Source organism: Aporhodopirellula sallentina SM41 (genome assembly GCF_000346505.1).
Taxonomy (GTDB): Bacteria; Planctomycetota; Planctomycetia; order Pirellulales; family Pirellulaceae; genus Rhodopirellula; species Rhodopirellula sallentina.
Genome location: NZ_ANOH01000152.1, coordinates 1 through 48,968 on the forward strand (window position 1 = coordinate 1; position 48,968 = coordinate 48,968).

General features: G+C 55.2%; 29 protein-coding genes and 1 pseudogene. 11 read left to right on the forward strand and 19 right to left on the reverse strand.

All coding sequences use genetic code 11. From position 1 onward, the window contains the following. From RSSM_RS09865 to RSSM_RS09890, 6 genes are all read right to left on the reverse strand, one after another. Window positions 1–3,334: putative membrane protein (locus tag RSSM_RS09865; RefSeq protein ID WP_008677396.1), on the reverse strand; the 3,334-nt coding region annotated here is incomplete at its 3' end. A 98-nt stretch (window positions 3,335–3,432) separates the two neighbouring features. Then, entirely contained in the window at window positions 3,433–5,532 is a 2,100-nt protein-coding gene (locus RSSM_RS09870) for a BatA domain-containing protein (RefSeq protein ID WP_008677399.1), read from the reverse strand. Then, window positions 5,529–6,524 (reverse strand): DUF58 domain-containing protein, encoded by a 996-nt coding sequence (locus RSSM_RS09875; RefSeq protein ID WP_008677402.1) that lies wholly within the window; start codon window positions 6,522–6,524, stop codon window positions 5,529–5,531. Before RSSM_RS09875 ends, RSSM_RS09870 begins: the two co-directional genes overlap by 4 nt. Next, window positions 6,524–7,534: an AAA family ATPase gene (locus RSSM_RS09880; RefSeq protein WP_008677404.1), complete on the reverse strand. Its 1,011-nt coding sequence runs from the start codon at window positions 7,532–7,534 to the stop codon at window positions 6,524–6,526. Before RSSM_RS09880 ends, RSSM_RS09875 begins: the two co-directional genes overlap by 1 nt. A 52-nt stretch (window positions 7,535–7,586) precedes the next feature. Further along, window positions 7,587–8,447, reverse strand: a complete 861-nt coding sequence (locus RSSM_RS09885) for a DUF4159 domain-containing protein (RefSeq protein WP_008677406.1) — start codon at window positions 8,445–8,447, stop codon at window positions 7,587–7,589. Further along, on the reverse strand, window positions 8,444–11,044 hold the full coding sequence (locus RSSM_RS09890) for a tetratricopeptide repeat protein (protein WP_008677408.1): 2,601 nt from the start codon (window positions 11,042–11,044) through the stop codon (window positions 8,444–8,446). Before RSSM_RS09890 ends, RSSM_RS09885 begins: the two co-directional genes overlap by 4 nt. 537 nt (window positions 11,045–11,581) lie before the next feature. On the opposite strand from RSSM_RS09890, the gene RSSM_RS09900 reads away from it, so the two are divergent. The 3 genes from RSSM_RS09900 (at window position 11,582) to RSSM_RS09910 (ending at window position 15,788) form a co-directional block, all read left to right on the forward strand. After that, window positions 11,582–12,832, forward strand: coding sequence for an SHD1 domain-containing protein (locus RSSM_RS09900; RefSeq protein WP_063709051.1), 1,251 nt, complete (start codon window positions 11,582–11,584; stop codon window positions 12,830–12,832). Between the two features lie 278 nt (window positions 12,833–13,110). Then, window positions 13,111–14,223: a hypothetical protein gene (locus RSSM_RS09905; RefSeq protein ID WP_008677417.1), complete on the forward strand. Its 1,113-nt coding sequence runs from the start codon at window positions 13,111–13,113 to the stop codon at window positions 14,221–14,223. A gap of 464 nt (window positions 14,224–14,687) precedes the next feature. Beyond that, the gene (locus tag RSSM_RS09910; protein ID WP_044302093.1) at window positions 14,688–15,788 is read left to right on the forward strand and encodes a baeRF3 domain-containing protein; all 1,101 of its coding nucleotides are present in this window, start codon (window positions 14,688–14,690) and stop codon (window positions 15,786–15,788) included. Window positions 15,789–15,992: 204 nt separating this feature from the next. On the opposite strand, the gene RSSM_RS09915 is transcribed toward RSSM_RS09910, so the two are convergent. Then, window positions 15,993–16,895, reverse strand: a complete 903-nt coding sequence (locus tag RSSM_RS09915) for a CHAD domain-containing protein (protein WP_008677423.1) — start codon at window positions 16,893–16,895, stop codon at window positions 15,993–15,995. A 257-nt stretch (window positions 16,896–17,152) separates the two neighbouring features. Here RSSM_RS09915 and RSSM_RS09920 point away from each other — a divergent pair, with 257 nt between their 5' ends. Together RSSM_RS09920 and RSSM_RS09925 are read left to right on the forward strand one after the other, a co-directional pair. Further along, the gene (locus RSSM_RS09920) at window positions 17,153–17,551 is read left to right on the forward strand and encodes an ATP synthase F0 subunit B (RefSeq protein ID WP_044302086.1); all 399 of its coding nucleotides are present in this window, start codon (window positions 17,153–17,155) and stop codon (window positions 17,549–17,551) included. Between the two features lie 318 nt (window positions 17,552–17,869). Further along, complete coding sequence (locus RSSM_RS09925) at window positions 17,870–18,721, forward strand: alpha/beta fold hydrolase (protein ID WP_008677427.1); 852 nt, start codon at window positions 17,870–17,872, stop codon at window positions 18,719–18,721. Window positions 18,722–18,840: 119 nt separating this feature from the next. On the opposite strand, the gene RSSM_RS09930 is transcribed toward RSSM_RS09925, so the two are convergent. Beyond that, entirely contained in the window at window positions 18,841–19,482 is a 642-nt protein-coding gene (locus tag RSSM_RS09930) for a TetR/AcrR family transcriptional regulator (RefSeq protein ID WP_081613738.1), read from the reverse strand. Window positions 19,483–19,521: 39 nt separating this feature from the next. Further along, window positions 19,522–19,797, reverse strand: a complete 276-nt coding sequence (locus RSSM_RS34645; protein ID WP_236621051.1) for a hypothetical protein — start codon at window positions 19,795–19,797, stop codon at window positions 19,522–19,524. Between the two features lie 13 nt (window positions 19,798–19,810). Here RSSM_RS34645 and RSSM_RS09935 point away from each other — a divergent pair, with 13 nt between their 5' ends. Next, window positions 19,811–21,325, forward strand: coding sequence for an efflux RND transporter periplasmic adaptor subunit (locus tag RSSM_RS09935; RefSeq protein ID WP_236621052.1), 1,515 nt, complete (start codon window positions 19,811–19,813; stop codon window positions 21,323–21,325). Then, window positions 21,322–24,609, forward strand: coding sequence for an efflux RND transporter permease subunit (locus tag RSSM_RS09940; protein WP_008677433.1), 3,288 nt, complete (start codon window positions 21,322–21,324; stop codon window positions 24,607–24,609). The genes RSSM_RS09935 and RSSM_RS09940 overlap by 4 nt, the downstream gene beginning before the upstream one ends. Before the next feature lie 46 nt (window positions 24,610–24,655). On the opposite strand, the gene RSSM_RS09945 is transcribed toward RSSM_RS09940, so the two are convergent. Together RSSM_RS09945 and RSSM_RS09950 are read right to left on the reverse strand one after the other, a co-directional pair. Next, window positions 24,656–25,927: a glycosyltransferase gene (locus RSSM_RS09945; protein ID WP_044302087.1), complete on the reverse strand. Its 1,272-nt coding sequence runs from the start codon at window positions 25,925–25,927 to the stop codon at window positions 24,656–24,658. Between the two features lie 495 nt (window positions 25,928–26,422). Beyond that, window positions 26,423–27,597 (reverse strand): annotated as a pseudogene (locus RSSM_RS09950) (DUF3500 domain-containing protein). 738 nt (window positions 27,598–28,335) lie between these two features. On the opposite strand from RSSM_RS09950, the gene RSSM_RS09960 reads away from it, so the two are divergent. Continuing rightward, window positions 28,336–29,763: a BBP7 family outer membrane beta-barrel protein gene (locus RSSM_RS09960; RefSeq protein WP_236621054.1), complete on the forward strand. Its 1,428-nt coding sequence runs from the start codon at window positions 28,336–28,338 to the stop codon at window positions 29,761–29,763. A 99-nt stretch (window positions 29,764–29,862) separates the two neighbouring features. Here RSSM_RS09960 and RSSM_RS09965 read toward each other — a convergent pair whose 3' ends face one another. Then, entirely contained in the window at window positions 29,863–35,541 is a 5,679-nt protein-coding gene (locus RSSM_RS09965) for a cadherin domain-containing protein (RefSeq protein WP_008677448.1), read from the reverse strand. Window positions 35,542–35,857: 316 nt separating this feature from the next. On the opposite strand from RSSM_RS09965, the gene RSSM_RS09970 reads away from it, so the two are divergent. Continuing rightward, window positions 35,858–37,078 carry a cohesin domain-containing protein gene (locus tag RSSM_RS09970; protein ID WP_008677450.1) on the forward strand — a complete coding sequence of 407 codons (1,221 nt, stop codon included), beginning with the start codon at window positions 35,858–35,860 and terminating at the stop codon, window positions 37,076–37,078. Between the two features lie 261 nt (window positions 37,079–37,339). Further along, the gene (locus tag RSSM_RS09975; RefSeq protein WP_008677452.1) at window positions 37,340–38,143 is read left to right on the forward strand and encodes a cohesin domain-containing protein; all 804 of its coding nucleotides are present in this window, start codon (window positions 37,340–37,342) and stop codon (window positions 38,141–38,143) included. A 114-nt stretch (window positions 38,144–38,257) separates the two neighbouring features. Here RSSM_RS09975 and RSSM_RS09980 read toward each other — a convergent pair whose 3' ends face one another. Continuing rightward, window positions 38,258–38,494 (reverse strand): carbon storage regulator, encoded by a 237-nt coding sequence (locus RSSM_RS09980; protein ID WP_044302089.1) that lies wholly within the window; start codon window positions 38,492–38,494, stop codon window positions 38,258–38,260. A 163-nt stretch (window positions 38,495–38,657) separates the two neighbouring features. Continuing rightward, the gene (locus RSSM_RS09985; RefSeq protein ID WP_008677459.1) at window positions 38,658–39,782 is read right to left on the reverse strand and encodes a DUF5658 family protein; all 1,125 of its coding nucleotides are present in this window, start codon (window positions 39,780–39,782) and stop codon (window positions 38,658–38,660) included. 570 nt (window positions 39,783–40,352) lie between these two features. Between RSSM_RS09985 and RSSM_RS09990 the strand changes: the two genes are divergently transcribed. Beyond that, window positions 40,353–41,303 (forward strand): AraC family transcriptional regulator, encoded by a 951-nt coding sequence (locus RSSM_RS09990; RefSeq protein ID WP_236621055.1) that lies wholly within the window; start codon window positions 40,353–40,355, stop codon window positions 41,301–41,303. Window positions 41,304–41,396: 93 nt separating this feature from the next. Here RSSM_RS09990 and RSSM_RS09995 read toward each other — a convergent pair whose 3' ends face one another. The 5 genes from RSSM_RS09995 to RSSM_RS10015 all read right to left on the reverse strand — a co-directional run. Next, on the reverse strand, window positions 41,397–42,863 hold the full coding sequence (locus RSSM_RS09995; protein ID WP_144059700.1) for a hypothetical protein: 1,467 nt from the start codon (window positions 42,861–42,863) through the stop codon (window positions 41,397–41,399). Between the two features lie 98 nt (window positions 42,864–42,961). Then, entirely contained in the window at window positions 42,962–45,796 is a 2,835-nt protein-coding gene (locus RSSM_RS10000) for a serine/threonine-protein kinase (RefSeq protein WP_008677465.1), read from the reverse strand. Continuing rightward, complete coding sequence (locus RSSM_RS10005) at window positions 45,793–46,434, reverse strand: sigma-70 family RNA polymerase sigma factor (protein WP_008677467.1); 642 nt, start codon at window positions 46,432–46,434, stop codon at window positions 45,793–45,795. The genes RSSM_RS10000 and RSSM_RS10005 overlap by 4 nt, the downstream gene beginning before the upstream one ends. A 380-nt stretch (window positions 46,435–46,814) precedes the next feature. Then, a complete protein-coding gene (locus tag RSSM_RS10010) occupies window positions 46,815–47,822 on the reverse strand; it encodes an amidohydrolase family protein (RefSeq protein ID WP_236621056.1) in 1,008 nt (335 codons plus the stop codon). Window positions 47,823–47,827: 5 nt separating this feature from the next. After that, the coding region (locus tag RSSM_RS10015; RefSeq protein WP_044302103.1) for a WD40 repeat domain-containing protein at window positions 47,828–48,968 on the reverse strand (1,141 nt) is incomplete at its 5' end.

Sequence of the window (48,968 nt, forward strand, 5' to 3'; positions counted from 1 at the left end):
GCTCTCCGCCGGCCGCGTTTCCATCTTGTTGCGTTTGTGCACCGTCCCCGGGTGATCCCGCCCCTGTTTCTGCCGACGATCCGGGTGATCCAGGTGTCGCCGGTGATCCAGGTGATCCCGACTGCTGTCCCTGTTGATCTCCGTCCGGCTGCCGCCCCTCACTCTGCCCGTTTCCGCTGGGTTGGTTTTCGCCAGATTGGTTTCCCTCGGACGGATTTTCGCCAGGCTGCCCTTCCCCAGGCTGATCTCCTTCTGCCTGATTTCCAGAAGGCTGGTCTCCGGGACGCCTGCCTTGCTGGGATTGCGAATCACCCCGCGATGGCTCATTCGAATCGGACTCACCACGACTTCCCCGAGCTCCTTCGCGTTGAGCATCCTGTTCGTTTTGTTCGGATGCCACGCCACCTGCGGCCCTCATTTCTTCTTCCACGTCTCGGCTGAGTTGATCGAGTGCATCCGCCGCGCGGCGGAGAGCTTCCGTTTCGTCACCGAGTATGGATGACGCGGCCTCCTCGAGACCTTCACGCAGGTTTCGAATACCTTCACCGGCAACCGCCTCTGCCTCAACCGCTTCCTCTGCAAATCCATTTTGAAGCAGTTGCTCCGCCTCCTGCAGGCGATCATCCACCTCATCACGCTGCGTTTCGAGAAACGATTCGTACAAAGATTCCGCCAGTAGCGGCTCCGCCGTTTCGGCTTGTTCAACGGTGTCCTGCATGCGTTCCTGAAGGTCATTCAAACGAACGCGTTGCTCTTGCAGCTCTTGCTCGAGTCTCTCTTGTTCCGCTCCAGCTCGTAGACCGGGACCGGCGTTCTCTTGTTGATCTTTCAGACGTTCTGACAGGTCCTGCTGTCGTTCATCCAACTCCGTCGCCGCACTCCGCATTTCCCGCACGGCATCATTGAACTGCCCCGCAGCACGTTTTCGCATTTCATCACGCATCGACTCGAGCTCTCTTTCCGCCCGTTTGCCAGCGGACAATGCCTTCGATGCATCGTTTTGCTGCAACGCCTCGGCTGCTTCTCGCACATTTTCGCGAGTCTGCGCGAGCTGCTCGCTCTCTTCTTGCATTGACGATTGATTGCTCGGATCCTGCATGCGTTGATCGAGTTCATCGATTTCTCGCAGCATTTCTTGCTGTTGATCACGCAGTCGTTTTAGCTGGCGTTCGATCTCTTGTTTGGTGGGTTCATCCTCCGCCATTTCCAGCGCCGACTGCAACTTGGCAACCTGTTCGTTGATATCCTCCTGTCTCTTGGCGAGTTCTCGCAGCCGGCTGAGAACTTGGCGGGTTTCTCGGTCCTGCTGCTCACTGGCGTCCTCTTGCTGAGCCTGGTTCTGCGTCTCATATCGATTCTCGTCTTGCTTCAGTTCCAAGTCATCGAGTTGTTGCTGCCGTTGTCGCGACGCGATCGAACTAGAACTGGATTGACTTTGCTGCGACCGCGTAACCTCGAACTCGCGTGCTCTTAACTTCAGCAACCCTTCATACGCGGCCTGTTCTGCAGTCAACGCCTCCTCGAGTGCGCTGAGATCACGGTCGGAGGCGGCTTGTCCCAAACGATCGAACGCCGTCGTCATGGCATCACGAGCATCGCGGACGTACTGCAGTGATTCTTCATCTTGCAGGTTCTCCGAAAGCTCATCGAGTGAATCGATCTGGCCCTGTTGAGCCTCGGCAATCGTTTCGACATCCACCTGAAAATTATCATTGACCCCATTTCGAATCACACGCCACGTCGCTCCAATGATCTCTTTCTGCGATTCGGAAAGTTGCTCCGCCTGCTGCTCAGTCTCACTCGGCGGTGAAGGCTGGCCTCCGGGTGGCGGATCACCTTCACGGAAGATTTCCTCGAAAGGCCTCACCTCAGCAAAATACATGTCACCTTGGGTTCGCCGCACACGCTCATCTGGACCGACATCCTCAACCCAAAAGAAATACGACAACAGTTGATCAGGTTTGGCTTCGAGCGATTCGAACTCGATCAAATGCTCGACTTTCGATTGGGCGGCTCTCCTAATGTTTTGATCCAAAACCAACTCGTTACGTTCGCCGTTGAAGCTGTACGTCACACCAATGCGTTTGATTCCGAAATCATCTTCCGATTCTGCGGCAATGCGGAGTTCTTCGAGAGGCGACACCCGAACATCACCGGCCGCTGTTGTTTTCAACGTGGGTGCCCGGTTGGACAACGCCCGCACGACCAATTCGGGCGGATACTTATTCCTACGACCACGGTCATCTTCCAACTCCAAAGCAAACTTATTCGATGAAACCAGAACGACCTCCTCAGATACTGCAATCCTTCCCTCATCCTTCAAGCGAAGTTCGACAACCTCACCCTGATCCGACATCAACCGGGCCGATACGACTGGTTTATTCAGAGAAAACGTCCACGCTATTCGGCTTCCCTCCACGGCAGAAACTCGCCGCGTGTCTTCAATCACCTTGTCGCTGAATTGGGTGTAACTCGGATATTGAATCGACACATCGCTGCGCACCAATTCCGGAAACTCGAACACGTCGACGGCATACGTCGCGCTGCTCCACTGATTCGTCAGCACCTGATACTGAAATGGTTCTTGAACCGATCTGATTAGTCCGCCGAGAACCGGGTCGAGAAGATTTCGTTGCATCGGCACACGAGACTCTTCCCCTGATTCAGTCACGATTCTCAATTCGCCTTCACTCGGAATCACGTTCGGATACTCTTCTCCAAACGTCGCCGTTACCAACAAATTGGTACCACGTTCGACTTCAACGTCGCCCGGTGACACCGCAACTTCACCGAGCAACGGTGCCGCACTGTTCGCCAGCAGTGATTGGCTGGGATGCCGGTGAAGCAACATCATGCCGAGAACGAGGCACATGACGGCCAGGGCACCGACACCGCTCAATCGACTCAGAATAACCTGCCGACGCGAAACCGTTTCACTCCACGCGTGGCGTTGACCGTGATCACACGCCTCGCGGATAACTCGCTGTTGCAAGTATCCCGTGCACGCCTCCGGCGCCTTGCAAAGCGAGACCGCCGTCACGAGCCGTTGTTGTAGTCCAGGAAACTTCCCCTCAACACGTCGGGCGATTTGTGCGTCGTCGCGATAGTTCCTCACCGCAACGAAATACGCCACCGCAGACAACAAGGCCGCACCAACCAACAAACCACACACCGTTTGCAAAGGATCGAGCGTTCCAGACTGGACGCTCGGCAACATCACCGCGGCAATGAAGGCGATTACCAATGCGATCGCCACATTACACCACCACCACTGGCGTTGGCGAAATCGAACGGCGACCTGAAACAGTCGATTGCGGAGCGTTTGCTCGAGCATGTTTCTTCCTTCAGGGTCAATAAGGATGACGTGGCAAAGAACCGATCTGAAACCTCAACAGCCGGCCGGCTAGTCGACTTACGAAAGTTTCAGACGTCTTAATTCGCCATACGCACCAACAAAGTTTCACCGGCAATCAACGCGAGAGCCGCTACCAAACACCACTGCCACAATTTTTGATTGTCTTCTAATTCAATATCTCGCTGCTGTCTTGCATCGGCGAGCTTGGCTTCCCTCGTCGTGCCGTCTTCCAACAGCACCCCGAGCCGTTCGAGCTCGCTCACGTCGATCGGCTCTAGATGACTTTCACTCTCGGGAAGATTGACGGCGAATGTTAAATCACCATTCGGACCGTCACACTCATAAATGCCGGGACGGCCAAATGACTTCGCTAGTCCAGCAACATCCTCCCCGCTTTCAACATCCGGATCGGCGGTCTCATCGTCGCCTTGCATCAACCGCAGTGAGGTCGCCAACTCAGCCGGAATTTTGTCGCCTGCAAAGTATTTTTGCTGTACCTTTTCTCCGGGAAGACTCAATTCAAAGACATTGAGCATCAGCGGAATGAACTTGGTCGATAAAGCGAGTTGGCTCTCGCTCGGTTGCCATCCCGCAGCCATCACCAAGATCTTCCCATCGCCAAACGATCGCTGCATGACAGCCGGATCACCGGTGTCGAATGCGGCGACGACGTCGACCTTGTCATCGAGGCCAGTGATCCGGCGATGCTTCCAAAACCGAATCTTGCTGAAATCATTGAACTGCGGATCAGACAGCGCCCCGAACAGCGGATGGCGGAATTTGATCTCCGACAACATCGAATAGTCTTCGACGTCGGCAGCATCGAGTGCCAGCGACGGTGACTCGAACGCCGAGGACAGCGTGCCCTTCCACGCGGGTTGATCTTCGGCAACGACTAAGAACACCGTCCCTCCCGAATCGGCGAACTGCTTGAGACGGTCAATCTCACCCGCGTCGCAGGGGCGTGTGACCACAACCAACGGACTCTTCTCGACCGGAAGGTCTTCATCAACCGATTCCAGGTACGTCAGCGCCACCGTTCGCGAGCGGTTTCCGAACGGGATCCGTTCGAGGTAGTACGCCAAACTCTCACGAGCGTCCTGCTGCTGTGGTTCACTTCCCACCACGAGCAATTCGTACTCTTTCGCATCCTGAACGACTAAGTAACGCAGGTTGTCGAATTCGACATCGTCACCGGACACCCTCAACCGATTCACCGACTCGGTAGGAGCCTTCAAACGGACGACCTGCGATTCACCACCCACGACATTGGTCGATCGAGACTCAACCACACTTCCGTTTTCGGACAACCATGCCAACTCGAAACGACTTTGTTGCGAGTCCTGCGAATTGGAAACACGAACACGCACCTGCTTCTCACCATCGTCTGACGAGAAATCTGCCGCATCTTCGTCATCGAGTCCGCTCGACTCCAAAACGTTCGCCCAGGCGTTGCTCCATGCGCCGCTGTCCAACTGGCGGACGTCCAACCGAAGCGACTCGGGCCAATCAAACGAATGCAACGATTCCCAATCGCCTCCCGATTGCATATCACTAATCAAAACAACACGCACCGGTTGGTCCACCGCGTCAGAAACTTGATTGCCTTCATACGACGACGCCATTTCCGCACAAAAGATTAACGCTTCCGCGAAATCAGTCGGCACCCGGCGTGGGACAACTTCGTCGAGAGATGACCGCAGCAACGCATCTCGCTCCGAAGGTGACGATGCCCGCGATTGTTCAAAACTGAACCTCATCTTGGGTTGATGATCGAATGTCAGAACCGCGATCTCGTCGCCTTGATTCAGATCATCGACAACCTCACCGAACAGATTCATCGCATCACGCCACATCCCCGGACGCGTCATGCTCGCGCTCGTATCGATCGCAACGATCACAGGCTGCCTTTCAGAATCGATCTCCGTCGAAGAGACCGATCGGAAAAATGGCCGAGTGAACGCCGCGGCGAGGAACAACAGAGCCAACGCTCGGCACAGCAGCAACGGCCAGTTATCCAGCCGACTTCGGCGTGTCAAACGTGGCGGCGTTGGCCGTAGGAACATCAACGAACTAAACGGAACGTTCCCCTTCGGCTGACGACGAATCAAATGAAACAGTATCGGCAGACCAATCGCCGCGGCACCTGCGAGGTACAGAGGAAACAGAAAACTCATGGTGATCCTCCAGGCGAGGCGTTTGCGAGCATCGCGCTCGCCCGAGACAACATGCCGGATCTCGACGCCCCAGAGCTCTGCCGTTGCTTCGATTCGATCAGATGGAACAACGAGTCCTGCAGAGGTTCGTCCGTTGAGATTTGATAAAAATCGACACCGATAGAATCACAGACGCCTCGCAACTGAGTTTGATGCTCGTTAAACCGTTCGCGATATTCATTGCGTGCGGATTCCGGATCCAGAAAGAACTCTTGTCCTGTTTCGAGGTCTCGAACCATACTGGGTGAGTCGATTCGAAAATCAATTTCGCTCGGGTCCAACGTCCGGAGCAAAGCCACCTCATGCCCACGCGACCTCAAGTAAGCGAGATTGGTCCGCAACGCATCAATGGGTGACAAGAAATCGGAGATCAACAACACCAAACCGCGCCGATGAATCAGGTTCGCAATTTGTTTGAGCGGGACATTGATGTCGGTCCCCGTTCCCGCGACCGGTCTTGATAACGCAACGAGTAACTGCCGCAAATGTCCGACACGACGGCGCGCCGGCAAATAATCACCGATCGCTTCATCAAACGTCATCAACCCGACACAGTCTCGTTGCAGCGTAAGGAAGTAGGCAAACGTTGCCGCAAGCGTGCGTGCATACTCGATTTTGGTGTACCCGAGAGTGCCATATCCCATCGACCGACTTTGGTCCACGACGAGATAGCCGTTGCGACTGGTTTCGTCCTCGAACTTTTTGATGTAGTAACGGTCGCTCCGTGCGTACCGTTTCCAATCAAGACCGCGCAGGTCATCACCAATCGTATAAGGCCGATACTCTGAAAACTCGACCGACGATCCATGCAGCGGACTACGGTGAAGGCCGTTAAAGAATCCCTCGACCACGGTCTTGGCCCGCAGTTGCAGGTTCTTGATTCGCATCACTGCAACAGGATCAATCTGCGCAGCATCATTCGCGATAGTCGACGAGTTTTTCGATTCCGCCATCAGACATCCGTCCCGATCGTTGATAGCAGTCGGTCGATCACCTTCTCGATGGTCATCCCCTCTGCTTCCGCTTTGTAACTCAACAAGACCCGGTGCCTGAGTGCCGGATGCGCCAGTGCCTGAATATCTTCAATGCGGACGTGAGCACTTCCGGACAACAGCGCACGAGCCTTCGCACCGATCACGAGCGTTTGAGCGGCACGCAAACCGGCCCCCCAACTCACCCACTGATTGATGAAGCCCGGCGTTCCTTCGCGATCCGGCCGTGTCGCGCCGACGAGCCGCACCGCGTACTCGCCGACCTCATTGGCAATCGGAACGCGTCGGACGACCTCATGGAAACGCAAGATATCCTCGCCCGAGAACAGCGGCACGATTGGCTCTCCCCGCTGCGACGTTGTTTGCATCACAACAGACAACTCATCTTCGGGCGGAAGATAGTCGATCAACACGTTGAACATGAAACGGTCGAGCTGCGCTTCGGGCAACGGATAGGTGCCCTCCATTTCGATCGGGTTCTGCGTCGCGAGAACGAAAAAGGGTTCTTCCAAATCATACCGATGCCCCGCGGCGGTCACCTGATGCTCCTGCATCGCCTCCAAAAGAGCCGCCTGTGTTTTAGGCGGGGTGCGATTGATTTCATCAGCGAGAATGACGTTTGCAAAAATGGGCCCTTTGACAAACTTCATCTCACGGTGCCCGTCATCGCTTTCCTCGAGAATTTCGGTTCCCGTGATATCCGCCGGCATCAAATCGGGCGTGAACTGAATGCGACCAAAATTCAAATGAAAGATCTGCGCAACGCTGCGCACCAAAAGCGTTTTCGCCAGTCCCGGTGCACCGGTAATCAGACAATGCCCACCGGCAAAAAGACTGATCAGCAACTGTTCGATCACGTCGTGTTGACCAATGATCGTCTTTGACAATTCTGCATAGATTCGATCGCGACCTTCACATAATTGCTCGACCACTCGAGCTTCGTCTTCCATGCTGATTTCGGTTGAACTCATGAAGATCAAATCCTTACGGAGGAAAAATTAAACACTGCTGTCGTTGTACTGATCAGTGGGTCATCGCGTACGTCACGATATTGATACCCATCGGGTAGGCTTTTTTGACGGAGAACTCTTCGAAGTACCATTGGTTTTCACCTTCCCTCTCCCAGCCATCGCCCAGGTCGGTGTTATGGCAGATGAACACCATGATCCGGTCTTCGTCATCGACGATCGCTCGGTAGTGCGCCTCACTCGTATCGCTCCCATCGGGGGCGTACTCCCACGACCCGACCTCGCCTCGCATGCCTCGTCGGGCGGCATTGATCGCGGGAACTTGCGGCTTCTCTTTGAGGTCGTAAACGTTGTGGAAGATTTCGTGCGAAAGAGGAACCTCGAAAGGGTCCCGATCGGGGAAGACACGCTTTAGCTCGCGTCGCATGTTTTCGTATTGCGAATCTCCCCAGAAGTCATCCACCATCAAGAAGCCCCCATTGAGACAATAACGACGCAAGGCCGCCACCTCGGCATCGCTAAAAACGAGACTGCCGGGTTCGATGATGTAGATGAACGGATAGTCAAACAATCGTTCGTCGGTCAGTTCGAGCACGATCGGTTCGGGATTGACCTTCATCGACGTCAACTGCTGCAACCGAAGCGAGAAATTCAGATCGCTGTCGCGGTAGTCGGTTCGCCATCCTCCCCCGCGGCCCCGACCGCCATAGGAGTCGTACTTGATCCGGACAAACGTAAACAGATCCCCTGGAAACTGTTCATCAACTTCCCAGTCGGGAACTCCATTTCGGTCCGTAGTGATGCCATCGCCACGCCACCAACGTCCACGCTGTGCAACCACACCGCTGCCGATCATCCCGAGAATGACCAAGAACAATACAGCCGCCCAAACCAAACGCGATCTGCCATTTGTCATTCCACACGCTCCTTCGGTTGTTCGACTTGCTCTTCACTCAAAGGCTGTGCTGCATTCGCAGGCTGTGCGGCATTCGACGCCTCGTCCGATCGCTCCTCATTCAGACGCAGCAGCAACCGGTGTGCATCGCGGTAGCGAGGCGCCTCCTCCAATGCCATTAACACGTGTCGCTTCGCGTCCTGCCGTCGTCCCGCACGAGCCAATGCGTCCGCGACCCGGTAGTTCATTCCCGCCGGATCAATCGGATCGAGCGCGAGCAAAGCTTTCAATGCGTTCACCGATGCATCAGGCAAATCAGCATTTTCGGCTGCCGCGGCCAAGCGTTCATGCCCGTACGGCAGCAAAGGTTGAATCGCCAACATCTCCTTCGACAACTCAACAACCTTTCGCCAATTACCGTCCTGCGATTCCATCTCGACCAAACGCTTCAACGCCGGTAGTGCATCGCTGCTCTCGCGAACAATCTCCACGAGGACCTCTCTTTCTCTATCAGCATCGCCGAGTTGTTCGTACGCCTGCGCGAGCAATTCCTTCGACTGACCGTAAAGCACCGACAACTCTTGGAGAGCCTCGAGATGTTCTACCGCCTCTTCGAATTGCTTTGCCTGGAACAATCTTGCAGAAAGCGTTTGCCTTCCCCAATAGTTCATCGGATGCTCCGCAACGAACTCTTTCAAATCGGCGACGTTCGGATTCTCCGGCAATTTCTCACGATCCCAATCCACCTCCGGACCATACGACTTTGCGAGATCTTTCGCGTAGTCCGTGAAATTCGCATCCAACTTCTCAATGCTGCCAATCGCCGCGGCAAGCGAGTCGTTGATCGGAATCCCCACGCCAAGCGAATCGAGGATTTGCTTCAGCTTATCCAGCCCATGCGTTTCGATGATGTACTGCACCACGAGCGATGACTCGTAATATGCAAACTGCAAATGGATCGGTGACGGCGGGGCTAGAAAAGCGCTACTCAGTTGGCTGGGCAACGTTAACGAATCGGGTGTTGCCGGGGTGCCAAGAATCATTGCTCGGTATTGCGGTGACATGGATTCGCCCCACGCCGGGTTACGCTGCCGTTCTTCGTAGACCGAGATTCCTTCACTCAACCATCGTGGCATACGATTCTTTGTTTTCTCGAGAGTGACAACGTGACAGAACTCATGCCATAGGACACTCTGCCAATTCGATGGTCGCTCTCCTTGGCTCGCAGGACTGTTCGCAGTGATCACCCTGCCGAAGCAAACGCCGAGGTACCCCGCACCGCCCGGCAATCCGAACGTCCGAATTGCAAAGTCTTTCTGGTCGGGAAAGATCTCAACGAGTATCGGTGCATCGGGCTCCACATCGTACTTCTCGCAGAGCACCTCGTTTGCTTCGCCGAGCAACTGCAAAACCGCATCGCCGTACAACTCGGCTTCGAGAGGATCCATCCTCACGTGAATGTCCCCCGACTGCAGCGTGTCGAATTTCTTGATGCGGTCATACAGAGTGACCAAGTTATGCGCGACAACGTTGTACGGATCGGTCTGCGAAACCATCTCGGCGAGCTTCCAACCTTCGACCTCTTCACCCAAACGCAATTTATCCTGAGCGAGTTGGAAACGTGCGGCGTGAAACGACGCATCCATCTCGAGCGCCCGCTGCTGATACTTAGCCCCTTCGGCAAACCGATACTTTTCCGACAATTTTTTGCCGATCATGTAATCGACTCGAGGATTTTGGCTCCACGTACTCAGTGCCGTTTCGCGGTACTCTTTCTCTCGTTGCTCATCACCATCGAGGTGAGCCAGCACTGCACGCAGAGCCCAGGCGTCGGGTTGTTTCGGATGAATCGCGACAACCTCTTCCAACAAAGACCTCGCAACATCGTACTGTTCGCGATCAATCGCCGACTCGGCTTGAAAGATCAGGCTGGGGATGTGGTTCGGATTGAGACGCAACGCTCGCTCGATCGCTTCGTTAGCCTTTTTCCGATCCGACGACTCGAATGACCGTGCAATCAGGTAGGCACTGCGAGGATCCGAAGCATCGATTTCCTCAGCCGCACGCATGGTTTCTGCGGCAACCTGGAAATCCCCTTTTTCGATAGCGAGTTCCGCAGTCGCGATGTAGGCCTCAAAGAAATCAGGATCGGCATCTCGCACCCGGTCATAGAACATCTCGAGAATCTTTCGAGCATCCTCACCTCGCTCCGAAAAATACCGTCCCGCTGCAACGAGGTTGTCACGACTGACGTATCGCAATGTCGAGCTCTGCAGTACCGCAAAAAAACGTTCGACTTCAGCTTCGCTTCGTTCGATCAAATCGTTGTGCCGAATCGCTTCTATGCCGAGCAATCGGAGTGTCAAACTCGACGGATAGCGACTGATAGCCTGCTCATAGGTCGTCAATGCCTCGGCGTATTTGCCTTGGATGAGTTGCAAACGGATCAACAATCGCGGCCAACGTTCATTCCAAATCCCGGCCTCAACTTCGGCAGCCGCGATCTTCTCCGCCGCTTCGTACTCGCCTGCACGAAACATCGCCCGCGTCGCCTGTAAGTCGGCAGCCCGCGAAACGGTCGCCCCCGCGAGGAACAGGCAAAGACACGTTCCGATCATTCGAAACAATCTCTTGTCACACATGCGAAGGTGGGCTCCCAGGCAGGAATGGGATGGAGGGCGTCGACTCATTCTACAGAATCCGGAAAGGGCAAAGTGCGTCAAAACGAATTCCATACGCGACGAAATACTTCTTGGCCCTTGAAGCAAGACGATTGGCGTTTCGAAGAACAACCGCGTCTATCCTTCGAGACCGATCGCTATCGAAACGTTCGACCGCCACGAACGTTCCTGCACAAACCTCCACCACCGCACAACGCCATCCTGGGGATGAAAATCGTTTTTTTCGTCATCTCTGCGCCTCAACAGCCACTCGGTTGATGCCCTGACTGTAGGGCGAGCGAAAACAAGACGTTCTCGTGGACTCGCGGTTCACCGACGATCCCGATTGCGAACGTTGCTCGTCCGGCCTGTTCCATTCACCGCCGCTTCATTCGTTGACGCGTTGTTCCCAATCACCGCCGACAGTTTTTTCGAAGCGATGTCTTGGAACAGCGTCGTCAAACGTATCGCAACAAAGTTTTCGAGGAAATCAACATGCTCTCCTTTCATCACATCTCCCGCCGCTCACTCCGCGCCCTGGTCGCTTCGGTCTTGTGCGGGACCACTTTGCTCTCTACCGCTTCAGCAGAAACGTGGAGCGACGTCTCTGGAAATTATCGGATCGAGGCCGAATATGTTCGAGTCGATGGCAAGAGCGTCGTGCTTCGAAAAGCAGACGGATCGTCGGTATCGGTCCCCATCAATCGGCTGAGCGAGCAGAGTCGCGAACAAGCCAAGCGACGGTTCGAACAAGCCAAGTCAATTCATCCTGACGCGGCTAGCAACAGCCTCGCCGGTTCCAACTATCAACTAGACAATCATCTCGCGAACATCATCGCGCCGACGCCTCCCGACATCGGGCCCCTGGCTCCGTTTCCCAACAACCCAACTCTGCAGCAGCAGTTTGATTACGTTCGGGATCAAGCCATGAACGGCCATCTCGAAGTCTTTTGGCATTGCCTGCCCGGAGACCTGAGAGCCGAACTCGACAGCCAACCGGCCCGTGACGCGATCTACCCATCAATCCAACATTACAACGAACAGAACGCCCCTTTTGAAAAGCTGACAGCCAAATTGCTCGAGGTGCTGACCACCAAGAAAGAATTCATCTTGGGTTCCTCCATGCTGGCATCACTGCCACCGAATGCACGCCCGATGTTGGAACAAGGGTATGACCCCACGGTTGGTTTGCTTTATGAATGGGTGTCACTTTCTAACGGGATGCATTCTCTACACGAAACAACATTCACGCAGTGGATCAATTACCACTTGCCTCGGCTTGGAGCACACGCCAAGGAACTCCTGCCTCTGTTGCCACCCTCACTCAACATGGCACTCAGTCAGATTGCGATTGAACAGACCGACGCTTCGTCTGGGACCATCACGATTCCCAAACAAGACGGCGGCACGGAAACCATCGCCATGACACGCCACCACGGTCGATGGCTACCTGCCTCGTTCGTCGAGACGCTCGCGGAGCATGAAAACGGACTGATCGAGCAAATCCAGGCCTCGGTGTCGGAACTACAGAGCACGGTCGACAATGCCAACCAAAACCCATCGGCCGTGATGGTAAAGAACCTTGCCGAACCATTCAGCAAGGCACTCGATGGGCTCATCGAATCCAAAACTCAGCAAGAGTTCGACCAAGCCACGATGGCGATCATGCAGCAAGCAATGTCGGTCGCCGCAGGCGGAATGAAAACACTCGGTGACTCGTCCGCAGGCCCCGCACCGGGTTTTTAAGTACGAATGAACGAAAAACTGCTGGTGGACGAGCTACCAACCTGCATGAACAGACGGCACTCGACCACACCGATGCGACAACTCGTTCGTCTCCTTTGCTGCCTCACACCGGAGGTTCAATCGTTCGAAGGCTCATACTTCGAAAACTTCTTTGTGGGCCCACCGTCTTTTTCGCACTCGGCATGCAGGATGCACCGAGTTCTAGGGAAGCATCACGTTTGATGCAGGTCTCACTTCTTCGGGACCGTCCAATTCCCCAAAGCAAAAGGACAGTCAACATGAAGACTCAACAAAACACAACAACCGCTGCCCGCCGACGCCTATTCGTCGCCATCATGCTCGGTTCACTCACCCCAGTCGCAGGCGGCCTTGCAACCGCTCACGCCGACAACGAGTTCGGCAGCAACACGCCTTATTACGAAGACGATGCGTGGTATGACGTCAGTGAATGGTTTGACGGAAACGACTACAACCCAACCGATGAAGCGATCGGGCGTTGGGACGACGAAACGTACGACAGATCGGATGCCTTAACGAGCACGGATACCGACAACGACATCGATTGGTCCGAATCAGACTACGGCTACTACTCCGGCAATGACAACGACTGGTTCTACGATTACTACGACTACGGCTATTCCGATTACACCGATTCCAACTCGGACGGCAACTTCGACTACACCGCGTCGTACTATGACCACGACAATGACGGCGTGTATGACTCGATCGCAGAGTATGCCGACACCAACTCTGACGGTGTCTACGACACGTTCAACTACGTCGGATTCTCAACGAACAATTCCGCAAACAACAGCGACCAACGCGGTAATTCCGGCGAACAACAGTCGAAGCGTTCGAAGGTCGCACAACGTTCCGGTTCGATCACCAGGGTTAAGACAGTGAAAACGCCTCAAGGCGAAAACCTAGTCGTTGAACTGAGCGGAAACAACGATTCAAATGGCGTTGTTGTCGACTTGGGACAGAAGGACCAATTCGACCAACAACCAACGCAGGGACAATCAATGGACGTCCGTGGCGCGGCCATCAAAGCGGGAGAGAATGTCATCCTGCTCGCGACCCAGGTCAGTCACGACGGCACCGAACGTGAAATCAACCGAAGTGGTCGAGAATACACCGGTACGGTTTCCGACATGATGACGCGGACAGTACGTGGAAACGAGCATCAATTCGCCAAGATTCAAACCGATAGCGGCAAGAAGTTGCTCGTTGACATGGGTATCGAGAAACATCTCGACCTGGACATCCAAAAGAACAGCAAGGTCACGGTCTCGGGCCCCGCTGTCAAAGTAAACGATCGACTCGTGTTGATCGCACGTGAAGTCACCTCGGAAGGCGAGTCCACCGACATTCGCCGAGTGGCATTGAACTAAGGCCTGGCCCTCGGGACTCGTCCGGCTACACGAAACTGACGCTCTTTGCCCCCAGTTTATCCTGTATAGGCTGCGGCCAACTGGATTGGGTTGTCGAAATTGCAACCGGTCTCCATTGGCAAAGAGTTCGTAACCCAGCGAACTCGTTTCCCACCATAAAGCGATGAGAGACTTTTCTCTCGTCGCTCTTTTTATGCAGTCGTATTCCTTGCAATGGCGATTGCCCAAAGCCGGAACATGGAACGCACGCTGCCGCAACTCCTGGCACTCGCCTGAAATGACGACCAGGCAGCCATCGCTTCCACGCGATCCAACGATCGGCATTTCATTTGCTTGATCATCAACGGCAGGGAAAACGCGCCTCTGGCTCACGACATGAGACAGCCTCGATCGCTAGCGTTCAGTGTTCCGCGTTCTTCCCGATTAACACAAACACCCCTCGTTACTTGAAGGCGAAAACTGCAATGTCTACCGCAACAAATGAATTGACCACGAAGTCGGTAAAGCCATCCGACTTGAAACGTCTCGCAAAGACGGCCGGCTCGCCATGTGTTTCCATTTTGATGCGCACTCATCGCAGCGGCCCCGAAACACTTCAGGGAGCGATTCGCCTCAAGAACTCCATCGCCACCGCGGAAGAAAAACTGACCGCGTTGGGACACGCTCCCTCAATCCTCGATCCGATTCGTTCACTCATCAACAACTCCGAATTCTGGCAGAACCAACGTGACGGACTGGCGATCTATCTCACAGCCGATGGATGCCAAATCTTCTCCGTCAATCGAACGATTCCCAATGAGGTTATCGTCGGCGACGCGTTCTTGATCGCACCGCTGGTGCCGCAGCATGGCGCAGCAGGGGAATACTTCGCACTGTCACTGACATGGGATGACGCCAAACTGTATCGGTCCAACGAAGGATCATTGCAGCTCGTCAAGACCGATTTGCTACCGGCGTCATACTATGATCTCGTCATCCCACGGGATCCTGAAGTCAGCCTTCAACACACCAGCCATCGCAGCGTCGGCAACGCGCCAGGAACATCTACCGCAATGTTCCATGGCCATGGCGAGGGCGAAGACAAAATTGAAGCAGACCGAGATCAATACTTGTCACTCGTTGGTAACCTGGTAGCGAGTGAAATCTACAATACCCACCGGCCCTTGGTTGTTGTTGCCACCACGGAAACGTGTGGGAAGTTTGAGTCCACGACCGAGGTGACAGCAGACGCAAAAGTGGAGGGCAGTCCGGCCCAATGGACCGAACACGAACTGTTCGAAAAAGTGCAATCGGCCGTTGATACGGAACTCGAAGACGACAAAGTTGACTTCTTCCAGCGTTTCGGAACCGCAGCATCGCGATCACAGGGTTCATCGGACATCCAGGAATGCATGACTGCTGCACAAGAAGGAAAAGTCGACACCCTAGTCGTTGCCACCGAGAAAGCGGGCCGGGGCGACATCAACCGCCTTGCCCTGGAGGTGCTTCGAACCGGCGGGAACGTCTTTCAAAGCGACTCAGATAACATTGACTCGTCGGGCGTCGCCGCCATCTACCGCTACTAATCGCGATTGAGGTTTTTCAATTCTCCGGGCGGCGTTCACCGCAATTGGTGTTGTAAAACACAGCGTGAACGCCGATCGACTCATTGCTTCGGCGATATTTCCTGGCCGGTTTGAAAACTCGCTGTTTTATCGAAACGGTTTTCCGGAGCCCGCTGCTATATGCCTGTGCCTAGGCGAGCGGGCTCGGAAACATTCCACTTAGAATCATGCCGCGTCGGCACGCCACACGTCCCAGATCTTCCCGATCCGGCCTGCCGCAGCGTCTCCGCTGCTCGCGAACAGACGCTCGGCGATGGCGATTGCCCGATTCGCGAGACGACATCGCCTGGCGTCTAACAGAGCAACAAACACCTCGACGTCTTTCTGATCGTTCAAGGCGTCGGGATCACTCAGAATCGTTTGACGCAAGACGGCGTAGTCATGCTCATCACCTAGCAGGTCGCTCAGTTCCTTCGCAGCGTCACGATACGACTTCATGATTGGCGGCCAAATATCCTGCAGCAACCGAAGGTGGTACCAATGATATTTCGTACGCTTGCGAAATTGATGCAGAAGATGCGAATCACGATCATCCTTCGCATCACTCAATCGGTCGGACGCTCGTTCGTAGGTTTTGATAAATCCACCTTCGATTGCATCAAATCCGGAATCCGAAAGCGACCAATCGTTCACCATTTTCTTAGACTCGAGCATCGTATCGCGAAACTCTGATAAACGCTCACCAATCTTGCGGTCATCAATGTCAGACAGATCTTGTTTAAGCGACGAGCGAATAGATTCAAAGATGGAGCGATCCGCTTTCCCCTCGAAATAGTTCATCAGATCGTCGCAGGTCCCCACCATCGATTTCGCGTCTCGAAGTTCAGACAAGGGTCTCGCAACGTCACGAAAGAGGACGTTGGCTTCGTGATAACTCTTGCCCAACGCGGGACGAACCAATCGAACGAGTCCTCGAACCTTCTTACATCGCTTGCGAACTTGGTGGATCACCTCGTGGCGTGGAAGTGAATCGTCTTCGACCTCTCGGATCGCTTTGTCGATTTGTTCTGTCGCGATTCGACGTACCCCTGATTGGACCTTCTCGGTTTGTTTGAGTTTGAATGGCATGGCTTTCCTTTTGCGTAAATGTCTCGAAACCGAAACAGGTCAGCAAAGCACGTGCCTCGACTGGAGATATAGATTCATCTCAATCGTGGTTGTTCAACCGCAGGTGCGATCTCGAATGCAATTCATACCGTCGCGGGAAATCAGTCGGAGAGCCAAAGTCATAACTCTCACGCGAATCTTGTTTCAATCTATTAGTTGGCATAACGATTGCTAACTTTAACCAGGCATTACCAGTCCCCACTTGTTTCGGAACAATCATGTTGAAACCAACCCTTTTGTGCTTATTGGCCTGCGTGATTTTAGTGGGCTGTGATAGCGAACCCGACACGCTTCGAGAACAAGCCGAACAGGCTCAACAAAACTTGGAAGAAACCCGAGATGAAGCCGCAGAAGTCGTCGCGGAATCAGAAGCAAACGCAGTAGAGATCGTTGCCGATGCTCGCCAAGAAGCCCGCGAGGAAATTCAAAACGCCAAGGAAGATGCTCGCAATCAAATCGAAGACGCAGAACGTCGACTCGAAGCAAAACTCGAAGCACTTGATGAGTCAACGGTACCCGCTCACTCAACGGTACCGGCCCCCGCCTCTCAACCTGATCACGAACCGATTCCTTCCGACGCCGAAAACGTCAATTCGCACGAACCTGTTGCGGATTGAAGTTTGGCTCGAGCATTCACACCCGAAACATCGAGCTCAACTACACACCTTCACAAAACCAAATTTATTTATGGCGTGTCGTATCGTCTGTTGGTCATTCCTACCAAACAACAATCGCGACATGACATCAATCGTAGAGCGATTTCATAGATGACGTAGCCTTTGTCGCCAAACCTCGGTGGTCTGAATTCAGGCGCCCCAGCGACAGAAAACAGACACGTCGAAGTTCAAAAACCTCTAACAACCCCCGACCGACGATGTCACGAGTGTCGTGACTGATACCGGCCGCCTTTCTCGTAGAACTCAACGGAGACTCCAATGGACGTCAAAACATTTCGTAATCGCCAAAAGAACATCGCCATCGACGGTATCGTCGATGATTCCCTTCAGATCGCATACACCGACGTTGGGGAAGGCCAACCGTTGCTACTACTGCATGGCATTCCGACTTGGTCATATCTGTTCCACGAGATCATTGATCCACTCGCGGAACAATACCGCGTCATTGCTCCCGACTTGATCGGTTACGGCTACTCAGATCGTCGGGACCAATTTGACCGATCCATCGCATTCCAGGCTGACGTAATCGAACGTTTTCTTGCTGCCCTGGACATTGACAGCGCTCATTTTGTTGCTCATGACATCGGGGGTGGAGTCGCGATGATCATTGCCGATCGCAATCCACAACTCGTGCGTTCGATGGTACTGTCCAACAGCGTTGCCTACGACAGTTGGCCGATCGACGAGATGCTAACCCTCGGTCATCCTCGAAACGCAAACATGTCGACAGAGGACATCGAAGAGTTGTTTGACAAGAGCCTGAAGTCTGGCCTCTCGCGAAAAGAACGACTCACCGACGAATTTCGCCAAGGGCTGATGAGCCCCTATCTCGAAAAGGACGGAATCGTAAGCTTGGTTCGCAACGCCGCCAGCCTGAACACCAATCACACCACGCCGTTAACGAGCCGGTTGGATCAAATGTCTCAACCAACTCTGTTGCTGTGGGGCGAAGACGATGGATGGCAACCGATCTCGACCGCCGAAAGTCTGGTCAAGGATATGCCGAATGTCAAAATGCATCCAATCAAGAACAGCTCGCACTGGGTTCCCCAAGACGCCTCGGAAGAATTCACGGCAGCCACGCTCGAGTTTCTCAGTACGGCCGGTTAGGACCTCTCAAACGTGCACATTGCATGAAGCAGCCAATGCCGATCGGCTAGTGAATTTTGTTGAAGCTCGAGTGCCCCGCACTCTCCGACCCGCGGGTGATGCGTCGCTGCTCTGGCCCGCTACGCTTGGTATTGGCTCAGAATCATCGCAACCGTCGAGGCCACGATCTGCTGTTTTTTCTTCCGTGACGGCCCGGGTTCGCCCTGCAAAATCGTGGGCCAAAACGCGAACGTTTGCAGAAGGCCGCAGAACTGAGCGGCGACGACTTCGCAATCCGATTCGACGAGATAGCCGGAGGCCTGAGCCTGTCCGATCCACGTCTCGATGCGGTGCCGGAATTGTCGCTGGTCGACCTGCTTGCCGACCTCGGGCTCGGCCAAAACTCGTGAGATGCACGCACGAGCCAATGCCATCACCGCGTCCGACGTCATGAACTCGACCTCCGACTCTGCCAATTCGGTCAACTGTTCGGCAAGGTCTCGGGTCGGGTCAAAATCCGCGTTGGGGAGTTGCTTAGCACGCGACAACAGTTCCTGGACCATCGCGTCAAACAACGCATCTTTGCTCTCGAAATGGTTGTATAGCGTCCTTTTGCTCACCGACGCTACTTCGGCGATTCCATTCATACTCGCCGAATAAAACCCGCGGCTCTGGAACTCCTGCACGGCCGCCTGGAGGATCGCGCATCGCTTCCGGTCCGTCAAACGGTCTCCACGCTGCTCTTGCAAAATTACACTCTGGTGTTTACTTTTCTTAGGCATGACAAAAATTACACCGAACGGTTTACTTTCGGCAAGTCCTCAAGAAAACTCAACGCCTATGTCGACGACTTCCCCAAACCGGTGCTCAGGCGAACGCACCTGGATCGGAATGATAGCCTTTCTGGTCATCGTTTTTTCCGGCTGTTCAGGTGAACCAAAGCCAATCGAAACAGTCAGAAAGCCGCCTAAACCGGTTTCGGTATTCACGTTAACACGGAGTGCACCCACACGAAGACAGGAGATCACCGGAACAGTCGTTCCCTGGAAAACGGAGCAAATCGGCTTTGAATTGGCCGGACGGGTTGCGGAAGTCATCGAACCCAACGAGATGGTGATCCCCGTCATCGAAGCCACCACGGCGAAGCAGAATCCGGCCGCGACGCGACTTGCCCGGCTCGACGACGAAGAACTGAGAATCGCGGTGGAAGCCGCCACCGCCGACGTTGCCGTTGCCACGCTGAACCGCGACGCCAACCTCGTATCAATCAAACGGCGTCTACCTGCCATGATCGAATCCGCTCAAGCGGAAGCCTCCCTCGCGGACCTCGACCTCGTACGCGTATCGAAACTCTTCCAACAAAACGCGATCTCGCGCTCCGAAGCCGACGCTGCACGCACGCGGGTCTCGACCACCCGTGCGAGCCTCGCGACCGCCAAAGCTGATCTGGCTCAAGCGGAAGCTCAACAACTCGCGCTCGAAGCGCAAGTTTCCCAAGCAAATCAACGTCTCTCCGAAGCGAAGCGAAACCTACGCAACGCGGTTCTGCACAGTCCTTTCCCAGGACGTGTCACCGAAGTCCACGCCGTCCCAGGAACCTACGTGAAAGAAGGAGACCCGATTGTCACGGTCCAGATGATGGATCCGATGTCGATCGAGTTCGAAGTAACCGCTCGAGATTCTCGTCGCTATCATCGCGGTGACATGCTGACCACGCGCGTCATTGATGGCAAAGGATCCGTTCGCTCTCTGATCGGGATGGTTAACCAAGTGGATTCCGTTGCCGACCCTGCCACTCGCACATTCACTGTATCGCTACACGTGCGGAATGAGATTGACGAAACGTGTTCGGTTCCATCGTCTTCCGGCGAACCAATCGCCCGGACGGACATGATCGCCCCGCTCAACATCGGTCCCATCATTACCGGTGACGAACGACTGCTCGTCGAACGTGATTCCGTTCATCGTTTAGACGGTGAAGACGTCGTCTGGAAAATCACCAATCGCAAATGGGGAACTCCTTCTCCGGCGAAGGATCGAGTCCTCACCGTTGAAAAGGTACCCGTCAAAATCACGAGCGAAGTCATCCCTTTCTTGGGCAAGTGGCAGTTCGTCGCGATCGAATTGAAAGACCCAACCACGCCGTTCGATATCGATCGCGACTTAATCACCGGCAAACTTTTTTTCAAACCCAACTCAACGACATCAATCACCCCCGACGAATCGCCCGAGAATCAGGCCCCGCAACTAGAGAGTTGGAAGGGAAACCAGGTGATGGTCGACGAACGGCGTTGGCTGTTGCGATCCGGTGACGTCGCGCAAGTGCAACTCACACCAAACGCGCCAAACGACGGCTTCTATGTTCCGATGAAAGCCATCCGCGAGGAACGAGGACAACGTTTCATCCACGTCGTCGAGAAGAAGAACGATCAACTCGTCGCCCGGAGAATCATCGTCGACCACGAGAAATCCGACACGGTGGTTGATGAATCCGTCCTTTTACTACTCGAGGCGTTCCCGCCGCATGAGTTGCACGAAGGCATGCAAGTGGTCAGCGAAGGGACGCATTACCTCGAAGATGGAGACACCGTCCAGATTACATCGATCCTGAGAGGCAACGAATGAGCAGTCTCCCAGAACTAGCCGTCAAACGTCCGACGATTACGATCACCATCGTGCTGCTGTTCGTAGCCTGGGGCTGCGTCAGCTTCGTCACGATGCCACGCCGCGAAGATCCTGAATTCACGCTCAAAGTTGCTTTGGTGACGACGAGGTGGGAGGGTGCATCGGCCGAACAAATCGAAAAACTCATCACCGATCCGCTCGAGGACACCATCGACGGATTGGAAGAGGTGCGTCTGATCCGTTCGACATCGAGTAGCGAGCTGTCGGTCATCTTCGTCGAACTCGAAGACTGGGTTCCCGGGGCACGAGTAGACGATGCGTGGGACCGTGTTCGCGCTCGAATTCGCAACGTCGCGATGCCCGCCTCTCACGTTGAGCCTTTTCTGTTCGATGAATTTGCCGACACCAGCGTGCTGCTCTACGCGGTCCATCAAGTACCGACGTCGGGCAACTCCGAAATCGATCCCAAGTACGCGTACTCTCATCGTCAACTCGACCTATTCTCTGAACGCATTCGAGATAGCCTTCGTTTGCTGCCCGGCGTTTCGCAGGTGGGGCGTTTCGGCGTGCAAGACGAAGCCATCTACGTCGAAACAGATGAGGGAACGTGGTCGCGACTCGAACTAACCACATCACAAATCGCGGCACTCGCCCAAGCACAGAACATCGTCGCGCCCGGTGGACGGATCGATGCCGATGACGGACGCTTTTTCGTCAAACCGAGCGGTGATGTTAACGCCGTCGATGAACTGGACTCTCTCGTCGTCGGTGTCGTTCCTGCGGCCGCCGGAGTGAACCAAGTCCAACTCAAAGATTTGGGACTGAACGTTCGCCGCGGATACACCGACCCGCCTCAGCAGATTTGCCGCTATGGGACACCCGACCTGGAAACACCGGGAATCATTCTGGCGATATCGATGAAATCGGGTGCCAACATCATCGACATCTGTGACAGCGCAAAAGCCAGCGTCGCACAACTGCAATCAACCGGCTTGCTGCCTCCCGACCTTGCCGTGTCGATCATCTCGGATCAATCCGACAGCGTTAAGCAACGCATCCGCGAGGTCGGCGTCAACATCATCGAAGCGATCTTGGTTGTGGTCGTTCTGGTCTACCTCGTCGTGGGTTTCCGGACCGCTGCCGTGATGGCGGCCAACATCCCATTCGTTGTCGTATCGTCGCTAGCGATCATCACGTTGTTCGGTGTCCAACTCGAACAAATGTCATTGGCATCGATGATCATTTCGCTCGGACTGTTGGTTGACAACGCTGTCCAAGTCTGTGATCAAACCCGGACCAATCAAATTGCGGGCATGTCACCGAAGGAAGCGGCGGTCAAAGGAGCTGAAATGCTGGGCATTTCAATGCTCAGTGGAACGGGGACAACCATCGCCGCCTTCATTCCGATGCTGATCGCGATGGACGGCGCGAACCGTGAATTCATCTACAGCCTTCCGATCACGTTATCGGTGATGCTCGCGGTGAGTTGGTTGCTCGCGATGACGTTCTGCGTCATCCTCGCGGCATGGATCATCCGTCCGCCCACGGACCTGACGCGACCGACCGCTCCCCTTCCGTGGATGATGCAGAAGTTGGGCTCGATGAGTTGGCTGAAAAAGCTTCGCCAACGAGTACCGATTGAATCACCGCATTCTCTCGCGAGCACTCAAGGCATTTTCTACAGGCTCTACGGAAACGTTCTCAGTTGGTCACTGCGTCACCGGATCACGACAATCCTGGCGTCAGTCGCGATCTTTTTCTTCGCAACACAACTACCCGTGTCCAGTGAGTTCTTTCCACTCACCGAACGTGACCAGTTCGCAGTGGAGGTATGGTTGCCGGAGTCATCGTCGATCGAAGACACCAATGAAGTCGCCCGCCGAGTCGAAAACTTGATACGCGAACTGAGTCCTTACGTCGACGAAGAAGGCCAGTCGCGAGAACAACTGCTCAACATGCGGACCGTCGTCGGCGGAGGCGGTTCACGTTGGTACCTCGCCTGGGAACCGGAAGCCGCCAAACCCAACTACGCGGAGATCCTCATCCACACCACCGACGGGAAAGTAACGCATGACTTTGCCGAGCAGTTACGAAAGGTGGCACGCGAAGGCGACGCAGCGTTGGGGCTCGCTCCGATTGCGGGTGCCCGTGTGGTTCCGATCGAATTGTCGCTAGGCCCACCGGCAGACCCCGTGGTCCTTCGCATTGTCGGCAATGGGCTCGCTGACATGAACATCCTTCGATCCGCGGCCAACCGCGTGAAAGAGATGGTTGCCGCCGAACCGGATACGTGGGACGTCAATGATTCGTGGGGAGTTCCCGCCCAACAGCTTTACGTTGACGTTGACGCGAATCGGGCGAGCCTATCCGGAATCCGTAACTCGGAAATCGCGTCAACGTTGGACGCATACTATTCCGGAAAATTGCTCACAACGTACCGCGAAAACGATCGTCAAATTCCTGTTTACTTCCGCCTCACTCCCGAGAACCGCAAATCGCTCGGCAGCATCGGCGACGCGCATATCGAAAGCCAAACTGGCAAGACCTCCCTCGCTGCGGTCGCCGACGTGCAACCCCAATGGCGGCCAGCATCGATCGATCGTCGCGACGGAAACCGTACCATTGAGGTACGGTCGCGAATCAATGTGGGCGCGTCAGGCAACGATATCACAAACCGCATCTTCCAATCCGAAGCCATGGATCAACTCCGCGCGGAACTGCCACCGGGTTTCCGTGTCGAGATCGGTGGGGCGTTGGAAGAATCGATGAAGGCCCAATGGAAAATGTTCAAATCATTTGGCATGTCTTTCATCGCAATCTTCATTCTTCTGATCCTGCAGTTCAACAGCATCGCTCGCACGGCGATCATCATCGTGACGCTTCCGCTCGCGTTGGTCGGCGCGTTGACGGGACTGTGGATTACCGGGAATGCATTCGGATTCATGCCACAACTCGGAGTGCTCGCGCTCTTTGGAATCGTTCTTAATTCGGCGATTCTCTTTGTCGAATTTGCCGACATCGTTGCCACACAAAGACGTGACCACGTCGGCCACAAACTGAGTCGCGATGAGTTCCGCTCGGCAATCGTGGAAGCAGGCCAACAACGCCTGATGCCAATCTTCTTGACGACCGCTACCACCGTTGGCGGTCTCATCCCACTTGCTTTGGCCGGTGGTCCGCTTTGGGAGGGGCTGGCATGGCTGCTCATTTTCGGCCTCACTTTCGCGACCGCTCTGACGTTGCTGCTGATTCCGGTGTTGTATTCGTTCTTGCCAACGCGGTAACTCGCCACCGAGTCATCGCGGTCGCGACGCCGCATCGAATGGCCTATCACGCCAACACGGGTTGGCGGGTCGTCGCGGCCTTCTCGACAATGTCTGCGGTACGTGTGACTCCACCGGACCGTGCGATCGCTGCCTGCAGTCGTTTCGCGTTTCTTCGATACGATTGGCAGCCCAGTACCTTCTCGATCGCCGTTCGCAACTTGGCAACATTCACGTTCTTCGCCGGCAACGATTCACCACACCCGGTCCACTTCACACGTGCTCCGATGCCCGGCTGATCGTTGGCCATTGGGATCGCGACCATCGGCACTGCATTGTTCAAACACTCGAGCGTGGTATTCATACCGCCATGAGTGATCATCAACGCGGTTTTCTTTAGAAGCTCCAACTGCGGAGCATAGCGAACCACGATCGGGTCTCCGGGAAGCTTGCCGATGCTTTCAAAGACAGACGAACCACCCAATGAAATCACGAGCTGAACATCCAACCCCATGCAAGCTCTCGCAATGATTGAAAACAGATGGGCTCCGTTTCCGTGAATCGTCCCTAAACTGGCATAGACGAGAGATTGGTCAGTGAGACGCTCGTACGGGAAATCCACCACGGGTCGCCCAGCATGACTATGAAACGGCCCGGTAAAGTGAAACCAACTGGGCAAATCGGCGCGAGGAAACTCAAACTCAACCGGTTGTTGGCTGATCTGCGCCAACGTGGAAAAGCGATCATTAGCGGCTCGATGAGGTGGCAAACTCCATTGTTTTCGCTGGTCGTCGATTGTCTTCAGGACCGGTCTTAAGAGCCGCTTTGAGACCGCGTACCCGATACGATTCCTCACCCGCCCCAAGATCGACGGATTGTAGTCCCACGGCGCGAACGGGGTCGGAACTGTATCGGCCCGATTCAACACAACCGCGCTGCAAAGATTGACGAAGGGAATGTTGAGATACTCTGCGACCGAACCGGCCTCCGGTGTCGCCTGGTCAACGATCAGAGCATCGACTTGGCTTCGTCGCAACTCACCGGGTGCGTCTCGCAGAAACACACGTGCGTTCTTATTAAACAGGTCAACCGTATACGATAAACCGGCCCGACCTTTGAGTTGCCCGAGTCGCGCCAGGGAATCGACCATGCTGCCCTTTGGAAACTCCGATTCCCCGATCACACGAAAACTGATTCCAGCCTTCAGCGTCGCTTCCTGCGCGTCGACCTTGCTAAACATTGTGACGTCATGCCCACGCCGCCGGAGCTCTTGCGCCAATGGCAGCATCGTATTGAGATGCCCCGTCGTTGCTGGACACACCAGACCAAAATGATTCATCAGCGAACTCTCGGGTTAACGCGGCGACATTCTGACGTTGAACGTAGCGAGAATAACGGTTCGTCGGAACTTCTCCACGCTCGGTCCGGTCTGCTGCGCGATCCACGGGCGGTGCGGGCTATTGATTTTCTAGCCCGCACCGCAAGCAAGGGATTCAGCGGCTCCACTCGCTTGCCGGTTTGTCGATTTAATCAAGAGTCAACCTGTTTTCGTTTAACGGCAATACCGTTCAATTTTCGTTTAACCCGTGCCCGAAGGGTAGGTTGTGTTCCGTCAAACGTCGCCTACGGCTACCGGTTAAACGAAAACGCCACAACCCGGTGCTTCATTGAACGGTATTGCGTTTAACCGGTAGCCGTGGGCGAATGCACTGGCAAGTAGGTCGCGTTTGGCTGCCCGTTAAAAGAATAAATCAACAGCCCGTTGCGCGTCGGGCTAGTGCTGCCCTCCGCCGCTATCAAACTCGACCAGATTAACAGCCCGGGTGGGACTGCGTTACTCGTGCGAATGCGTGTGGTAGTGCTGACGTAATAGGTCTTTGCCGTAGTCATTGCCGTTGGGAGTACGAACAACCGTGTGAATATGGTCTCGCGTCGGCTCTGCCGTATGGAAGGGGGCGACGCGACGTTGATGATCGAACTCGATCAGAATCACGGGACTGTGGATGCGGTAGTAATAAACACTTTCCTCGGTCATGCCACCGATCCACGCAAAATAGGTCTCATCGAGATGATCCTCGACTTCAGACATCCGCACTTTGGCGTGAGGGGCACGCATGTTTCCGACGTATTCCGCAATCAGATCCAACAAGGCTTCCTGCTGTTTTTCGTGAACTCCGACGCCTTGATCCCGGCGTAGTCCAACACGACATTGTCTTTGTATGCCTCGGTCAGGTTGTTATTTCCGTCCTTCCGATTCATCAAGATCGCTTTGGATCGCTGACGTTCGTCTAGCATCGTCATCAACGCGAGTCCTTTGTCTTGCTCGTCTTGCATGACAATGGTTCCCTGAAACTTTCCTTGTTTGGCCTCCACCGGTTCGGACCCCATGAACACCGGGCTCATGACGACCTGATCGCCGAGCACAAAGTAATTGATCACGACGTGATGACCATCGAGTTGCCATCCCCATGGCTGCGTGGGCGAAGGTGTTCCCATGACCGTGACCCAGTACAGCCACTCGCCATACTCGTCAAAATTGTTCGCCAGTTCAGCGAGCGTGCCGTTGAGTTTCATGATGTCGCGAGTCTTCTTCAGACCCTTGGCACTCAGACTTTGACGAAACAACTCGAACGCGAGTTTGCGTTGCTCGTCCGTCATTTCGTCGAAGCCCACTCCCTGCCGAACCGGGCGGTGGCGGTTGTCCCACTTTCGCCATTCCGAATCGTCAACGGGAAAGACCGTGCGTTCGCGCTGCGACGGGGTCAATCCCGCGAGAAACGCTTCTGCGGCGACACGAACCGGTGCGGTAGAAACCCCGGTTGATTCGATTGCGAACAGTCCATCCTGTTTCCCCTCAGAAGTTCGGATTCCGATGAAAGGATCGTCGACCGTTCGCATACCACCGCGTTGCCCCGGTCGCTGTGAATGCGCGACCAAAGCGAACACCGCAAATACAGAAAGAAACGTCGCGGTCATCATGCTGCGGTTTATCTTCGATCCCATGCTCATTCGTTTGGCTCTTTGTTGGAGTTGCGAGTTGCCCAGGCCTGATCACAACGACGGGACGCTCACGTTGTCGAGATAACACACCTGTTCGGTGAGTTGAATTCGCTCAGCAAAAGACAGCAACCCGACCTCATTGGTTGTTCACGCATGAACCGTGTATGGCAAGCGTTCAGACCGGTCTTCATTCATCCCTGCATCCAATTCTAACGCCGTCACCATGCAGAGTGAAACCAATCGTGAAACTGACTTTCACCAACCAAGCCAAATTGATTGCAATCTGTTCACTGCAGGATGATGTGTCGCGAAATTCGCTGGCTGAATCAGACTTGACGGTCATCGCCTCGGCACCTTGCACCAGTCTTTTCCATGGAAACAACGGCGTACGCCGATCGGGTAATGAAACCTTCGACGGGTTTGTGAATTGTCCGCGCGAGCCTCGGTGGGATTCACACTATCCACATACCGGTAAACGATTCGCCGACCGATCGAGTAATCTTCTTGCGAATTCACCGAATTTGCAGAGCCAATCTTGTTGGCGACTCGGCTTCGAGTGTAAAGCATGTAAGAACCACGATTCTCAAAAGAGCGTTCGTGGGAAAGCGTGCTCACCGCGATAGACAAATTTTCACATGCCGCTGGGATCAAGGTGGGCGTGCGTTTGTCTGTCGATTCGAGATCACCCTAGCCGGTGAAACAGCAAACTAATTCGGCCCCAAAAGCGCAACAGAACGCTTTGATTTCATGAACAAATTCAGATGCCTATTGCTAGCGTTCGCCTGCTTGACCGTGTCGAGCAGCGACTCCGCTGCGCAACAGGCGGACCAGGACAGCCCTCGGGCGGTGGCCTCTCAGTCGACCCAAAAGATGACGTGGCAACCTCTATCAATCGACGGAAAATCGATCGATTCTGACTCAACCGATCTTGAATCGGATTCGACGATCTCGGGTGTCTCCTACGATGACGGCGAGTCAGAACTGCTATTCGCTGAACCACAATTTACTGAAACACTGCCGGGCGGTGAAACGTTCGGAGAAGAGATCATCTACGAAGCGGGACCACACACCCCAAGTGATTTCGCGTGCGACTGTGGGTCCTGCGACAGCTGCAATCACCGTTCGGTTATGTGCGGGTATTGGCTGCGTGCGGAGTACCTGCTCTGGTCACTCGACGGAATCGACCTGCCGCCGCTGGCGACGACGAGTCCGGCCGGCACAGCCCCCGAAGACACGGGGATTCTTAACCAAAACGGCACGAGCGTCTTATTCGGAAACAGTACCGAACTGGATTCCATGCGATCCGGTCTCCGCATCACTCTCGGTTGGAACGGCGATCGACAGGGAAACGGTTTTGAGATGAGCGGTATGGGCATCTTCCAAGACGAGGAAACGTTCCGCAGTGCCGCTTCGCTACTCGCCCGTCCCGTTATCGATACCGGGGTCGGTGGCGAATCGGCGATGTTGGTTTCGCATCCCGATTTTCTCAGCGGCAACCTCAACATCAACGTTCGCAACCAGTTGGCATCCTTCGACGTCAATCGTCGACAGCTACTTTCGGCACGCGGCAATCAACGTCTCGATCTTCTCCTCGGGTATCGCTATGGCAACCTCGAGGAGATGCTCCGGATCGAGCAGTCATCGGAGTACACCGCCGCACAGGGTGCCATCATTGCGGGCACAACCGTCGACCTATTTGATGACTTCCAAGCCGAAAACCATTTCCACGGCGCGCAAATCGGTCTTCACTACCAACAACGAGCCGCGGCAACGACGTGGGACAGCTACGTCAAAGTCGGCCTCGGTGTCAATCGAGCCGAAACCACGATCCGCGGCCAAACAACCAATACAGTTCCTGGCGGTGGCACGTCGACTTTCGAGGGCGGTTTGCTCGCACAATCAACCAACATTGGCGACTATGACGAGTCGACCTTCATGGCATTGCCAGAGATCGGATTTAATCTCACGACACAAATTCGTCATGACATGCAGTTCACCATTGGCTACAGCATGTTGTATTGGTCGGACGCGGTGCGAGTTGACGATGCGATCGATCGCACCGTTTCTCAGTATCCTCCCGAGGACGCGGCGGCGGTCGGTCGACCAGACTACTCTTTGGAAACCAGCAGCTACATCGCCCATGGGCTGAGCATCGGTGCTGCGTTCCAGTACTAACGAACCGTCCAAAAAATCGTCTAACGTGATCCGCCATCTCGGCATCCGTCTAAGTTCACGGACTGAACCGCGAACATAGACGTTCCGAAATTGATGGGCTTACAACACCGTCACGTTGATCGTCAACGTCTGCTCAACCGTCAGACCGTATCGATCTTCCGCGAGCACTCGAATGCTGTACTGCGACTGAGTGGACTCATCAGCAACAAAGTTCGTTTGCAACTGGCCGTCAACAATGGTGAACGACGCGTTGTCAGTATCGCCATCACCCGAAACGAGTGTGAAGACATGCTCGTCAAACAAGTTCGTATCGATCGCCGTTAGCGAGCCGACAACAGTGCCCGCGGGCGAACCGTCACTGACAGAATCATTGTCCAATTCGATTGACGTCGGGGCGACATTCGCCTCGGTAACGATCAGATCCGCGGAGTCTTCAAAGAACAAACCTTCCGAATCCTCCACCCGAACGCGAATCGAGTACAGAGCCTGAATCGACTGGTCGACTGCTTCGGCGGTTCGCAATTCCCCTTCGTCAAGCGTGAACTTATCGTTGTCGAGGTCACCGTCACCGGACGCGAACGAGTAGGTGAAGGTATCTCCCGCGTCAGGATCGACTGCATCGAGAATACCGACGAGCGTTCCGGAAGGCTCACCGCTAGCGATCGCAGGGAAAGCGAGCATGATCGACGTTGGAGCTTCGTTGACATCGATCACGCTGATCGTGATCGGTTGCTCAAAAATTTCTCCACCGGAGTCCGTCGTCCGGACGCGAATCGAATGTGTCGACTGGGTCTCAAAATCCAGCGACGCGGCAGTGACCACGTTGCTGCCAACGATCGCGAACGACGCATTGTCGGTGTCACCCTCTCCACTGACGAGCGAGTAAGTAAACGTGTCCGACGCATTGCCGTCGGTCGTCGTCAAACCACCGATCACGGCACCGATCACAGCATCCTCTTCGATGGTGTTGTCATCTAAGGTGATCGCCGTCGGAGCGACGTTGGTATCCGTGACGGTGATTGTGAAGACCTGCTCAACAACGGCGCCCCCCAAATCAGAACTCTGAATTCGGACCGAATACGTCGACTGTGTATCAATGTCAAACGTAGTCGCGGTAATCAAATTATCGCCGTCGATTGCGAACGAGGCGTTGTCGGTGTCTCCATCACCGCTCACCAAGGAATAGGTAAAACTGTCTCCGGAATCCTCGTCCGTCGTAGTGAGGCCTCCCACCACGGCTCCAACCGTCGCGGTTTCGGAAACCGTTGCGTTATCGAGAACCACTGCGACGGGTACGTCATTAATGTCTGTCACCGAAATAACGAACGACTGTTCAACAAACGCATCACCCGAATCCGTGCTGCGGATGCGGACTGAATACGACGACTGAGTTTCGAAATCAAATGCGGCAGCGGTTACCAGATTGTTCCCGTCGATTGAGAACGATGCGTTGTCGGTATCACCATCACCGCTGACGAGGGTATACGTAAACGTATCCGATGCGTCTGCGTCGGTGGTACCCAGTACGCCGACGATGGTATCGACCGCGGCGTTTTCAGCAACACTGGCGTTGTCGAGCGTAATCGTCGTCGGAGCTTGATTCCCTGCTGTTACAGTAACCACGAATACCTGTTCGATCGTCGCACCGCTATCGTCGGTCGATTGAACACGAACCGAATAAGACGCCTGGGTATTGATGTCGAACGTCGTGGCAGTGACGAGGTTGGCGTTGTCAATCTCAAACGAGGCATTGTCCGCATCGCCCTCTCCACTTACCAACGCATACGTGAACGTATCGCCCGCGTCTTCATCCGTCGTGTGGAAACCGCCAACAACCGTCTCGACAGCCGCGTCCTCATTGATGGTCGCATTATCGAGTTGCAGTTCCGTCGGGGCGTCATTCAGATCATTCACAGAGATCGAGAACGTTTGCTCAACAAACGCACCGTCTCCATCGGTGCTGCGAACACGTACCGAATACGTATCCTGCGTTTCGAAGTTCAAAACAGATGCAGTGGTAAGGTTGCTACCATCGATCGCAAACAACGTATTGTCCGCGTCACCGTCTCCGCTGACGAGCGAATAAGTGAACGTATCGGAGACATCGGAATCGGTCGTGCTCAGCGTGCCCACGGTAGTTCCTGCGGCAGCATTCTCGTCGACCGAAGTGCTATCGATCGCGATCGCAGTCGGTACGGAATTGCCATCCGAAACAGTGACGGTGAATACTTGCTCAACAAACTCGCCACCCGCATCGGTACTACGCACCCGCACGCTGTAGGACGATTGCGTTCCCGAATCGAGCACCGCTGCGGTGACCAAATTGTTTCCATCAATTGCGAACGATCCGTTGTCGGTATCCCCTTCACCGGCAACCAACGAATAGGTGAACGAGTCCGAGGCATCTGGATCGGTCGTGCTCAATCCGCCGACAATTGTCCCGCTGGCTGAATCATCAACAACGGTCAGGTTGTCGACCGCAATGGCAGTCGGCGTTTCGTTTACATCGACGATCGCGACCGTAATGACTTGCTCGACCGAGGCTCCACCGCTATCTGTGCTTTGCACTCGGACGGAGTAAGACGATTGGCTTTCGAAATCGAACGAAGCGCCGGTAACGAGATTGCTGCCGTCGATAGCGAACAGGCTATTGTCTGTATCCCCCTCACCACTGACCAATGCGTAGGCAAACGTGTCCGATGCATCATCATCGGTCGTCGTTAGCCCTCCAACGACCGTCCCGGTGGCCGAGTTCTCTGCGACGCTGCTGTTATCAATCGCGATCGCCGTCGGAGCGTCGTTCACATCCGTCACGGTGATCGTAAAGGTATCTTCGACAACCAATCCGAATGGATCACTCGACTGCACTCGTATCGAATACGACGCCTGCGACTCAAAATCAAACGACGCCCCGGTGACCAAGCTGTCGCCGTCAATCGCAAACAACGCGTTATCCGTATCCCCCGTGCCGCTGACCAAGGTGTACGTGAACGTATCCGACGCATTCGCATCGGTCGTGCTGAACGCGCCAACAACGGTCGCCGCATCCGCATTCTCAGCGACCGTCGAATTACTCAGCGAGACAGCGGTTGGACCGACATTCGTTTCGGAGATGTTGATCGTGAACGTCTGCTGGGTCGAGAGACCTTGTGAATCTTGCGCGAGCACACGAATCGAATAGCTCGACTGAGTCTGCTGGTCGGCAACGAACGCTGAAACTAACTCGTTGCCCGAAATCGTGAACGAAGCGTTGTCGGTGTCGCCGTCTCCAGAGACAAACGAATACGTGATGGTGTCGCCAACATCCGGATCGTCTGTCGAGAGCGTGCCGACAAACGTACCGCTCGGCTGTCCATTCGCGATGTTCGTTCCCGAGAGCGATATCGCGGTAGGTGCTTCGTTGACACTCGAAACGGTGATCACGAAACTTTCTTCAATGAACTCACCCGATGAGTCGGTACTCCGTACGCGAACGGTCAAACTGCCCTGCGTTTCCGCGTCGAGAGCAGCCACCGTCTGCAGTTCATTTCCCGAGATCACAAAGCTCGCGTTGTCGTCATCACCGTCCCCAGAAACGAGCGTATAGGTGAACGTATCACCGGACGTGGGATCCGTCGTGGTGAACGCACCGACGACATTTCCGTCGGTTCCGTTCTCAGCAATCGTTGAATCACTCAACGCGATCGCCGTCGGCCCCTCGTTGCTTTGAACGATCGAGAACGACTGCTCAAAAATGCCGCCGTCGGAATCAGTCGTCCGCACACGAACGCTGTAGCTCGATTGCGAACTGAAGTCGATCGTCGTCGCCGCTTGCAACTGGTCACCAACGATCGAGAACGACGCATTGTCGTCATCCCCGTCGCCACTGACCAATGAATACGTGAACGAGTCTCCCGTATCCACGTCGGTCGTCGTCAACGTTCCGACCACAGAACCGGCGACCGCATCATCTGCGAGCGTGTTATCACTCAACGTGATCGCGGTCGGATCATCATTCGCATCGAGGACCGAGATACTGAACGTCTCGTCGACCGACAACCCTCCTTGATCGGTGCTGCGGACCGTGACCGAATAGCTGTCTTTGGTTTCGAAGTCGAGCGTTTGCGTCGCGACCAGCGAGTCGCCTGATATACCGAATGTAGTATCAGTGGTGCTGCCATCGACTGAGACAATGCTATACGTAAACGTGTCTCCCGTATTGGGGTCCGTGGTCGAGAGCGTGCCGACCGTCGTATCGGCGGCGGCGTTCTCGGCCACCGAAGAATTACTAAGAGCGATCGTTGTCGGAGCAAGATTGAGAGCCGTAACCGATATCGTGAACACTCGCTCGAGAGTTCGTCCGGTGGAGTCCGTCGTTTGAACCCGGATTGTGTAGCTGTCTTGAACAGACGCGTCAAAAACCTCTGCGGTCACCAACGAGTTGCCCGAAATGCTGAAGGCACTGTTGCCGTCATCTCCCGTGCCTGCCACCAACGCATACGTGTGCGTGTCATTGGCATCGGGGTCCGTCGTCGTGAATGTGCCCACAGTGCTTCCCACCGCGAGGTTCTCTTCCACAATGTAGGACGACAAAGCCAGATCGATCGGGGCTTGAGCATCAGGAAGGGGCGGAATGTTTGGCGTCGACAAATCGACCACTCGTCGCAACAAATCGCTCGCATCGAGCGGGCTGATCCCGTCGACACCGGTAACGTCACCGAGCAACACCGGGTCGATTGCCGCGAACGGTACCACCGCCTCCGAAGTGGTGGACGAATCGGTAACGACAAATCCACTATCGAGGTCCACACCGACACGAGCCACCAAACGAGCGTCCTCCGCGTCATAACGCCGGTTGGCGTTGACGTCTCCGGCAAATGCGACCACCTGAATCGCATCGTCGGATGTCGCCGACATGGCGCCTGCGTTGACCTCGACCGAACCGATTTGCAACGTTTGAACGGAACCGTACGCAGCGTCTTCAGGCACCGTGGCGATGATGTTGATGATGTCGGCTTGTCCCGATTCCATGGCGTCGAGACTAAAGAACGACACGGTGATCAACCCTGGCGTATCCAAATTGGCCTCGACCTGGCTCCCCGTCGGGGCATCTTCGCCGAGTTGTACCGCCGACACGTCCAGCAAGGTGGGGTCATATTCAATCGTCAGCGTTACCGAAGTCACTCCATCGGCGTCGCTCAACTGGATAGGCAGTCCAGCCGGCAATTCAGCTCCACTGCCGGACGCTGGGCCTTGTGCGGATTGAGTCGGCCCGCGAACCAGATCAGGCATTCCCACAACTAACGACGAGTCATTGGTTACGACAAACGTCGTCACGTAGTTACCACCGGCAGTCCCGTCGTCGTCGCCGTCGAGCAGTTCCCCGTCATCCAAATCCTTAAACGCATCGTCAGCACTGCGGAGCGTGACGGTGTAAGTGTCTGCCGCGAGGGGACCACCGGTTGCAACGAAAGTTACGGAAGTGCCGTTTACGACGAGCGATCCACTCACACTGCCGGTCGTCGCCCCCTGCAACGTCACGTCTGCCGCACCGGCATCCCCAGCTTCATTGTCATAGAGGCTGAGTTCCTGAGTGCTGATCTGTTCACTCAGTTCGGCGGTGAACCCCGAAGGAGTTGGCGTGAATGAAGCAATCGTCGCGGCTAATACTCTTCGCGACTCCAGCGATTCGAGTCGCAGTTGTCGGTCTTTCGATGCAGTAGAACGATGGGTGGCACGATTAGAACGTTTTCTCTTGGCAGTCAAACGCGAAAACAAACTCTGTACAGTTGGGTTCATATACCTTGGACCTTATCCGGATCAAACCGGAGGAAATGTTGTTGGGGCAATCCATGCCAATGAGGTCAATGTCAAATGGTCCCTTGTGACATCCAAACGGCTCGGTGAGCCACCCCCTGCGACTAAGACGGAGTCTTGGTCCATTTCGTCACAAGGCTTTTGACTTTTTTTCAGAAATTTTTTCGAGACAATCCGCAGGGAATTATTGTTGAGTGTGACATCCCTGCGAGGTATTCCTTCCTAGGAAAGTGAACGATCCATCAAGTTTTGATGAGCATAGTTTGCACCCCGTCGATCTCAACAAAGACCCACACCGATGCAACGAATTCATTCCCGACGACTCTCCTTTCAATCCTTCGAAGAAAGACGGCTCCTTGCTGCGGTCGACATTCCGGATGATCTATCGGCCGCCCCCTCTGCGATCGTTTCCGCACCGGTGAACATCGACACAGCGGCAGGCGTGCGCGCGGCAGAAATCCGGCTCAGCTACGACACCTCCGTGCTCGATATTGATCCCGACGCGATTTCATTGGGCAGCGTTTGGGGAACCAACACCGACGCCCAGATCACCGCCAACGTGGACGATGCGGCAGGAACAATAGTCATCTTTGTATCGGCGTCAAGTGAACTGACCGGCATCTCAGGAAGCCTTGTCGAATTGCCGTTCGAAGTGGCCGATGATGCGTCCGTCGACAGCACGACCGTTCTCGATCTTTCGCTCGTCACTCTCAATGAAGGACAGATCGCTGTCGACCCAACCCCGGTCGCCGGCACTGATTCGACGGACGGGTTGCTCACCATCACCGGCGACGCCGTTGGCACCGACACTATCTCTGGTTTTGTCTACGCCGATGCAGACAACGATGACGCAATCGGCGTGGGCGAAGCGATTCCAGGAGTCACGATTACGCTCGTAAACACGGCCACCGGATCCGAACAACAAACAACAACCGCAGCGGACGGCAGCTATCAGTTCACGCAACTCGCACCGGGTACCTATCGAATCGAAGAGTCCCAACCGTCGGCATACCTCGACGGCGGCTCAAACGAACTGACCGTCACGCTCACGGAAGACAGTTCTTTGGAAAACCAAAACTTCCAAGAACTCGGCCTACTTCCTCAGTTCATTTACACCCGCCTCCTGACCACCCCCACACTCCCGGTTGGCTCCACCGCTTGGAACCAAACGATCGCCCAAATTAATACGGATGCCAACTCCGAGGCAAACGCCGCCGCGTCGCAGACAACCGCGACCACGGAATCGAGTGTGGCCGACACCACGCCCACCGACGACACCTCTTCCAACGATGACTCGGCCGCTGCCGGTGAGCCAATCGCAGCAGTCGCACTCGCGACAGAGCCAATCGTTGCCGCCGCGGGTGAACCCTTGCCACAGGATGATTCAACCGCCACCCCACCGAGCGATGCAGTATTGGAGGCATCCGATTCCACCTTCACCGGCCCGGCCACGGTAGCTGATGAAGACGACGAAGAAACGGCCGCCAAGGACGAAGTTTTTTCGAACAACCTGTTCTAATTTGCTAGCTATTGATTCCACTCGATCCCGCGTGCACTCCGCATGGAGTTTCGCGATGCTTCAGTGCGCTTTTGTTCCTAGCCTGCGACCACTGACTGACGTTGACACTGAATCATCGGGTTGACTAATCCAAAGAGGCCCTGCGAAGGGCGTGCATTGCCACTGCAATGTGTCGAATATCACGGGTAATGTTCAATAGGTGCCAGGATGGCCAGAACGCGGCGCAAGCTTAATGCCGAACGGTTGGAGAGCCGAAAACTCATGACGGGTCTCACCACGGCGACCGCCATCCCGTTTGCCCCCGCGGCGATCTCACCCACCACGGTCCCGGCGCCGCCAATCGTATCGATCAGTCATACGATAACTCCCACATCGCAGTCGCCTGCGAGCCTTAGCACTGCTTCGAGCCTCGACACGGCTCCGAACCTGAGCGCCACCTCGGGCTCCAATGCCCCTTCAAACACCTACGGTCCGCTCGCGGCGGATCCTGCTGACGACAACATCTCAACAGTCCCCGAAACCATTGCCACCGTTTCTGTTGACCAGGTCACCGATCTGCGGGCCGCAGAGATCCGATTCCAGTATGACCCCAGTGCCATCCAGCTCGAAAAACAGGACATCCAGGCTGGCGATGCTTGGGGTGACCAAGCCGCAGTTCTTAGCAACATCGACACCGAAACAGGGATCGTCACCGCCTTCGTCTTTTCGGTTGAACCGATTGAGAATACAGAAGGCGACCTGATCGACATCCACCTGCCGTCACCACCCGATTTCGCATCGAGTGCTTCGCCGAAAATCGAACTCCAAGAAGTTCGCTTAAACGAAGAGGAAGTGACCTTTAACAAAGTCGCACCGGCCCCCCATCGATCAGCGATCGCACCTATCGCACCTGCAGCGATTGCTTCACCGGTCATGCCCCCGGTCCATTCACGGCCTCATCGGTTTGACGAGAACTTCATCGGCCCGATCCGCCCTGAATACGTCGATTCTGCACTTCAGGATCCCCACTTCCTTGCCCATCCTCAAACCTACTTCAAGCAACGCTTCACCGCATCCAGGCCTTAGAGCCGGACGGTAGACTCTTCAGCCGCATGAGGTTCGTTGCGAGACACGCCGAGATATCAGGGCCAATGTTTTATTGACTGCTCTCCCGGCAAAGAACGAAACCGACACTACTTCTTAGGTCGTCACCGAAGCGACCGAGACGGGATCGTTCGACACAACGGATCGGATCTCTCCGACCTTGGTTGTGAAACACTCTGAGATTTCCTGACACAACTCTTCTCGCTTGATCACGACGTTAACCGGCGCGTCCACTGCGATGCGAACTCGGTTGAGAGAGATTTTGGTAACAACGATCTTGATGTCATCACCGATCAAGATCTTGTCACCAATTTTTCGGGAAAGCACTAACATTCTAAATCCTCCATGACGGGTTGGTTTTGCAGTGGAACACTGCGTTTGTTCCTAGTTCCATAGGAAGACAAAACCAACTCAACGTCACGGAATTTCAGATAAAATTCAAACTTTCGCCAAATTCACTCAACCTCGAATCGGCCGACATTGGCATTCGATACCGTTAAACAAACAGCGAATGAAACGTCACCCATCGCGCGGTCAATAACGTCAAAACCAAACAACACCACCACGTTGCTCGTCGTGCAAACGGAAGCTCACGCAGCCAAAACAACAGCCCAATCGACAATGAAGTGATCAGCACTTTAAACGTGATCAACTGCAGCGGATCCGAGATCAACCGACTCCCCAACGGATTCATCTCTCGCATCGTACCGGTTTGATGAGCCACCAAAGTCCACACCAAATCCACCGCTGACATCAGTCCCACGATAACCAGGGATATCACGGTCGATTTTTTGATCGTCTCCCGCATTTTCGGATCATCGATCTGCAAATTGGTCGCTTGCGCGTATGTCAACAAATGCCCAACGGCAACAACGACAAGCACCAACGCAAACACAGTCAACGGGTAACCAATCTGTTCACTCAACCGCTGTGCCGCATGCTGCCGTTCGGCGGTCGTTTCGATCGAGTTCATCTCGTTGATCAACGTTCCCGCTCGCGCCAAAAACGGTTCCGTTGCGTCAAAACCGACAACCAGGTCCGTCCACAATTGCTGGTCTTCCACCGTCGTCACCGCACGAGGAACTTCGACATCTTCGATAGGGCCATCTGCGGTCGCAACGAGCGTTTGAAGTAGCTCATATCCATGCTGCCCCGGCCAGACCAACATGGGCGGCATGTCGGATTTGAGGATAACGATCGCACCGTGGTTGAGGTACGCCATCTCTCGAGCGAGTCCCGACAGCGGGTTGTACTCGGTCACGTCCTGCGATCGCTCTCCGCGGAAACGCTCACCTCCACGAAAGCCCATGCCTCGTGGACGACGGCCACGCATCCCTCCGCCGCGATTGACGTATCGCGTCAGATCGTAGGAACTCGCGGAATACTCTTGACCGTTGATCCGGAAAAGATCTTCCTCAAACTCGATTTTGTACGGTGATGGCACATAGACACCGTCCACGAACAGAAACCCCTCTTCCGTTTCAATCAACCTGCCTGAATCGCCAAACTCTCGGTCGAAACCTCTTGGCTGAGCTTGCACGACCACCGACATTGACGCGAGCAACAAAATAGCGGCAGCGGCACGCAGACCAAATCGGCGGCAAAATGAGTAAGTCTTCATCGCAATCGAATCTGTTCTAAGGGAGACAAGCGGACTGTCGACATAAAACACCGTTCAACGTCGCAGGTAACGCCACACGGTCGTCATTTTTTCTTTTCGCAAGTGTGACAATTCGGTACCGGCATCCTCCTCTTCTATTCATGCGAGGGATTTTCCGAGTTCCCGTGCGCTCCGTCACTACGGAACGTGGCGGGGAATTCAGGCAAAGCGTCCTTTACGAATACCGGCCGAGACAAACTCGATCAGAACCTTTGGCTCGATCCGGTGTTGTAACGTCGCGGCGCTGAATTCGGCAGATTTCTCGTCGTCCTTTTCGCGCGGTCGGGCGGGAAACAATTCCCAACGAGGTGATCGAACCAATCGTGGTCGCAACCTCACCCTTACCAGCCAAATGAATTGCTTGAGCACAGAGCCTCGTGCTTCGCTCACCAAAGCACTTTGTTCCTCGAGTCTCCGTCGATCTAGAAGGTATATCACGTGATCAGCATAGAAGCCTCAGCTCTGCCATTGGGCACGATGCAATCGGTTGCCCACCCTCCGACACAGCCGACCGTGAGCCCCCGTCGCACCGTGAATTTGTTTCAACCTGACCCCATCGCCGAACTGCTCGAGAAGCTTTATCTGCCACAGTGGAAGGCGGTCGAATGGACATTCCCCGCCAATTGGGGCGTGCAGGTCCCAGAAAACGTCGTCAGCATGTACGTTTTCCAACAAGGCAGTGGATGGTTCGTCCCTGAAACTCCCGGCGCCGAGCCGATTCGAATGATGGCGGGCGATCATTTGATCACGCCGTGGGGCACACCGCACCGAATGGTACACACACTCGACTGCTCAGCCGAACCGGTTGCCGAGCGAGTCGACGACCCGACGTGGCACATCCCAACAGGACCTGAATCCACCGCCATTCTCTACGCACAGTTCTCTCTGAATGAACTGAAGCAGAACCCGCTTTCGATCGGTTTGCCCAAGTATGTTCACCTGAACCATCGGGCCGATTCATCGCTACGCTCCTGCATCCCGATCTTGGATGTTCTGTCGACGGCCAAACGCGAAGCCGAACACGGTTGGCAACTAACCGTCCGAAAACTTGCCGAAATCATCTTCATCAAGACTCTTTCGGTTGAACTTACCAACGGCTCCGAGGGCACCAACGGAAATGGTGACAAGCATCTGATGCATGCATTGACGGATGCCACCGTCGGCCCCGTCCTCAAAGTGCTCGTCGAGTCGCTCGGTGATCCATGGACGGTTCCGAAAATGGCGAAACTCGCCAAGGTATCCAAGTCAGCATTCTCCGAACGGTTCCGTAACCTCGTCGGAACCCCGCCGCTGCAGTACCTGACCGAGATTCGTATGCAAAATGCGTGCGAACTGCTGAGAGAGAGCACGATCGAAATTGCAAACATCGCAACCCTGGTTGGCTACGAATCGCCCTCATCGTTCAGCAACGCATTCAAACGATGGAACGGGAAGTCACCCGCAGAATACCGACGCGGTGCCAAAGAGCTTCAGCAAAGCTGAATAGCCAATCACGAAGCGAAATCGCACGACCCGCGGCGGAGCCCTTTTCATAGGAGGTCCGCCGCACTCGTAAACAAAACGCCGCGAAACCGACTATGACAACTGCGGCTCTTCCGAATCCTCGGTCGTTGCTGACTTACGACCACGTAGTTCGACCGTCAACACAACGCCACTGACGAACAGCATTCCGGCGTACGCGACAGGAGCCAGGCTAACAGGACCGACCGCCGTGTCCCCATCTTCGCCCACCGTGCGCATCTCGACTCCCATCGTCAACGCGCGGTCACGATGGACGGCACGAACATCGTGTCCCGGGACGGCAGCCAATTGAAAGCTGCGGAAGTGACCCATACTCGGATCGAGTTGGACCTCGACTGCTTCGCCCAAAGGCAATTGCAACGCACGTGGTAAGACCACATGCCCAATCGCAATGAGCCCGCCGTCACCCGATGCATCGAGAGCCAATCGATCTGCGGCATTTTCACTCGCACGGTCAGTCGAGCCATCCGATGGAACCGCCGAATGTTCTGCACGTGCATTCGCAGAAATGCGATCGATCGTTTCACTTTCGATCTTCCATGCGTCATCTTCATCGTCGGCAGATTTTTCCGATGATCGGTTCGCGTGTTCTGACGAATCAATCTCGATCAAACCGCCTTCACCCTCCAACGCGAAGTCAAGCTGGTCCTTCGTATCTTGAGCGTCGTCGAGAACCGACAAACCAACCTTGAACGCGGGACTGTAATCCGACGGAAAATCGACGACCGACACCGTGCCGGATGTTCGACCTTCGTCATTGGCGATCGTGCTGATCACGCCATCGAGGTCGCTCTCATCCATCGTGACGTCGAGATCGTCGCCGTATTCACCACCGCGTCCGCTGTTGAGAACGTCAGCCCGAACCACATCTCGAACGCCCGGATCGCGTTGACCGGCATCTCGCTGCGGATCGTTGACAACGACAACCCAAATCGCCGGTGGCTGTTCCGTTCGTATTGGAATGAGTTCGATCTTGATATCACGTTCGACATCTTGATCACGTTCGGGCTTCTCTCGCTGAAAGATCTGCGTTCGCTCGTGAACCAATCGATCGTAAAAGTCTCGCGCGAAATCCTCTTTGTCGACGTTACCGTTGTTCAGATGCTCATGACGCGTGACTTCCCATGCATCGATGGCAACTTCCTTCGACACCGCCATTAGCGGACGTTCAATCGCCGGGCCCGTCACCTGTTCCGGTCGGACGATCCATGGCGTGAGGAGCCCTCCGTTGTTGTCTCTCTCGCGGGCACGTTCTCCGACTGCACCCGCGATCTTATCCGCGACCTGAAGCATGGCGTCGTGATCTGCCGCGGCATTTGGCATCCTCTCGGGAGCGCTCACGTCCATCGGTCGATCCGCGGAAACTCGCAGGCCGTCGAACCTCTCAGCGCTCGCACTTGGCGAGACATCCGCCAACGCAGCAAAATCGGCTGACAGCAACGCGCGTGACTCGAGTTGCTCGAGACGCAAAGTGCGTTCACGATTCGACGTTTTTCGGTAACGTTGCGTTTGTTTTTTCAAAGTAGACTTCAAAATTTCAGTCAACCAAATTTCCGTCAACGCATGCTGTGGCATTCTCCGCGACGGACGTCCGTTCATCATAGTTTAAACCAGGAATTTCAGTCCAGACGAATCGGAACTTCGACGGATTGATAAACTGGACGATCGAGCATGTCTTCTGGAGGATCGTAGCCCGCATCCACGGCCATTTGCATCGTCTCTCGGCAAAAATCGCAACGCTCCTTGGTTGCCAAACCACTGATTGGTGTTTGCTCATTGGTTGCCAAACCATTGACTGTCGTTTGTTCGTGTTGCGTTTTCTCGGCCATCACGCGGACCTCTTCGGCTACTCCCGCGAGCCGTTCGCCGTCCCCTTTCCACAACTCACGCCGGCGTTTCGCGGTATCGAACGCTTCGGCGTCGCGGCCGACCGATCGAAGCAACCTAGCGTAGTTGAAGTAATGTTTGCTGAGATACTCTCGGTACTGGGGAACCTCCGGTGTCGATTGATAAGCACGTGTTTGATGCTTGACCGCCATGCGATAGGATTCGATCGCGTCATCAATTTCGTCGAGTCTCTCCTGAGCAAACCCTCGGTTGTTGTAGACGCCACCGAGCGTGCTCTGCAGATCAGCGTCGTTGACGAACAGCTCGGCAAGAGGAATCTGGTGCGCCAGCGATTGATCAAACGCCTCCCGCGCTTCCTCATATCTTTTGTGCGCTGCGAGCGCTAAACCATAGTTGTTATGAGTCACCGCGATATCGCGTTGATAGTTAAGTTGGTTTGGCCAACGTTCGATTAACTGCGACTGAAGATCGATCGCTTGCTGATACGAATGGATTGCCGAGTCCACGTCGCCGGCCGCCACTTGCGCCGCGCCGAGACTATTCAACGTCAACGCCACGCGGCTCGCCGTTTTTGGATTACCCGACTGGGCATTGAGTTCATCCATTTGATTTCGAAGCGCGGTGCGAGCATACTCGACGGCGCGTCCCGGATCACGATTCGCCAATAAACCAGAGAGGTTCTGATAAGTCGACGCCAATTGCTGCGCGACATCTCCGGTTCGCTTCGCATCTGCGATCGATTCGGACAACTCGATACTGCGTTGGTAGGCATCCTCCGCATCATCGAAATTGCCGGTCTTGCTCAGCAGCAATCCAAGGTTATTGAGCGACAACGCCAAGCCCGCTTTCGCATCTGCATCACCCGGCCGCTCTCGGACTAAATCCTCCTGTCGAGCAATCGCCGATCGGTACCAACGGAACGCCGACTCATACTGGCCGGCTTGATCTAACGCCAACGCCAAGTTGTTTTCTCCTGTCGCCAACTCCTGCAATCGGTTCGCGTCAAACGGTTGCGCGTCGGCTCTCTTTGCGAACAACTCTCGCGACATTTCGAGAGACTCAATTGCTTCCTCGACCGCCCCCACTTCGCTCTGGATCGAACCGATCTTTCCATAGGTGACTGCGAGATCGTGCATCAACTTGGGATCGTCATCCGCTCGGGCGGCAAAGTCTTGATAGTATGCAAGCGTTTCTTGCAACAACTGACGTCGAACCGACTCCGCGCCAGGAACATCGGCAAGCTTCTCGGCCACTTGGGCCCCTAACCGATCAACCTGGGCCCGCGACGCCATCTCGCTTTTTGCCAACCGGTCCGCGTTCTCGTCGGATTCCCGTTTCGCCGCCGTGATCATCGCGATGCTGATCGACAGCCCTAACAACGCAACAAGCACGAGCCCTGCCGTGGCAGTCACGATTGCACGATGACGGGCCGCCCAGTGAGTCACGCGGTCGAACAGCGTTGGAGGACGGGCGAGGGTCGGTTCTCCCGCGATGACTCGCCGCAAGTCGCTCGCTAGATCCGCCGCAGTGTCGTAACGCCCGTCCCGCGACTTCGCCATCGCTTTGGCGACCACGGTCTCCAAATCGGCCGGCACATCCGGACGAATCGAACGCAGATGAGGTGCGTTGCGTTCGTCAATATGCCGCAGAACCGCGGGAGCATCCCCTCCGTCAAACGCCGGTTGCAAACACAACATTTCATACAGAGTGGCACCGAGGGAATACACATCCGTTCGCCCGTCGACAATCGCGGAATCGCCGCGAGCCTGCTCCGGACTCATGTACCGCATCGTCCCGACGACGTCACCCGTTTTGGTCAGTGTCGCTTCGGTTTGACAACGGGCCAAACCAAAGTCAGTGACCCACACTTTTCCATTGCGATCGATCATCACATTGGAAGGTTTGATATCACGATGAATCACGCCAAATTGATGCGCCGTATCGAGCGCCTCGGCAATCTGGATTCCGATAGAAACCACGGACTCAATCGACGGTTTTTCGCCCTCCTCAATTTGCTTCGCAATCACCTCATCAAAAGACTGCCCGTCGATAAACTGCATCGCGTAGTAATGCACACCCCGCACCGAACCGACCGTGTACACAGGCACGATGTTCGGGTGATGAAGCTGAGCCGCAGCATGCGCTTCGTTGTTGAAACGTGCGATCTGTCGCGAGTCCAACACCGCGGCAAAGGGCAACAATTTAATCGCAACGATCCGATCGAGCGACAATTGCTTTGCGCGATAGACGACCCCCATTCCCCCGCGACCGATCTCCTCGAGCAAACGAAAATCACCGAGCAACTTCTCGGACGATTCCGCCGACTCACTATCCGTGTCCCCTTCCGCAACGTCATCCTGCGGAACGAACCCGGCCGCAATGTGATGCAGATCCTCCAACCCGGTAATGTAGGAACGCAGCGGTTCGATGAGTTCGCGATCGTCCGCCGCGAGCTGCTCCACCGACGGCGGCACGCCTTTTTCTAAAGCGATCAAATACTGATCGAGCAACGCCGTGAGCCGTAGCTTCTGATGGTAAGTCAGCTTCCGGGTGGTTTCCGACTCGATGCTGAAATCAGAAAACGACGACGATTCGATACCGCTCACGTATTGGCCTCAAAAGAGGCTTTGAATTTGTCCATTGCTCGCAACCACAACATCCGCACCGATCCAGGTTTTCGATCGAGGCGATCTGCGATCTCATCAAAAGATAAACCTTGCAAGTTTCGAAGCACGATCACGTCTCGGTATTGCGGTCGGAGTTTCGCGAGCTGATCAGCCAACTCCACCGCACGCTCTCGGCGACGCATCGGTTCACTCGGCGACGGCCCGCGATCCGCCAACATGTTCGCGAAGTTAGCGGCACTGTTGTCGAGCGTTTGGCTGACGTGCTCGATCGATATCTCACGACGCATGTCTCGCTTCTGAGCATTGAAGTGCACGTCGATCGCCGTCCGAAGGCAATTCACCAAGATCTGCCGCAACCAGGCCAAGAACTCCTGTTCGGTCCCGCCACGAAAAGCCTCAAAATCACGGTGAGCCCCCAGCATCGTTTCCTGCACCAAATCCGACGGATTCATCCGCCGTCGCAGTCGACCGTCCAATTGGGTGGTCGCTAAGACGGTCAAGTAGTTGCGGTACAACTGCAACAATTCACCGAGCGACTCGGCGCCTTCGTCGCGGGCTTTCTCCAGCAAAACCTGAACGGGCGATTCAGCCTCGTCCGGCGTCTCGGCACTATTCATAACGGCGTTCGATCCATCTCTTGTACGGGCCATCTCTTGTACGGGCCATCTTCTATACGGGCCATCATTCAAACGGGCCGTCTCTCCCACAGGGTTCCGCGAACCAATCGCGGCGCACATCGCCCCAATCTCGGCGTACATCGGCGTCCAATGCGGTCCGACCGGCGGACTGGCCATCGGCGGACTGGCCATCGGCGGAGGATCGGCTCCAACTCAGTGTCGCCACTCCCACCGGGACCGACAAGCTACCACTCTAACCCTCGATCGCACCATGAGTTCCGCGGCGCAGTAGATACGTGAGCAACCCGAATGGCCTTTGGCAACACCCGAAACTCAGCGGCCGCCTGCAGAAATGTGAGTTTCGCCAGCAAAATCGTTGTCTATTCGCCTTGAATCGACTCACGTCGACCGGTGCGTTCCACCCATTGGTAGGCTCGTTTGGAATTCAACGAAGCAAAATTCCGTGTCGCTTCTTTCCCGCGTTCGGCCGCGTACTCGAAGACGATTCGCTGCAAAGACTCGTAGTCAGCCGCTCGTTCGGAAACCGGCCAATTGCTGGCATAGATCACTCTGTCGTCACCAAACGCATCCCAAACGACGTCCAAGTATGGCCGGTAGAAGCCGAGATCGTCGGGTGCCTTTGCGCCGCTTTCTCGGTCCGCGTTTTCGACCAAAGCTGAGATTTTGCAGAAGACATTTGGGTACCTCGCCGCCGAACGAATGCTTTCCGCCCAATCTTCCGGTGGTGACGAGGAGGAGACCTTCACGTTGCCGATGTGGTTGATCACCATTCTCAACCGAGGAATCTTCTCAGCGGCCTTCGCCACCACTGCCGGCGTTCCCGAGCCTCCGTTGACATCGAGCGTCAGCCCTTTGTCAGCGAGCAGATGCAAGTCCTTCAAGGCAGCTTCATCTTCTCGACTTGCTCGCAGCAGTTCATCGAGCCTGCTGCTTCGCATTCGGATGCCTCGAAACAATGAGTTCGCAGCAAATCGATTCAGTTGCCTAGGGAACTCGGTTGATCCGACCGGCAATCGTCCAATGATTCCTACGATGAAGGGATCTTCGGCGGCCAATCCCAACAACCACGCATTGTCTTCCACACGCGAACTCGCCTCGACAATCACCGTTCCGGACACAGGGCGATATTGCTTCAGCGCACGAAAGTGGCCAGGCAACACAGTCCGGTACAGCGAAGAATCTTTCGGCGGCCAAGGCACACCTTCGGGCCGACTCGGATCGTAGAAGTGCGTGTGGCAATCGATGATGTCGAGGTGATCTATCCGAGCCGGCGGGTCGTCCCCTCGCACGGAATGATGCCCACATGTTGCCCCCAACCCCAAACCGATTGCGATTCCCGCCAAGATCCAAATTCGACGCTGAGGCATCCACATCATTTCGTTTTGATCGCATGAGAATGAAGCCGACCGGCTGAATCCCCTGTGATCGCGGTGGCACCGTTGAAGGTCAACACCGATTGTAGCGGAAGATTTTTGATGTTGTTGTTCTCGCTATCGCTCGGGAGAGTGAAGACGTTGACTTCCTCTGCATCGCTCGACCACACGCGTACTTTCTGATCTCGGCCGCAACTGACTAACTCGCCGCTCGGACCAAACCGCAGGTCCAGCACTCCGTTGGGGATTTCACCATATACGCCGCTCGGACGTTTCGGTTGGTGTGCTTTCGCTTTCGTATACAGCGGCCAACCTTTCGCCACGTCCCACCACACGATCAATCCGTCCTCGCCACTGGACGCCAACACACGAGAATCCGATCGCCACTCGAGCGCCGTGACCGACGCCTTGTGTTCCGCCAACGGGCGAATGACGCCTCCGTTTTCGGCGTCCCACAGATGAATGTTACCGACACGATCGGCTGTTGCGAGATGTTTTCCATCGGGGCTGAACGCCACCGCAGTCACCCAGTCGGTGTGTTTGACCAACCGATAAAGCAACTCGCCGGTCTCAGTAGAAAACACTTTGATCATCCGGCCCGAACCGCCGATCGCAACACGTCGTTCGTCAGGCGAGAGATCCGCGGCAATAATCGCATCGGCCTCGTCGCCCATCTTGGCCAAACGCTCGCCGGTTTTCACGTCAAACAACACCGCGACCCCATTCTGCACGGGACGCCCTCCGGCGACCATCAACAGTCGCCCCGATCGGCTGAAACGCAGCACGTGCGGTTCGCCTTCGGGGAACGCCACCGCTCCAATGGTTTCCTGTGATTGTGTGTTCACAAACTCAACGCGTTCATACGAACCGACCGCCAACAGAGGTGCCCGCGGGCTCGACGCCATCGCAATCACGGGGAACGCACGAAGAGTACGCGCGGGTTTCAAAGGCGACAAGGCTTCGGGCATCGCCGGCGGCGTGTCGTCGAAATCAGTCATCGACGTCGGGGTGAACGCCACGCCCTGCTTCTTCTCGACCTTGCTCCCAGCATTTTGTCGCAACCCGGAGTCAATCCAGGCGCGAATCAACGCGACCTGTTCTTTGGGAAGAGGATCATTTTCCGGAGGCATTCGCTCTGCC

Coding starts and splice junctions, on each gene's coding strand:
- RSSM_RS09870 (WP_008677399.1), bottom strand. CDS start 5,532: ATGAGTTTTCTGTTTCCTCTGTACCTCGCAGGTGCCGCGGCGATTGGT.
- RSSM_RS09915 (WP_008677423.1), bottom strand. CDS start 16,895: ATGCCATTCAAACTCAAACAAACCGAGAAGGTCCAATCAGGGGTACGT.
- RSSM_RS09880 (WP_008677404.1), bottom strand. CDS start 7,534: ATGAGTTCAACCGAAATCAGCATGGAAGACGAAGCTCGAGTGGTCGAG.
- RSSM_RS09935 (WP_236621052.1), top strand. CDS start 19,811: ATGGTGATCCCCGTCATCGAAGCCACCACGGCGAAGCAGAATCCGGCC.
- RSSM_RS09875 (WP_008677402.1), bottom strand. CDS start 6,524: ATGGCGGAATCGAAAAACTCGTCGACTATCGCGAATGATGCTGCGCAG.
- RSSM_RS09965 (WP_008677448.1), bottom strand. CDS start 35,541: ATGAACCCAACTGTACAGAGTTTGTTTTCGCGTTTGACTGCCAAGAGA.
- RSSM_RS09980 (WP_044302089.1), bottom strand. CDS start 38,494: ATGTTAGTGCTTTCCCGAAAAATTGGTGACAAGATCTTGATCGGTGAT.
- RSSM_RS09890 (WP_008677408.1), bottom strand. CDS start 11,044: ATGATCGGAACGTGTCTTTGCCTGTTCCTCGCGGGGGCGACCGTTTCG.
- RSSM_RS09930 (WP_081613738.1), bottom strand. CDS start 19,482: ATGCCTAAGAAAAGTAAACACCAGAGTGTAATTTTGCAAGAGCAGCGT.
- RSSM_RS09960 (WP_236621054.1), top strand. CDS start 28,336: ATGAACAAATTCAGATGCCTATTGCTAGCGTTCGCCTGCTTGACCGTG.
- RSSM_RS10005 (WP_008677467.1), bottom strand. CDS start 46,434: ATGAATAGTGCCGAGACGCCGGACGAGGCTGAATCGCCCGTTCAGGTT.
- RSSM_RS09885 (WP_008677406.1), bottom strand. CDS start 8,447: ATGACAAATGGCAGATCGCGTTTGGTTTGGGCGGCTGTATTGTTCTTG.
- RSSM_RS09970 (WP_008677450.1), top strand. CDS start 35,858: ATGCAACGAATTCATTCCCGACGACTCTCCTTTCAATCCTTCGAAGAA.
- RSSM_RS09905 (WP_008677417.1), top strand. CDS start 13,111: ATGAAGACTCAACAAAACACAACAACCGCTGCCCGCCGACGCCTATTC.
- RSSM_RS09985 (WP_008677459.1), bottom strand. CDS start 39,782: ATGAAGACTTACTCATTTTGCCGCCGATTTGGTCTGCGTGCCGCTGCC.
- RSSM_RS09925 (WP_008677427.1), top strand. CDS start 17,870: ATGGACGTCAAAACATTTCGTAATCGCCAAAAGAACATCGCCATCGAC.
- RSSM_RS09900 (WP_063709051.1), top strand. CDS start 11,582: ATGCTCTCCTTTCATCACATCTCCCGCCGCTCACTCCGCGCCCTGGTC.
- RSSM_RS09920 (WP_044302086.1), top strand. CDS start 17,153: ATGTTGAAACCAACCCTTTTGTGCTTATTGGCCTGCGTGATTTTAGTG.
- RSSM_RS34645 (WP_236621051.1), bottom strand. CDS start 19,797: ATGACTTCCGCAACCCGTCCGGCCAATTCAAAGCCGATTTGCTCCGTT.
- RSSM_RS09910 (WP_044302093.1), top strand. CDS start 14,688: ATGTCTACCGCAACAAATGAATTGACCACGAAGTCGGTAAAGCCATCC.
- RSSM_RS09945 (WP_044302087.1), bottom strand. CDS start 25,927: ATGAATCATTTTGGTCTGGTGTGTCCAGCAACGACGGGGCATCTCAAT.
- RSSM_RS09940 (WP_008677433.1), top strand. CDS start 21,322: ATGAGCAGTCTCCCAGAACTAGCCGTCAAACGTCCGACGATTACGATC.
- RSSM_RS10010 (WP_236621056.1), bottom strand. CDS start 47,822: ATGCCTCAGCGTCGAATTTGGATCTTGGCGGGAATCGCAATCGGTTTG.
- RSSM_RS09975 (WP_008677452.1), top strand. CDS start 37,340: ATGACGGGTCTCACCACGGCGACCGCCATCCCGTTTGCCCCCGCGGCG.